At 34.1% G+C, this 57,671-nt stretch carries 59 protein-coding genes, 1 pseudogene, 2 riboswitches and 1 other annotated feature (1 of these 63 only partly in view); of the genes and pseudogenes, 17 read left to right on the forward strand and 43 right to left on the reverse strand.

What is annotated here, in order from left to right:
• Window positions 1-1,328, forward strand: partial view of an HD domain-containing protein gene (locus tag D0S48_RS02665; protein ID WP_151109919.1) — the 3' portion only. Its footprint begins 79 nt before the window's first position; only the last 1,328 of its 1,407 coding nucleotides appear in the window; the start codon falls outside the window, past its left edge; its stop codon occupies window positions 1,326-1,328.
• A 43-nt stretch (window positions 1,329-1,371) separates the two neighbouring features.
• Here the strand turns inward: D0S48_RS02665 and D0S48_RS02670 are convergent, their stop codons facing one another.
• Entirely contained in the window at window positions 1,372-2,172 is an 801-nt protein-coding gene (locus tag D0S48_RS02670) for a class I SAM-dependent methyltransferase (RefSeq protein ID WP_151109921.1), read from the reverse strand.
• 114 nt (window positions 2,173-2,286) lie between these two features.
• On the opposite strand from D0S48_RS02670, the gene D0S48_RS02675 reads away from it, so the two are divergent.
• The gene (locus tag D0S48_RS02675) at window positions 2,287-2,745 is read left to right on the forward strand and encodes a hypothetical protein (protein ID WP_151109923.1); all 459 of its coding nucleotides are present in this window, start codon (window positions 2,287-2,289) and stop codon (window positions 2,743-2,745) included.
• Window positions 2,746-2,811: 66 nt separating this feature from the next.
• On the opposite strand, the gene ileS is transcribed toward D0S48_RS02675, so the two are convergent.
• The 3 genes from ileS to D0S48_RS02685 all read right to left on the reverse strand — a co-directional run bounded on the left by ileS (window position 2,812) and on the right by D0S48_RS02685 (window position 7,881).
• Window positions 2,812-5,865 carry an isoleucine--tRNA ligase gene (gene ileS, locus D0S48_RS02680; RefSeq protein WP_370455751.1) on the reverse strand — a complete coding sequence of 1,018 codons (3,054 nt, stop codon included), beginning with the start codon at window positions 5,863-5,865 and terminating at the stop codon, window positions 2,812-2,814.
• 76 nt (window positions 5,866-5,941) lie between these two features.
• Window positions 5,942-6,182: a binding site (T-box leader), on the reverse strand.
• 267 nt (window positions 6,183-6,449) lie between these two features.
• Window positions 6,450-6,572, reverse strand: a complete 123-nt coding sequence (locus D0S48_RS21075; protein WP_255475380.1) for a hypothetical protein — start codon at window positions 6,570-6,572, stop codon at window positions 6,450-6,452.
• Window position 6,573: 1 nt separating this feature from the next.
• A complete protein-coding gene (locus D0S48_RS02685) occupies window positions 6,574-7,881 on the reverse strand; it encodes a tetratricopeptide repeat protein (protein WP_144536534.1) in 1,308 nt (435 codons plus the stop codon).
• A 421-nt stretch (window positions 7,882-8,302) separates the two neighbouring features.
• On the opposite strand from D0S48_RS02685, the gene D0S48_RS02690 reads away from it, so the two are divergent.
• The 3 genes from D0S48_RS02690 to D0S48_RS02700 are packed head-to-tail and all read left to right on the forward strand — an operon-like array spanning window position 8,303 to window position 9,171.
• The gene (locus D0S48_RS02690) at window positions 8,303-8,818 is read left to right on the forward strand and encodes a sigma factor-like helix-turn-helix DNA-binding protein (protein ID WP_191963857.1); all 516 of its coding nucleotides are present in this window, start codon (window positions 8,303-8,305) and stop codon (window positions 8,816-8,818) included.
• Window positions 8,811-8,999 (forward strand): YvrJ family protein, encoded by a 189-nt coding sequence (locus D0S48_RS02695; protein ID WP_144536538.1) that lies wholly within the window; start codon window positions 8,811-8,813, stop codon window positions 8,997-8,999. The genes D0S48_RS02690 and D0S48_RS02695 overlap by 8 nt, the downstream gene beginning before the upstream one ends.
• Window positions 8,986-9,171 carry a hypothetical protein gene (locus tag D0S48_RS02700; RefSeq protein ID WP_144536540.1) on the forward strand — a complete coding sequence of 62 codons (186 nt, stop codon included), beginning with the start codon at window positions 8,986-8,988 and terminating at the stop codon, window positions 9,169-9,171. Before D0S48_RS02695 ends, D0S48_RS02700 begins: the two co-directional genes overlap by 14 nt.
• 98 nt (window positions 9,172-9,269) lie before the next feature.
• Here the strand turns inward: D0S48_RS02700 and fosB are convergent, their stop codons facing one another.
• From fosB to D0S48_RS02715, 3 genes are read right to left on the reverse strand one after another with little or no spacing between them, the layout of a single operon-like run.
• Window positions 9,270-9,692, reverse strand: a complete 423-nt coding sequence (gene fosB / locus D0S48_RS02705) for a metallothiol transferase FosB (RefSeq protein WP_151109929.1) — start codon at window positions 9,690-9,692, stop codon at window positions 9,270-9,272.
• Window positions 9,693-9,720: 28 nt separating this feature from the next.
• Window positions 9,721-10,290: a histidine phosphatase family protein gene (locus tag D0S48_RS02710; RefSeq protein WP_191963858.1), complete on the reverse strand. Its 570-nt coding sequence runs from the start codon at window positions 10,288-10,290 to the stop codon at window positions 9,721-9,723.
• Window positions 10,280-10,822: a GrpB family protein gene (locus tag D0S48_RS02715; RefSeq protein ID WP_151109931.1), complete on the reverse strand. Its 543-nt coding sequence runs from the start codon at window positions 10,820-10,822 to the stop codon at window positions 10,280-10,282. Before D0S48_RS02715 ends, D0S48_RS02710 begins: the two co-directional genes overlap by 11 nt.
• A 352-nt stretch (window positions 10,823-11,174) precedes the next feature.
• Here D0S48_RS02715 and D0S48_RS02720 point away from each other — a divergent pair, with 352 nt between their 5' ends.
• Window positions 11,175-12,107: an aldo/keto reductase gene (locus D0S48_RS02720; protein ID WP_151109933.1), complete on the forward strand. Its 933-nt coding sequence runs from the start codon at window positions 11,175-11,177 to the stop codon at window positions 12,105-12,107.
• Window positions 12,108-12,125: 18 nt separating this feature from the next.
• On the forward strand, window positions 12,126-13,277 hold the full coding sequence (locus D0S48_RS02725) for an acyl-CoA dehydrogenase family protein (RefSeq protein WP_151109935.1): 1,152 nt from the start codon (window positions 12,126-12,128) through the stop codon (window positions 13,275-13,277).
• Window positions 13,278-13,556: 279 nt separating this feature from the next.
• Here the strand turns inward: D0S48_RS02725 and D0S48_RS02730 are convergent, their stop codons facing one another.
• From D0S48_RS02730 to D0S48_RS02760, 7 genes and pseudogenes are all read right to left on the reverse strand, one after another.
• Window positions 13,557-14,024, reverse strand: a complete 468-nt coding sequence (locus D0S48_RS02730) for a hypothetical protein (protein WP_151109937.1) — start codon at window positions 14,022-14,024, stop codon at window positions 13,557-13,559.
• A gap of 128 nt (window positions 14,025-14,152) precedes the next feature.
• Complete coding sequence (locus D0S48_RS02735) at window positions 14,153-15,154, reverse strand: phosphotransferase (RefSeq protein WP_151109939.1); 1,002 nt, start codon at window positions 15,152-15,154, stop codon at window positions 14,153-14,155.
• A 127-nt stretch (window positions 15,155-15,281) separates the two neighbouring features.
• Window positions 15,282-15,863, reverse strand: coding sequence for a GNAT family N-acetyltransferase (locus D0S48_RS02740; RefSeq protein ID WP_151109941.1), 582 nt, complete (start codon window positions 15,861-15,863; stop codon window positions 15,282-15,284).
• Between the two features lie 342 nt (window positions 15,864-16,205).
• Window positions 16,206-16,541, reverse strand: coding sequence for a hypothetical protein (locus D0S48_RS02745; RefSeq protein ID WP_151109943.1), 336 nt, complete (start codon window positions 16,539-16,541; stop codon window positions 16,206-16,208).
• A 218-nt stretch (window positions 16,542-16,759) separates the two neighbouring features.
• A complete protein-coding gene (locus D0S48_RS02750; protein WP_151109945.1) occupies window positions 16,760-17,374 on the reverse strand; it encodes an FMN-binding negative transcriptional regulator in 615 nt (204 codons plus the stop codon).
• Window positions 17,375-17,674: 300 nt separating this feature from the next.
• Window positions 17,675-18,139, reverse strand: a pseudogene (locus D0S48_RS02755) (alpha/beta hydrolase family protein); the annotation flags it as partial.
• 173 nt (window positions 18,140-18,312) lie between these two features.
• Window positions 18,313-18,801 carry a hypothetical protein gene (locus tag D0S48_RS02760; RefSeq protein WP_151109947.1) on the reverse strand — a complete coding sequence of 163 codons (489 nt, stop codon included), beginning with the start codon at window positions 18,799-18,801 and terminating at the stop codon, window positions 18,313-18,315.
• Window positions 18,802-19,571: 770 nt separating this feature from the next.
• On the opposite strand from D0S48_RS02760, the gene secDF reads away from it, so the two are divergent.
• Window positions 19,572-21,842: a protein translocase subunit SecDF gene (secDF, locus tag D0S48_RS02765; protein WP_151109949.1), complete on the forward strand. Its 2,271-nt coding sequence runs from the start codon at window positions 19,572-19,574 to the stop codon at window positions 21,840-21,842.
• Between the two features lie 91 nt (window positions 21,843-21,933).
• Entirely contained in the window at window positions 21,934-22,362 is a 429-nt protein-coding gene (locus tag D0S48_RS02770; protein ID WP_151109951.1) for a hypothetical protein, read from the forward strand.
• A gap of 206 nt (window positions 22,363-22,568) precedes the next feature.
• Here the strand turns inward: D0S48_RS02770 and D0S48_RS02775 are convergent, their stop codons facing one another.
• Window positions 22,569-22,853 carry a 3-isopropylmalate dehydrogenase gene (locus D0S48_RS02775; protein ID WP_151109953.1) on the reverse strand — a complete coding sequence of 95 codons (285 nt, stop codon included), beginning with the start codon at window positions 22,851-22,853 and terminating at the stop codon, window positions 22,569-22,571.
• A gap of 518 nt (window positions 22,854-23,371) precedes the next feature.
• Complete coding sequence (locus tag D0S48_RS02780; protein WP_151109955.1) at window positions 23,372-23,971, reverse strand: alpha/beta fold hydrolase; 600 nt, start codon at window positions 23,969-23,971, stop codon at window positions 23,372-23,374.
• A 623-nt stretch (window positions 23,972-24,594) separates the two neighbouring features.
• Between D0S48_RS02780 and D0S48_RS02785 the strand changes: the two genes are divergently transcribed.
• Together D0S48_RS02785 and D0S48_RS02790 are read left to right on the forward strand one after the other, a co-directional pair.
• Window positions 24,595-25,395, forward strand: coding sequence for a nucleotidyltransferase domain-containing protein (locus D0S48_RS02785; RefSeq protein WP_151109957.1), 801 nt, complete (start codon window positions 24,595-24,597; stop codon window positions 25,393-25,395).
• A gap of 308 nt (window positions 25,396-25,703) precedes the next feature.
• A complete protein-coding gene (locus D0S48_RS02790) occupies window positions 25,704-26,510 on the forward strand; it encodes an AAA family ATPase (protein ID WP_151109959.1) in 807 nt (268 codons plus the stop codon).
• Window positions 26,511-27,357: 847 nt separating this feature from the next.
• Here D0S48_RS02790 and D0S48_RS02795 read toward each other — a convergent pair.
• From D0S48_RS02795 to D0S48_RS02850, 13 genes are all read right to left on the reverse strand, one after another.
• Window positions 27,358-27,600: a hypothetical protein gene (locus tag D0S48_RS02795; protein WP_151109961.1), complete on the reverse strand. Its 243-nt coding sequence runs from the start codon at window positions 27,598-27,600 to the stop codon at window positions 27,358-27,360.
• A 165-nt stretch (window positions 27,601-27,765) separates the two neighbouring features.
• Window positions 27,766-28,221: a hypothetical protein gene (locus D0S48_RS02800; protein WP_151109963.1), complete on the reverse strand. Its 456-nt coding sequence runs from the start codon at window positions 28,219-28,221 to the stop codon at window positions 27,766-27,768.
• A gap of 175 nt (window positions 28,222-28,396) precedes the next feature.
• Entirely contained in the window at window positions 28,397-29,026 is a 630-nt protein-coding gene (locus tag D0S48_RS02805; protein ID WP_144537198.1) for a LysE family transporter, read from the reverse strand.
• Between the two features lie 349 nt (window positions 29,027-29,375).
• Window positions 29,376-29,879 (reverse strand): GNAT family N-acetyltransferase, encoded by a 504-nt coding sequence (locus D0S48_RS02810; protein ID WP_151109965.1) that lies wholly within the window; start codon window positions 29,877-29,879, stop codon window positions 29,376-29,378.
• Window positions 29,880-30,088: 209 nt separating this feature from the next.
• Complete coding sequence (locus D0S48_RS02815; protein ID WP_151109967.1) at window positions 30,089-30,535, reverse strand: site-2 protease family protein; 447 nt, start codon at window positions 30,533-30,535, stop codon at window positions 30,089-30,091.
• A 338-nt stretch (window positions 30,536-30,873) separates the two neighbouring features.
• Window positions 30,874-31,689, reverse strand: coding sequence for an adenosylmethionine decarboxylase (speD, locus tag D0S48_RS02820; protein WP_144537200.1), 816 nt, complete (start codon window positions 31,687-31,689; stop codon window positions 30,874-30,876).
• A gap of 202 nt (window positions 31,690-31,891) precedes the next feature.
• The gene (gene metA / locus D0S48_RS02825) at window positions 31,892-32,800 is read right to left on the reverse strand and encodes a homoserine O-acetyltransferase MetA (RefSeq protein ID WP_151109969.1); all 909 of its coding nucleotides are present in this window, start codon (window positions 32,798-32,800) and stop codon (window positions 31,892-31,894) included.
• A gap of 198 nt (window positions 32,801-32,998) precedes the next feature.
• Window positions 32,999-33,103, reverse strand: a riboswitch (SAM riboswitch).
• Window positions 33,104-33,192: 89 nt separating this feature from the next.
• Window positions 33,193-35,058, reverse strand: a complete 1,866-nt coding sequence (abc-f, locus tag D0S48_RS02830) for a ribosomal protection-like ABC-F family protein (protein ID WP_151109971.1) — start codon at window positions 35,056-35,058, stop codon at window positions 33,193-33,195.
• 108 nt (window positions 35,059-35,166) lie between these two features.
• Window positions 35,167-35,319 (reverse strand): RAxF-45 family protein, encoded by a 153-nt coding sequence (locus D0S48_RS21265; protein WP_370455721.1) that lies wholly within the window; start codon window positions 35,317-35,319, stop codon window positions 35,167-35,169.
• Window positions 35,320-35,369: 50 nt separating this feature from the next.
• The gene (locus D0S48_RS02835; RefSeq protein ID WP_144536592.1) at window positions 35,370-35,597 is read right to left on the reverse strand and encodes a hypothetical protein; all 228 of its coding nucleotides are present in this window, start codon (window positions 35,595-35,597) and stop codon (window positions 35,370-35,372) included.
• 129 nt (window positions 35,598-35,726) lie between these two features.
• Entirely contained in the window at window positions 35,727-36,122 is a 396-nt protein-coding gene (locus D0S48_RS02840; protein ID WP_191697063.1) for a sporulation protein, read from the reverse strand.
• 5 nt (window positions 36,123-36,127) lie between these two features.
• Window positions 36,128-37,324 (reverse strand): AI-2E family transporter, encoded by a 1,197-nt coding sequence (locus D0S48_RS02845; RefSeq protein WP_144536596.1) that lies wholly within the window; start codon window positions 37,322-37,324, stop codon window positions 36,128-36,130.
• Between the two features lie 70 nt (window positions 37,325-37,394).
• Window positions 37,395-38,345, reverse strand: a complete 951-nt coding sequence (locus D0S48_RS02850; RefSeq protein ID WP_151109975.1) for an LCP family protein — start codon at window positions 38,343-38,345, stop codon at window positions 37,395-37,397.
• A gap of 162 nt (window positions 38,346-38,507) precedes the next feature.
• Here D0S48_RS02850 and msrA point away from each other — a divergent pair, with 162 nt between their 5' ends.
• From msrA to D0S48_RS02865, 3 genes are all read left to right on the forward strand, one after another.
• A complete protein-coding gene (gene msrA / locus D0S48_RS02855) occupies window positions 38,508-39,038 on the forward strand; it encodes a peptide-methionine (S)-S-oxide reductase MsrA (RefSeq protein WP_151109977.1) in 531 nt (176 codons plus the stop codon).
• 94 nt (window positions 39,039-39,132) lie between these two features.
• A riboswitch (guanidine-I (ykkC/yxkD leader) is annotated at window positions 39,133-39,230 on the forward strand.
• A gap of 66 nt (window positions 39,231-39,296) precedes the next feature.
• Complete coding sequence (locus D0S48_RS02860; RefSeq protein ID WP_151109980.1) at window positions 39,297-39,638, forward strand: DMT family transporter; 342 nt, start codon at window positions 39,297-39,299, stop codon at window positions 39,636-39,638.
• The gene (locus D0S48_RS02865; protein WP_144536601.1) at window positions 39,638-39,952 is read left to right on the forward strand and encodes a DMT family transporter; all 315 of its coding nucleotides are present in this window, start codon (window positions 39,638-39,640) and stop codon (window positions 39,950-39,952) included. The genes D0S48_RS02860 and D0S48_RS02865 overlap by 1 nt, the downstream gene beginning before the upstream one ends.
• A 185-nt stretch (window positions 39,953-40,137) precedes the next feature.
• On the opposite strand, the gene D0S48_RS02870 is transcribed toward D0S48_RS02865, so the two are convergent.
• Window positions 40,138-40,518, reverse strand: coding sequence for a YolD-like family protein (locus tag D0S48_RS02870; RefSeq protein ID WP_151109982.1), 381 nt, complete (start codon window positions 40,516-40,518; stop codon window positions 40,138-40,140).
• A gap of 184 nt (window positions 40,519-40,702) precedes the next feature.
• Window positions 40,703-40,924, reverse strand: a complete 222-nt coding sequence (locus D0S48_RS02875) for a transcriptional regulator (RefSeq protein ID WP_225321673.1) — start codon at window positions 40,922-40,924, stop codon at window positions 40,703-40,705.
• Between the two features lie 335 nt (window positions 40,925-41,259).
• On the opposite strand from D0S48_RS02875, the gene D0S48_RS02880 reads away from it, so the two are divergent.
• The gene (locus D0S48_RS02880; RefSeq protein WP_144536605.1) at window positions 41,260-42,861 is read left to right on the forward strand and encodes an ABC-F family ATP-binding cassette domain-containing protein; all 1,602 of its coding nucleotides are present in this window, start codon (window positions 41,260-41,262) and stop codon (window positions 42,859-42,861) included.
• Window positions 42,862-42,945: 84 nt separating this feature from the next.
• Here the strand turns inward: D0S48_RS02880 and D0S48_RS02885 are convergent, their stop codons facing one another.
• The 5 genes from D0S48_RS02885 to D0S48_RS02905 form a co-directional block, all read right to left on the reverse strand.
• Window positions 42,946-43,320 (reverse strand): hypothetical protein, encoded by a 375-nt coding sequence (locus D0S48_RS02885; RefSeq protein ID WP_151109984.1) that lies wholly within the window; start codon window positions 43,318-43,320, stop codon window positions 42,946-42,948.
• Window positions 43,321-43,387: 67 nt separating this feature from the next.
• Window positions 43,388-43,876: a YkvA family protein gene (locus D0S48_RS02890; RefSeq protein ID WP_151109986.1), complete on the reverse strand. Its 489-nt coding sequence runs from the start codon at window positions 43,874-43,876 to the stop codon at window positions 43,388-43,390.
• Window positions 43,877-44,077: 201 nt separating this feature from the next.
• Window positions 44,078-44,917 (reverse strand): STAS domain-containing protein, encoded by an 840-nt coding sequence (locus D0S48_RS02895; RefSeq protein ID WP_151109988.1) that lies wholly within the window; start codon window positions 44,915-44,917, stop codon window positions 44,078-44,080.
• Window positions 44,918-45,071: 154 nt separating this feature from the next.
• A complete protein-coding gene (locus D0S48_RS02900; RefSeq protein ID WP_144536611.1) occupies window positions 45,072-45,272 on the reverse strand; it encodes a cold-shock protein in 201 nt (66 codons plus the stop codon).
• A 194-nt stretch (window positions 45,273-45,466) separates the two neighbouring features.
• On the reverse strand, window positions 45,467-45,745 hold the full coding sequence (locus tag D0S48_RS02905; protein WP_144536613.1) for a DUF1033 family protein: 279 nt from the start codon (window positions 45,743-45,745) through the stop codon (window positions 45,467-45,469).
• A 256-nt stretch (window positions 45,746-46,001) separates the two neighbouring features.
• Between D0S48_RS02905 and D0S48_RS02910 the strand changes: the two genes are divergently transcribed.
• Entirely contained in the window at window positions 46,002-46,673 is a 672-nt protein-coding gene (locus D0S48_RS02910) for a 5-bromo-4-chloroindolyl phosphate hydrolysis family protein (protein WP_144536615.1), read from the forward strand.
• Window positions 46,651-47,847, forward strand: a complete 1,197-nt coding sequence (locus tag D0S48_RS02915) for a toxic anion resistance protein (RefSeq protein ID WP_151109990.1) — start codon at window positions 46,651-46,653, stop codon at window positions 47,845-47,847. Before D0S48_RS02910 ends, D0S48_RS02915 begins: the two co-directional genes overlap by 23 nt.
• Before the next feature lie 164 nt (window positions 47,848-48,011).
• Here D0S48_RS02915 and D0S48_RS02920 read toward each other — a convergent pair whose 3' ends face one another.
• From D0S48_RS02920 to D0S48_RS02950, 7 genes are all read right to left on the reverse strand, one after another.
• Window positions 48,012-49,892, reverse strand: a complete 1,881-nt coding sequence (locus D0S48_RS02920; protein ID WP_151109992.1) for a vWA domain-containing protein — start codon at window positions 49,890-49,892, stop codon at window positions 48,012-48,014.
• 10 nt (window positions 49,893-49,902) lie between these two features.
• Window positions 49,903-50,766: an ATP-binding protein gene (locus D0S48_RS02925; protein ID WP_144536621.1), complete on the reverse strand. Its 864-nt coding sequence runs from the start codon at window positions 50,764-50,766 to the stop codon at window positions 49,903-49,905.
• A gap of 109 nt (window positions 50,767-50,875) precedes the next feature.
• Window positions 50,876-51,073: a DUF6501 family protein gene (locus D0S48_RS02930; RefSeq protein ID WP_144536623.1), complete on the reverse strand. Its 198-nt coding sequence runs from the start codon at window positions 51,071-51,073 to the stop codon at window positions 50,876-50,878.
• A gap of 160 nt (window positions 51,074-51,233) precedes the next feature.
• Window positions 51,234-52,478, reverse strand: a complete 1,245-nt coding sequence (odhB, locus tag D0S48_RS02935; RefSeq protein WP_144536625.1) for a 2-oxoglutarate dehydrogenase complex dihydrolipoyllysine-residue succinyltransferase — start codon at window positions 52,476-52,478, stop codon at window positions 51,234-51,236.
• A 26-nt stretch (window positions 52,479-52,504) separates the two neighbouring features.
• Window positions 52,505-55,306 carry a 2-oxoglutarate dehydrogenase E1 component gene (locus D0S48_RS02940; protein ID WP_151109994.1) on the reverse strand — a complete coding sequence of 934 codons (2,802 nt, stop codon included), beginning with the start codon at window positions 55,304-55,306 and terminating at the stop codon, window positions 52,505-52,507.
• Window positions 55,307-55,576: 270 nt separating this feature from the next.
• A complete protein-coding gene (locus D0S48_RS02945) occupies window positions 55,577-56,947 on the reverse strand; it encodes a HAMP domain-containing sensor histidine kinase (protein ID WP_151109995.1) in 1,371 nt (456 codons plus the stop codon).
• Window positions 56,944-57,621 carry a response regulator transcription factor gene (locus D0S48_RS02950; protein ID WP_151109997.1) on the reverse strand — a complete coding sequence of 226 codons (678 nt, stop codon included), beginning with the start codon at window positions 57,619-57,621 and terminating at the stop codon, window positions 56,944-56,946. Before D0S48_RS02950 ends, D0S48_RS02945 begins: the two co-directional genes overlap by 4 nt.
• Between the last annotated feature and the right edge of the window lie 50 nt (window positions 57,622-57,671).

Here is a 57,671-nt window from a genome sequence, read left to right on the forward strand (position 1 = left end):
TGGAATTTGCTGAAAAAGCACATTTAGGCCAAACAAGGGCCACCGGTGAGCCTTACATTGTACACCCATTGGAGGTTTGTCTTATTTTATCGGAATATAAGGCTGACTTAACCACTCTAGTCTGCTCTTTACTTCATGATGTTGTAGAAGACACAACCATTGACCTGAAGGAAATAGAAAATTTATTTGGAGATGATGTTTCCTTTATCGTGGATGGATTGACAAAGTTCGAAAAAGGAAGCTTTGAAAAGGAAGAGTATAGCGCTATCAATATGGAAAAACTCCTCTCCTACGCTATCCAAGATATACGAATAGCTGCTATTAAGCTAGCGGATCGATTGCATAATATGAGAACCCTGGCCATTAAAAGAACGGAAAAGAAAATTCCCTATTCAAACGAAACACTCCTATTTTTTTCACCTTTAGCAGAAAGAATAGGATTATTTACACTCCAAAGAGAGCTCGAAGAATTAGCCTTTAGCTATTTACATCCGCAGCGTTATAAGCAATTTAAAGAAAAGATAAACAATTACACTAAAGTTTTTGAAGAATCATATAAAGAATTTATTACTAAATTAAAAAAAGAGGATACAACTAACATAATAATAAAATCTAGATGGATTAATATCCCCCTATTTCAAGGATATAATTTGTTAAGTGAGGGATTTTATCTTTCAGATATTTTCACCGTCCACATCACTATCAATTCGCCCTTCAATTGCTATACAGCTCTTGGTCTCGTACATTCCAACTTTGAAACTATGCCAGATCAATTTGTAGACCAGATTGCTATTGAAAAACATCCCTTTATCAAGCAGCTCAAAACTAAGGTAAGGGTAGCTGGAGTCCCTTTGACGATTGTTTTACAAGACCAACAGACCCAATATTTTTACCAAAATGGAATTTTTGCAATCATAAAATCGATAGACTCCACTACATTGAGCTCGTCCCTATTAGGAAGCTCTATTCCTTTTGCTAAATCCATTGCTAATAATTCGATTGCCTTTTGCGAACTTGTCTCCCTAGAACTTTTTCATAAAGAAATGGAAATATACACACCTAAAATGGATATTATTAGGTTGCCGGTAAATTCTAATATTATTGATTTTGCTTATGCTCTAAACCCGAATATGGCAAGTAAAATGGCCTTTGCTAAAGTAAACGGCAAGGTAAGCTCACTTCAAACGATATTAAAAGACAAAGATATTGTGGAAATTCATATAAAAAATAAAATTACTGCAAATGCAAAATGGCTCCATTTTGTGAAAACCTCTAAGGCAGTCAAAGAAATAACTGATATTGTTAATGATGAAACGAACCATGCATAATAAATACTCCATAAGAGTGATCACTTATGGAGTATTTATTATGTTAAATTGCGATTAACACAACGCTGTTTAACGATTGCTCACCATGAGAAGTTGCCTTTTCTAACATAGAATAATTAGTTTGAACCAGCGTGTTTATTTTGGTTGAGGAATTTTTGAATTTTTCCCTAATCGATTTTGCAAAGTCTATCTCCCATTTCCCGTCCTGCAGAAAAGAAGCATCTACTATTTTTGTGTCTAGTAATTTCCAACCTGCTTCTTTCATTATTTCTTTCAGTTGCTCCTTATGAAATAAATTTTGAATATTGCCCTCGTCATCAAACTGATCAGCATAAATCGCTAAAATGTTGGCTGCATAAAAGTGAGCAAGTTGCTCTTTCTTAGTCCATTCTAAATCCCATTCAGCGATGCATATGCGTTTAGCAATATGCTTGAGCTTTCTAAAATATGAAAGCAACAAAGCCGGATCCTGAAAATACCAAAGAGAGTGAGAGAGAACGGCTACATCATATTTTCCCTCTATATTCATCTTCAAAATATCTGCCTCAAAAATAAAGGAAATTCTGTTGCCTATTGGAGAAGCCTTAATAAAATCAGTTGCTTCTCCGAGGGTAATAGGAGCACCGTATTCTCTGCTTGCAATATCGACTGCCTTTACAAATCCTGTTTCCCCTACAGCGTTTGCAAGCGCAACTGTTGTATCACCTTGTCCGCATCCAATTTCTAAAACTCGCATACCCTCTTCAATCTTAAAAGCTTGTACCAAATCTAGACGATGTTTAAGCTGTGTTCGTTGGATAGATTGATCCCCTAATGTTTTCATGTAAGTAAGTAATTCTTCCATTTCTCCTATCCCCTCACAGACTAATAAATGTTACATTTAAACAAATAAATGCTAATACAATTAAATATAATATACTTTAACTACTCTTGATATATTTTTTAAAGGAGGAACACAATGATCAATCAGTTACTGGATGAGACACGCAACATTAACTATTTTGTTTATTTAACGAACAGATCAGATGCCTTCCCTAAAATAGGTGATAGCTTAAGGGAAATACATACAAATCTGAGAGAAGAAATTTCTATGGGGTATACAGATTTATGGGTACTAAAAAGAGTGGGATTAATCAGCCAGCTAAATGCTTTCTACTTTCCCGAAAATGATCAAAAAGCAGAAGATAAAAGCGACAAATACCTCCCCGATAAAAAATATATAACATTCACATTCATACAAATTAATCAAGCGACTCCCCCGATGTACCCCAAAATAGATGGAATAGCTGCTCATCTTACTTACGAGGATGCTGAAGATTTTGCTGTTAAGAAAATTGATAAAATGAAGCAGAAGTATCCCGAAAGAGAGTTTTATGTTTTATGTGCTCGTTTAGTAGAAAGAAATTATTGGCATTAAACACAAAAGATGAGGCTTAAACAAAAGGAAGCAATCAATAAAGAATGCTCCCTTTTGTTTTACCATTTATACAAGCGCTGATAATTCTATTTCAATTTCATGGTCTCCTATCGACAATTTTAAACCTTGGACGGATGCCTGAGTAACAATGAGTTCACGCATTAATACGTTTTGCTCCAACATTTGGTGAAAATCCTTAATAATCCTATGCATCTCGTTGTCTGTGCGGAGTATAATATCCACTCTCTGCTCTACGGGGAGAAGCAGCTGTTTTCTATAAGACTGTATAGCCCTGATCAGCTCACGCATCCATCCCTCTCGAACGAGTGCTTCTGTTAACTTCACATCTAAAGTAACAGTTGTTTCCCTATTTGTAGCTGAAGCAAAGCCGTCCATTACTTTCTTTTCGATCATAACATCTTCCTTTAAAATAAAGGTATCCTCGAACATGATACCTCCTTTTTGAAATAGCTCCGTAACCTGACTAGACACTAGGCCTTTTAAATAATTATTGATAGTGTTGGATTGTTTTCCAAACTTAGCCGCTGATTTTTTAAAATCTAGTTTGACGGTATATGTGAAAAAATCTTCATCACTATCAGCCAAATGTAACTGTTTTACATTTAACTCTTCTTTTATAATACTTTCATATGTGAACCAATTTATTGACTTATTGCTCGTAACAAACAGTTGAGAAAGTGGCTGCTTTACTTTTATAGCAAAACTATTTCGTATACTTCTTCCTAGCTCTACAACCTGGAGAACCTCCTCCATTTCCTGTTCGAGTGTTTGATCTATAAGCGATTTTTCTGCTTGAGGATAATCCGAAAGGTGAACACTTTTTCCTGTAAGTGCTAAATAGATATCCTCAGCTATAAAGGGAACAAACGGGGCAAGTAATTGGCTGGTTTTAGTCAAAACTTCGTAAAGTGTTTCATATGCAGCTACCTTATCCTCGTCTATCCCACTTGACCAAAAACGTTCCCGAGACCTTCTCACATACCAGTTACTCAACTGCTCCACTAACTTTGCAATATCCCTAGCGGCACTTGTAAATTTATAATCATCTAAGTGACTGTTGACTCTGCTGATAGTACTATGCAGGCATGAAAGAATCCAATTATCTAATATTGTTTTCTTTACCTGTCTATCGCAAGTCACAATATATTTATCTAATTTCGTATATAAATCATAAAAAAGATAAACATTATCGAGCGTATCAACCAGTTTGGATTTTGCTTCCTGAACAATTTTTTCTGAAAACCGTTTCTCATTCCATGGGGCACTGTCAATTAGTAAAGCCCATCTAAGTGAATCCGCTCCATATTTTTGGATTAGGTCAACAGGATCCAACGCATTCCCTTTGCTTTTAGACATTTTTTGACCGTTCTCATCTAAAATATGTCCAGTGGAAAGCACACGCTTATATGGTGCTTTACCTGTAAATAGGGTAGAAACGGCCAATAAACTATAAAACCAGCCTCTTGTTTGGTCAATTCCTTCGACTATAACATCCGCTGGAAACTGCTTGGAAAATAACTCTTTGTTCTCAAATGGATAATGATATTGGGCAAAGGGCATAGAACCACTGTCAAACCATACATCTATTACTTCTGGAGTTCTTTGCATCGGTCCACCACAGGAAGGACAAGATAGCTGAACCTTATCCACATATGGCTTGTGTAGCTCAATATCCCCTAGTTCATTTAAAGAATATTTATTTAATTCATCGATAGATTTCGGCACTATCTCTACCTTACAATTATTACATTCCCACACATTAAGTGGTGTCCCCCAATAACGTTTACGACTGATATTCCAATCCATCATTTGTTCCAAAAAGTTACCGAACCTACCATGCTTAAGGTACTCAGGATGCCATGATACAGATTCGTTGTTATCAATAAATATTTCTTTTAGAGCTGTCGTTTGTATAAACCAACTTTCCATTGCGTAGTAAAGGAGTGGGGTGTCACAGCGCCAACAATGGGGATAGCTATGTTCATATTTTTCCTTATGGAATAGTAGTCCTTTATTGGAAAGAAATCGGACTATATCTATATCGCATTCTTTTACAAATCGACCTTCAAATCCTTTTATTGCTGAAGTATATCTCCCTCTCTCATCCACCACACTGATAAAGGACAAGTCATTTTCCTTTACCACTTTATAATCGTCTTCTCCATAAGCTGGCGCGATATGCACAATTCCAGTACCGCTATCGCATGTGACATAGCTGGCGGTAACTACTTTATGACCAAACTCAACACTCATAAAGTCAAAAAGTGGGGTATAGGTAATACCTTCTAATTCCTCCCCTCTAAAGGTGGAGAGAATTTCATAATCGTCTTGCATTACTTTTTCTAACAAAACTTTAGCAAGTATATAAACCTCTTCTCCCTTCTTCACACGAACATATTCCAGCGTAGGGTTAACTGCTAAAGCAACATTTGCTGGTAGCGTCCAGGGTGTGGTCGTCCAACCTAGGAAGTATTCATTCTCTGCATCTGTTAACTTAAATTTCGCTGTAGCCGATAGATCCTTCACCATTTTATAGCCCTGCGATACTTCGTGCGAACTTAAGGAAGTTTGACAACTAGGGCAGTATGGTGATACTCTATGACCTTTTTGTAGCAAGCCCTTGTCGTGAATGGTACCAAGGATATTCCATACACTTTCAATATAGCTGTTGCTCATCGTCATATAGGGATTACCCATATCCACCCAGTATCCTAACTTCTCTGTGAAATCACGCCATTCCTTCTCATAAACAAATACGCTTTCCTTACATTTTTCGATAAATGCTTCCACACCAAAATCTTCTATGTCATTCTTTCCAGAGATGCCAAGCTGTTTTTCTACACCTAATTCTACTGGCAACCCGTGTGTATCCCATCCCGCTTTTCGAATAACTTGATATCCTTTCATTGTTTTGTATCTAGCGATCAGATCCTTAATCGTTCTTCCGAGGGCATGCCCTACATGAGGCATGCCATTTGCTGTGGGCGGCCCCTCATAAAATACAAAGGATGGCCTTCCATCTCGTTGGTTTATAGATTCTTGAAAAACATTTTTCTCTAACCAAACTTTTCGTACTTTTTCTTCCCGTTTTGAAACTATTTCCTTCTTGTTCTTGTTAACCAATTGGCATCACTCCTTATTAAGTTTAATAAAACATACAAAAAACCCGTCCCAGTAAAGGGACGGGTTTAACCGTGATACCACCCTAATTCTATGGAAAATTTCATTCCAATAGCACTTAGCCACGTACAAGCATACGCGTTCCTTTTAACGGTAGACACCCGATCGAGCTTACTATGTTCAGCACGACTTCTCAGAGAGGATTTTCAAAAATGACCTGAACACCGACTTTCAGCAAAGCATCGGCTCTCTTTGGAGCAGGTTCATATTCTACTTTTTCTCATCAACGAATTTGTATGGTTTTATTGTGGATAAATTTAACATGTAAATAAAACTAATGTCAATAGGAAGTATAGATATTTTAGAAAAATTTAAAAATCATATGGAGGATAACAATTCACTTTTCAACACGAGTATACATGATATGCTCCATTAAACGCGTAATTATCAGTCCTTAAAGACCGTACTTAGAACTAAACCTGCAAAAATAATAGACACTCACCTAGTTTAAAAGTGAGTGTCTATAGTTAAATATTTATCAAAAGTCCATGACAAGACTTTTATTAGATGTTCGAATCGCCTGTTGAAGTTGGTCTTGGTGCCTCTTCCTCTGCAGCAAATGTAGAAGTCCCAAAGCTAAACAATACTGTTAATGTTATCAAGCTAAGAATAAATATTTTTTTCATATTATAAATCCTCCCATTTTGAAATAGATTTTTGTCTGAATAATATCTCATTTGCCTTTTGATAAAAAATATTGGCTGCTTTAAAACGACTGTTCCTATAATAATAATCTGCTAATAATATAGAGTACTTTTGAACGTGTCGATCGTCATGGACCTTCTCAAAATAATTAATCCCTTTTTTAATGATAGCTTCGAAATCTTCAGAGCAACTATGAAACGCTTTATATATGTGAAAATGGTGTATGTAAGATAGAGTGGCCATTGTTTGATTGTCCTTTATTTCATCCAATTTACTTAACCCAGCTTCACACCAGCTTAGCACACGCAAATGATCCTTTTGCTTGGAATACTCCTTAATAATTGAAAGAGTAGTTATCATATACCCTTCCACTTGGTGTGGGCCCTCTTTATTTTCCAAGCTATGTTTATAATACTCGATTGCCTTTTCATGGTTTTCTTGAATGGCCTGAAGTGAACCAAGGTTTTGATAAAGCATACCTTTATACTGTGTCAGCCTATAATCCTTAGCCAGCTTTTTCGCAAGATTGTAGTTCTTTTCGGCCTCTACATAGTTTTTCATGTTTTTGTAGGCCATTCCTGTAACTATGTAACTGTCAATTGCTCTTTCAAAGAGTAAATTATCCTTATAATACTTCAATGATTTACTAGAATGATTGATAGCATTGAAATATTCGTTGCATTTAAAGTAGGTCAAGCTTATAGCATTGTGAAAGTCTGCTAGTTCCCACTCCTCAAAAGAATTATTATTCAATAGCTTGAGAGCTTGCTCAAGCCTTTCTAATGCCGCATAATATTCACCAATTAGATAGTTGTATAACCCGAGGTTCAAGTTTAAAAGGAATTTTTGTTTTTCATCAAAATCATCTTCCATTTTAATCAAAACTTGATAATATGGATAAACCTGAAGGACCTCCTCATCTACAACTAACATTAATCTAAACATATACAAATTGTAGCTATAAAAGTTTTTCAACATAGAGAAATTAACTTTACGGGCAGTATATTGTTGTATGCAAACTTTAAGTCTCTCTTTATCTCTTGTCAATATGGAGCTTTTATACAATTCATACAAGTTATTAATAATATTATTTTCTTCTTCCTGTGATATTTCTTCCAGCATCAAATTTAATCGATCTAACAAAGGCTCCATTACCTCTTTACTAGGCATGGTGGAATTATTTTCAATCTTGCTCAAGTAAGAAGTGGAACAAATACCTTTCGCTAATACTGTTTGTTTAATATTTCGATTTAATCTTTCCTGCTTAATAATGAGACCAATACTACTCATCGGAAGTCACCTCCTTACATGTAGTATAGTTTATAATTCTGCTTAAAACGCTGAATTCCTTTTTTATATTTTCGACTTTTTTCAGCAAAATTCTCAATAAAAAGTAAAATTATTTGTAAAATCAATATATTATAATAAAAATGAATGAAAAGAAGAAATATTTATCAAACGATATTAAATAACAGTACTTTTTACTTTTAATTTCCCATTAATATTTTGTTTATTTTTCAACTAAAATTTAGTAATATTTAGGATATAGAAATACATTTTTTACTTTTTTTTCTAAACAAAGAATGGAGTTGTAAAAATTATAAAAAAAATACCTTTATAGAACAACACTATTTCACTCGCCTCGGTAAAATCCTTTTTCCATACCGCTAGCCTAGCAATACATTCTAAGATTTAGGGGGGAATGTTCAAGATGGGGACTGGTAATAAAAAGATAATAGAAGAGTTTCTAAGTTACCCTGACAACAAAAAACTGTTTGAGGATTATCAGTACACCAAGAGCCAAGAGATCAAAAATCAATTAGATAATGAATTCAAAAAGTTTTATCAGAAAATCCGAATTTTGTCTTATGTTATAAAGGTTTTACATTATGAAAGTAAACGGTTCGATCAGAAGGAGCGATTGCACAGATCAAAGAATATATTATCGCTAGACAGCGATGATAAAATTACAGTCATTTATCATGAAAGGTTTTTTACGGATTTTATTGGTTTTTCTGATGACATAGCCGATCATATATCATCTGAAAAATTATTTTTTAGTATTAGGAAGCTTTCTGAACGTCAAAAGAAAATACTCTCCCTAGTCTTTGTGAAGCAAATGACAGACCGAGAAATCGCATCGTATTTCGGTATCTCCCAGCAAGCTGTTTCAAAATCTCGACGCAATATAATCGATAACATTCGAAAGGAGCTTACTTATGATTGAAGCGGGTAATATTGTCCAAATGATTGGCAACTTCGGCTTTCCAATTGTAGTCTCCATCTATTTACTTCATCGATTTGAAAACAAGCTAGAAGCTCTAGAAAATTCCATGCATGACTTGTCTGATGCTGTTGTCCAAGGTACCGATAAAAAGAAAGGTGGGAAATTGAGTGGACGAAGCTGAGATATTAGCTTTAATAACGCAGCTAAAGCCAAAGATGCAAAGGGTTCTTCATCAAACTAGCTTTGAATATCGAGAGGATTTGGAGCAGGAGTTAAAGGAAAAAATTATAAAGATTATACAAAGTAAAATCTCATATAATACACCTAGCTTCTTTGATTTAAGTAATGAATAGGAGATGAAGATTTATTATTAACCATATTATCATTCTATTTAATAGCATTTGACACCCTCTTTAATAGCTGGGTGTCAAGTGTTTTTATATGACTAATTCTATTCATAGAACTTCATATGTAGTTTTTCTTGTTTATAATATTCTAATCTGTCCATTAAGCTTCCAGTATGAAATTCAAATTTATGTCCATCAGGGTCCGTAAAATATATAGATTTTTTATCCTTTTCTACCCTATCACGCCCCTTAAGAATAGTAACATTCAATCTTTTAAGCTTCGAAGAAATATGTTCCAAATCATTTTCGTCAATGGTAAAAGCGATATGTGTATATGATTCTTTTATCTCTTCTCGAGGTATACAAGGTTCCTCATTTAATGCAATCCAAATACCATTTAAGTCGAAATAGGCTGTGCTTCTTCCTACGACTAATAACTTTGCGTCAAACACATCCGCATAAAATTTAATAGATTTCTCCAAATTAGATACCGAAAATAAGAAATGATTTACCCCTCTAATGTTCATAAACTACGCTCCTCAATCTTCTTCCTCTTTAGCAAATGATTTTTTGATTACTGATTCTCTCTACATCTATCAAATCCTTACCTTTAAAGGATAATTTGTAAATATCAGGCATTCCTAACTCTCTCCAAAAGTTATAATCATATTTCGCGTCAAAGTAATTCATTATTAGAACCATGATGTTTCCGTGTGTACCAATAGCTACGTTCTTTCCCTCGAAACGTTCTAAAGTCTGGTAAACTACTTCGACCCCTCTTTTTTGTGCAAGATAATTAGATTCTCCACCTTCAAAAGCATAGGAGTAATTATCCCATACCATTTCTATTGCTTCACTAAAATTCTCAACCGGTTGTTCGCTTAATACTCGTTCTTTATAGTCTTCCATCAATTCAATGGGTAAGTCCAAAAATCGTGCAATTCCTTCTACAGTTTGAATAGCTCTTTTATAAGGACTAGAGATAACATGATCAATTCCTTCCTCTTTCAGCAACTCAGTTATCCATCTTGCATCTTCTTTCCCTCTTTCAGATAAAGGGCGCTCGAGCTCGTTAGGTGTATAAGTGGAATGAGCATGTCTGACAAAGTATAAATTAGTTATCATTACTAGACCTCCTTTTGGCAATCAGTGATTTTACAAAGCTTTCTTTTAAATTCGTATAATTATTAATATTGATATTTCCTCTCTTAGAAAGTTCCTCTTTTAACTCCATGTACTCTTTTTTCTCATGTTCATGATTGTTCAAATAATCCCGAAAGAATATTAAATTTCTCCAATGCTCCCCTTTATATTTCACCAAATGAACAAAGTGAGTTTTAATCTCATATAATTCATCTTTAAATCGAGCAAGTACAATTTCCTTTGGTCTCTCTACTCGGAGTCGCAAAAAACCTACAGAATGCATAGCTTTAAAGAAATCCTTATCTAACGCATTTATATCTTCCACTCCTACTACAATATCAATGATTGGCTTGGATGGCATATCAACAATAGCTGTGCTACCGATATGCTCTACACGACCTGTTTCTAAACCGGTTGAAAATAATATTTGTTTCTTTACCCTTTGGAATTCTTCGGTCCACTCTGCTGTGTATGGAACTAACTTAACCTCATCCTTATACATACCTAAATTCATTTTATTCCTCCGTTTTCGTCGACAGATCGATACATGCATAGATGTGTTCACTTTTAGAGTTAGCTACAGTGCCAAAATCTCATACCTCTAGATAACAAGACAGATTTTTCTCTATTTAAAATTTTTTTCATGACCATCTCTTATGCTCTTTAACTTCTGGTTATCTGAAATGTAATTTTTCCTCTTGTCCTCTAATATCCTTTTATTTTATTTCGACAAGAAAGTTTAAATATCCTCTTAAACGGCAATTTAACTAGCAGTACACTAGCAAGTAAAAGCTCTTTATTAGTACGTTGTGTAATTTATTGTTAAGATTAAATAGTCAAACATCTTGGAAAAGGAGAGGGTTTACTTGACTAAAAAAGTAGAAATCGGTAAAACTGGCTTACACGTCTATCCAGTAGGACTAGGAACAAATGCAGTTGGAGGCCATAATATATTCCCTAATTTAAATGATGAGGTTGGCAAAGAAATTGTGAGAACTGCTATACAAAATAATATTAACTTTATCGATACTGCATATATGTATGGTCCCGAACACTCCGAAAGGCTTATCGGAGAAGTGATAAAAGAAGGCGGTAAAAGAAGCGAACTAGTTTTAGCTACAAAGGGCGCACAGAAATATGTTGAAGGAAAGATGATTGTAGATAATTCACCTGCTTTTCTTAGAGAAAGCGTTGAAAATAGTTTAAAACGGTTACAAACTGACTATATCGATTTGTTTTATATTCATTTTCCAGATGAAGCTACACCTAAATATGAGGCAGTTGGAGAACTTCATAGAATGAAAGAAGAAGGTAAAATTCGTTCCATCGGTGTTTCTAATTTTTCATTAGAGCAGTTGAAAGAAGGAAATAAAGATGGCTATATTGATGTTCTTCAATCTGGCTACAACCTGCTTCAAAGAGATGCAGAACAAAATCTGCTCCCTTATTCAATCGACAATAATATTTCTTTTATACCCTATTTCCCTTTAGCATCTGGCTTACTCACTGGAAAATTTAATGTAAATAGTACCTTTGAGGATGGACGCTCAAAAAATCCTTTATTCCAAGGGGAAGCTTTTAAACAAAACTTAAGAAAGGTAGATGAATTGAAGACAATTGCTAATTCTAAAGACGTTGCTGTTTCTCATTTAGTATTAGCATGGTATTTAGCAAACGATGCAATCGATGTCGTAATACCAGGTGCTAAGAAAGCCGAACAGGTTTTGGAAAATTTAAAAACACAGGAAGTAAACCTCTCAAAAGAAGAGATAGAGAAAATAGATACCATATTTAAGTAAGAGAGGATGCAATAGTCAATGGATCAGTTTATAAAAACAGAGCAACAGTATGAATTATTATCTATAATTAATGATTTAAAACCAGTTTTCAGGCATCGAGAGCCTGACCTAGATAATTTAGGCTCTTTTCCCTTTGCCGACTTTCAAGACTTAAAGAATATAAATTATCATACGTTAACACTACCAGAGAAATATGGTGGTCAAGGGTTCGGTTTATATGAGTATATTCTTGCTCAGGAGGCAATTTCTGAAGGCAGTGGCTCCACAGGATTATCTATCGGCTGGCATAACGGAATTATTTTGGAGTATGCAGAAAATAACCATTGGAACAGAGAAACAGCAGAATGGCTGCTCGGGGAGATTGGTAAAGGAGCAATTATCAATAGTGCCGCAACTGAAAAGAATGCTGGCAGCCCTACACGTGGAGCACTTCCACGAACAACCGTAGTTCGTGATAAAAAGGAACTAATTATTAATGGAGAAAAGACCTTTACGTCCGCTTCACCTGTTTTGAATTATATTTTAGTAACATGTACGAATGAAGTTGGAATTATTGAAATGATTGTTATTCCCAAAGATAGTCCAGGAGTAACAATAGAAGAAACCTGGGATATGCTTGCTATGAGAGGAACTGCTAGTCACACTCTTATTCTAGAAAATGTAAGGGCTCCTGAAAGGAATATACTAAAAACCTTACCAGCTACAAGACCAGAGGCTAAAGGATGGATGCTTCATATTCCTGCCTGCTACATAGGAATTGCTGCAGCTGCGAGGAACTATGCAGTTGAATTTGCAGCTACATATACCCCTTCCTCCTTAGGAAAACCAATTGCAGAGACACCAAATATAAAACAAATTATAGGAGAAATGGAACTAGAGTTATCCATCGCAAGACATATGCTCTATGGAACGGCGGAAAGATATGAGCAGGCGGAAGATAAAACAACTCTCCAAGAATCACTAGATATTACTAAAATAGCTGTAACGAATGGCGCCATAAAAATAGTCGACTTAGCCATGAAAATTGTAGGCTCAAGAGCACTATCGCAGTCTAATCCAATGCATCGCTATTACATGAATGTGAGAGCAGGTTTGTACAATCCACCAATGGAGGACATGATAAAGGCTAAACTAGCGAGTGCGTCGATTAACGCCTTTCAAATAGATTAAATAGTATAAAACGAATGGATTTCAGATTGCAATTCATTCGTTTTTACTATTAACTCACAACCCAATAATGGATTTTTCTTCTCTTTTTCACGAAACATCCGCTAGCTCAATAAGGGATTTATTACTCATAAACTTTTACATAAACACTTCCAGATAGTCTAACTACAATATAAGCATCTTCCACATTCCACTTATAGGAAGCATCCTTTTTGTTGGACAGTGCTGATCAGCAACATTTCAACGATCTCTCACTCATGTACATCGGTAGTTGAAGAATAACTAGTTTCTCAAAAATACGATACTACCGCTTCTTTCTATTTTAAAATCTAAATGATCATTTTTTTGTAGCATAAAAACAGAATCACTATAATTACTAGATTTAAAAGATATACCATAACCGTTATTCTCAGGATACCCATATAAATAGCAAACCACTTTTCCATCATTCAAAAAAACAATTTGATTCATTCCTTCACTTACTGTTTCGCTGATAGTATCCCATTTATATCCTACTGTTTTATATATTTCATCTTTCGGGGTATATGGCTGAAAGGAATATACCAATTCCCACTCAAACGGTGTTATATCTAATAAATTTACTGTTTTATCAGAATGTTCAATTGATAACACTTTTTCTCTTAATAACGCTTCGTTTACATCCCATAAATCCTTCTTTAATAAATTAATTATGATTACAAGACACATTAACCCTATAGCAATAAATACTAATTTTTTTCTAGATTTCATACCTCTAGTCCCCCTCGAACAGAAAATTTTGGAACCGTAATTTACCTATTCTTTATAATTAGATATCCAAGAAAATTGTGCATCATTATTAAACTAAAATACAACGTTGGTGGAAAAAAAGTAATTTACTACTCTATTTCAAACAGAAAAGATTTTTTCACGAGAAAAGCACTACAATAATTTTGTGTAACATAGGGCATTCTCCGCTGTATCCATTCGTGAGATTCTTGGTTATTAACTACAAATCCAAAACCCCCAAAAATAGCTAAAAGAAAACCCGCACTTATTAGAATTTCGTCTTCTTCATTAAGATTTCTTAATGTTTTATATCCTTCTAACACTTTTTTTCTGTGATTAATTTTAAAGGTTGTGAGCGTAATGCCAATATCGAATAGATAATAACCATAACCTGAGAAACCAAAGTCAATAGGGATAACTGTATCATTATACACAATTATGTTTCCACCTTGTAGGTCAGCATGAATAATTCCCCAATTATTATTCGTTTTTGGTATTCTATCAAAAATAACTTTTATATATTTCAGTGTATCCAATATCACATCATATTGTTCAGGTGTAAATAAGTTAATTTCAACACCATACTGTAATCGATCAGTCAAATTCCTATACTTTTCAATATCGTAGACTGGGCGGATAAATGGTTGTGGAATAATCCAGTTATTTGAGAAATTATGTATTTTAGCTAATACAACTCCTACTTCATAAGAAATATTTTTTGAATTTATTTCCACCCCAGTATATACATCACCATCTTTCCAAGTGAGGAGTGTTGCCAAATGAATTAAATTATTATCAGTATCAACAATTGTAGTAACCAAGTTTCCTTTTTTGTTTTTAATTGGTTGTTGTAAAGTTAAAGAGGTTTGTTCGTTTAAACTATTTAGCAATTCCACTTCCGAGTTTAGTCCTTCAAAGGTATGCTGTACACCATATAGCCCAGGAGTAATAGGAGAATGAATCCGCAAAACATAACAATTGTTATTTTCATTATTTTCTATTTTTAATGTGATATTGTCGTTTTGTCTTATAAATATTGATGAAAAATCAGTAATCCCATAATGTCCTAAAGCAACTTCAATGAGTTTGTCGTAATCAATTGTATTTTTCATATAGGTGTTCTCCTTATTCTCCAAAATAAGAGATTACTTCTTCAGCGAACCTGATACGTAGTTCAAAAAAATAGCTTTACTTCTTCTTGAAGTAAAGCACCTGTAAGTTGAAAAAGAAATTTTATCTTCAAGTTCGAGTTTCATTGGAATAATTAAACTCTTCCTTTAAGATAGAGTACATTTTTAAATCTCGATGCATTCCTTTCACAAATATACCTTTTCTAATGATCCCTTCAAAAGACATTCCTGCTTTTTCCATTACTCGTGCTGATCCGATATTTTCTACATCACACCTTGCTTGTATACGAACTAAATCCATTTTTTCAAAACCAAATTTTATTATTTCTTTCGCTACTTCACTAGTTAAACCTTTTCTCCAATAATCTTTTGAAATAACGTATCCGATTTCAGCAGTTTTATTATTTGGTTGCCACCAAACAAAATCGATAGTCCCGATAAATTTTCCATTTTCCTTGCATTCAATTCCCCACGGTGAAACCTGCTTGTTTTCATATTTGTTCAATACAAATTCAACAAAGCCTTTTGTATCAGATATCGTTTCATGGGTATTCCAAGTTACATACTTAGATACTTCTTCATCTGAACCATATAGATACATATCTTGAATATCTTCTAAAGTGACTTTTCTAAGAATAAGACGTTCTGTTTCTAAGATAGGTAAATCACCATATATTTTCTCCACATTCATTTAATCCCCTCCACTATTTTCTTGCTGAGAATACAACTTCTATAAAGAAGTTGTCTATCCCTCCTTCAACTACACTGCTGCTTTAGTTGAATAAGAAAATAGAGTTCCCAGTTATAAGGTCGGTTTAAAGACAAAATCTTTCTTTTTTTATAACATTTTCTGGGGTTGCAAAATAGTATGGGGCGGGCGGAAAGGTAACTAATGGAGAGCAACAGAGTTTCATCTCTTTCCTCTTTTTCATTACGATTAAGCAGGACTCTTTTTAAGTATTGTCATTAAAGAAATTACTTTTCAAGGTAGTTCAATAAGGAATTTCATCTAACTCCGAAACTTTTCCAAAGTTCATTCCATATATGCTTTATATAACTTGTCACTAACTTTAATAGCTATTGCCTCTTCGATATCAGTATTAATTATTTTAAAAATTTTACTGGGGCTTTTATATGGGTTTTCGTCTTCAGAGTACGACACAATTTCTTGTATTCGAGTGATCTTGCCTATTTGTACTTCAACCTCGTTAGTAGCTAAAACTTCATCGGTCATTAAATAGGTTAAATTTTCTATTTTAATTTTGGCGGGTGTAGTGTTAGTAAATTCAGCATTGCTTATTTTGTTCGTATTACATCCTGAAAGCAAAATAGAAACAAAAATAATACCTATTTTTATTGCTTTCCTCAATGTAACCGCCCCTTTCTACACAATTTACATTCAATGAATCCCCAAATGATATGACTTTAACGTACATTTAAAATACCTTCTTATTGAACTAACCCTGCACGATTTGTAAAACACCCTATGTCTATAATTCTATTAAATTGGGAATAATCCTTCGCTCACTTGACTAAACCATCCATTAGTATAAGAGAAATCTACACAAACCATCTTCTTAATTCCTCTTATTTTTTATTATTTTTCATCGCTTTCGCCAATTGATGAGAATTCAAATCTTCTTCCTTCTGTAGTTGTTCAATGATGTTGCGGTAATCCTCTTCATTTCGATTCTGGCTTAATTTATAAGCAGCTTGAACTTCTTGTACTTTAATCTTAAATCCCACAATACCTTTAAGTTCCCTTTCCAATAGCCCCGGTGAAAGTTTGTCCCATAAAATTGGATTTTTCCGATGTTTTTCATATTTTTCTAGTAACATAACCAGGTCATGTTCTAACTCGTCTTGCTCTAAAACAATCGGTTTTCCATATACATGTACGGCTTGGTAATTCCATGTTGGAACATTTTCATGACCATACCATGAAGAAGTAATATACGCATCCGGCCCCTGGTAAATTACAAGTGCGGTCTCACATGCTTCGAATGTTCTCCACTGAGGATTCCCGTATGCCATATGTCCGGTAATATAATATTCATCGCCTTTTTTTCTATACTCCAAAGGTATATGTGTGGCAATAGGTTTCCCTTGTTTTGTTGTAACGAGTGTTCCAAAAGAGTTCGTTTGAATAAACTCTTTGACTTCATCCATGTCTGTGACTTTAAAATATTTAGGTATAAACATATTTAAACTACTCCTTTATTGTTTTTATAAGTAACCTACTACACAATTTGACATCCCAAAATACTATTTTTGAAACTATTTCAAACCAGATCCAACTGTTACTAGATCAATTTCATAGTATTAAAAATGGTAAATTGGGCTTTTTCATAAGTCCATAATAGCGCTCTTTGACTAGAAGACTTTATAAATAATGGCCTTTCCACTACTCTCCCATTGAACAAGGAAAACTGCCACAAAATGAAAGAGAGCTGTAATCACAGGTTAAATAAGAAAAAACAATTCTCTATGAAGATTGTTTTATCATTTTACATCCTCTGATAATATCTTTTTTTCTCCAAGAATATAGTGTGAAAACCACATCAAATTCTGCTTCATAATAGCCACATTAATTCCTGGTTGGTCTGAACTATATGCCATTCCTTTAAATATAATTAATTCTGTATCAACTTCCATATCCCTTAATCCTTGATATAGCTCATATGCATTAGGAATTGGAACTCTTGCATCCTTTTCTCCATGTTGGATTAAAGTGGGGGTACAGGCTGATTTAATATATGTCATTGGTGACGTTTTAGTATATATCTCAGGATCATTCCATGGATTATTTCCTAAATACATCCTAATAAAATAAGGGATATCGGTATTTACATAATGTGTACTCCAATTAGTAATTCCGCCTCCAACCGAAACAGCTTTAAACCTACGACTAAATGTAGAACAGAAAGCTGATATATATCCCCTATTGCTCCATCCCATAACTCCTACTGGATGAAACAAATTTGATGGATTTAACTATTTTAATTGTAATGGAACTTGTTTATAATTTGATGTTCATATATTACTTTAAGAAGGTTTTTAACTAATGTAACCTTTAAGGTGCTTTTTATTGCATGAATTATTCTGATAGCTTAGTGATTAATTATTGAATAATTCATTATTCAATAGTTAATTTCATCTGGACCATATTGAGTCCAACCATTATAACCTCTATATTCAAACTTTAAAAATCCATGAGGTTTTACTTCATAGATATCTAAAACAATGACAGCTTTTTTAGGTTCTACAGTATAAAAATAAGCTAAACTATTCACTGCTTTTCCACCATTATCAATGTAATAATGTAAATACAAGCTTGTATCACTTGATTTTATCTCTTTGCTGCTCCCAGTTATTTGGGTTGATTCTCCAGCTTTTAGACTTTTTATCATTCCTACTTCTTTAAAATCCAACTGATTGACGCTATATGAAAATATAAGATCAGATAGATTTTGATCACTATAATTATTTACCTCAATAGTAACACCATTATCATATTTCCTATACTCCCCTTGATCAATCATCTCCCAAATGTAAAAAAATAAATATACACATATTACATTCATAACAACCGCCAACGCTATAAGGAGAGCTTTATTTCTTTTCTTCAAAATAACACCACTTCCTAGGAAAGATTACAACCAAAAAACATCGTAATTATCACTTAACCTCCTAAAACAAACTGCCTCAGTTAGTTTAAGAAGAATTTCTCACTGTTCTTTCTTTTCTTACGGTAAAAGAAACGCCATAAATAAAAGATAGACCATGCTATTACTAACAATAAAAAAGGAATATACTGATATTTTTGTTGCCATTAAAATATAAAGATACTTCCTATTATAAACGTCGGTAACATCACATAAAACCATATTCTTACTTCCTTATTTTTAAAACTTAATTCAAATCGTTCACTCATATACTCCCTCCACTTAAAACTGTGTACTAACCTTCCTTTAATACGTTTAAAATAAATTTAGGTTGCAATTTTACTCATTTTTCCCATTTTTATTTAAAAAATCCAGTTTGTTTTTAAGCTTAGCTTCTGCTTAGGTCAATAAATAATGCTTTACTCCCTCTCGAAGTAAAGTACTCGGTAAACAACAAAAAGAGTTTATTTTCTTGGATTAACTCACTTTCTAGTTTATTTATTCTGTAAAGTAAAATTGACTCTTTTTTCAATGTGTTTCATAATGAAATTGTTGTATCTTTACTTTAAATCCATAAGTTGGACATCATTTATGCATATCAGGCGCAAACATTAAAAGGTTATCTTTAAAAGTTGTTGTATGTAACTCGGTTATCAAATAAATGTGACGGTCTTAAGCTGCGCTCGTTTGTTATAGATTTGTGCGTTACTTAAAGCGAGGAGGAAGAATTACATATGAAGACAAGATGGCGTATTGTCGCATTTTTCCTTGTTATCGTAGTCTTAGGTGCTTCTATGAGCACGACGACAAAGGGAATCTTAAACGATATTAAATTAGGTTTAGACTTACAAGGTGGATTTGAAGTTTTATATCAAGTTGAGCCACTGAAAGATGGTCCCAAAATAACCGAAAAGGATGTAGCGGCTACTGCAAATGCGCTTTTAAATCGTATTGACGTATTAGGTGTTAATGAGCCGGTTATTGAAGTAGAAGAAGGAAATCGAATTCGCGTTCAATTAGCCGGCGTTGATGATGAAGGCTCTGCACGTAAATTATTATCAACAGAAGCAAATTTAACATTCCGTGACGCTGATGATAACTTAATGCTTGATGGGAATGACTTGAAAGAGGGCGGTGCAAATGATTCTTTCGATCAAAATGGAGCACCTATCGTGTCATTACAATTAAAGGATGCAAATAAATTTGCACAGGTAACACAAGATATTCTTACTAAAGCTCCAAACAACGTCCTTGTCATTTGGTTAGACTTTGAAGAGGGTGTTGATTCTTTCAAAGAAGAAGTATCAAAAGAAAAACCTAAATTTGTATCTGCACCTCAAGTAAGTAAAGTTTTGAATACTTCAGAGGTTCAAATTTCAGGTTCCTTCACAGTTGAAGAAACAAAGAACTTAGCGGGAGTTTTAAATGCAGGTGCTTTACCTGTTAAACTAACTGAAGTTTATTCGACATCCGTAGGGGCACAATTCGGTGAACATGCATTATCATCGACGGTACAGGCAGGAATTATTGGAGCAGTACTAATTTTACTATTCTTGATGTTCTACTATCGTCTACCAGGAATTGTAGCAAATCTTACGTTAGTTGTTTATGTCTATTTAAATTTATTAGTATTTGATTGGATTAACGGAGTTCTTACGTTGCCTGGAATTGCTGGGCTTGTCTTAGGGATTGCAATGGCAGTTGATGCGAATATCTTAACTGCTGAAAGAATTCGAGAAGAAATTCGAATTGGTAAAACCGTTAAACAAGCATTCGAAGAAGGAACAAAATCGTCATGGTCTGCCATTCTTGATGCGAATGTAACTTCACTAATTGCAGCAGTCGTATTGTTCTACTTCGGTACAAGTTCTGTAAAAGGATTTGCAACGATTTTAATTATCAGTATTTTAGTTAGCTTCATTACTGCTGTGTGGGGATCTCGAGTTTTACTTGGCTTACTTATTCGAAGTGGATATTTCGATAATAAAATTGGTTGGTTCGGTGTTAGGAGTTCAAAAGTTCATTCGATCGAAGAAAATATCAGCTCACTTGATCTTTCAACAAATTTTGATAGATTTGACTTCGTGCACTCACGTAAACGATATTTCACCTTCTCGATTATTTTTATTTTAATTGGAGTAATTATATTAAGTATATTTAAATTAAACTTAGGCATTGACTTTGCCAGTGGAACACGAGTTGAGGTATTAACAAACGAGTCACTAACTGAAGAGCGAGTCTTAAATTATATGGAAGACTTAGGTTATCCATCTGACGATATTGTTATTTCTGGTGATACGAAAAATATCGCCGCTGTTCGTTATGTAGATGAGTTTTCTCAAGAAGAAATTTTGAAATTGAAAAAAGAAATGAAGACTGAGTTTGGAATTGAGCCAAATATAAGTGCAGTTTCAAATACAGTCGGTAAAGAACTTATAAGAAACGCGATTTATGCATTAATCTATGCAGCAATTGGAATTATTATCTATGTAGCAATTCGTTTTGAATGGAGAATGGGGATTGCTTCGATCCTTGGTGTTTTACACGATATCATTCTCATGGTAGCAATTTTCAGTTTTACTCGTTTTGAAGTTGACTTAACCTTTATTGCTGCTGTTCTAACGATTGTCGGGTACTCGATAAACGACAAAATCGTAACGTTCGACCGCATACGTGAGAACTTAAATCGAGTGAAGAAAATTAATAATGAAAATGAGTTAGCGGAAATTGTAAATAAATCACTTCGTCAAACGCTTGCTCGTTCAGTAAACATTGTGTTGAATATTGCATTTGTTGTTGTTTCCCTACTTCTATTTGGTGCAGAGGCAATTCGAAACTTCTCATTTGCACTGTTCTTAGGTTTATTGGCAGGAACATATTCATCCATTTATATCTCTGCACAGCTTTGGTTTGTCATTATGAAACGAAGCATGAAGAAAAAAGGTGGAGAAATAGACGTCGAGCAAAAGAAAAAACAATGGGGAATAGACGAACCGGTTGTATAACAGTTTGGACACGAAAAGAACGGGTATTATGCCTGTTCTTTCTTTGCTCATTTTTTTCATATCACCATATTAATTCAAGGGGGGTAATCTCATGAAAAAGGTAATTGGATTAAGTTTTATTCTTTCTGCTGGTATCACATTACCTGGATGTTCAGGTATAATAGAAAATTCTATAGATTCAAGTGAAAGAGCTAATTATGAAATTGCTATTAAACAAGAAACTGGAAACGGAAGTATTGAATTATTAACACCAACTATTACAACAAAAGATAATCAATTAAAATTTATGACGGAGGGTATTGATGAAAATAAAGTGACTTTTATTTTTGTTGCCAATAAAAAAGTATTTGAACAAAAAATTAAAAATGATGAACCCTATGAACTTGACATTCAGGGTATCAAAGATGCTCATAGGACGGACTACAGGCCAAAAGTTCAACTTTGGCAAACTACCGATGATACTGAAAACGGAGATATATTAATCTTTAAACAAGTTAGATATACAGTTAAAAAAGATTAGTTTTATTGTATAAAAAAAGAATATAACAGATTAATTTTCGTAATAAATGATGTTATTACAGTTTGGAAATGCTCAAATAAGGTTGCTCAGCATCGAATTTTGATGCTCTTTTTTGACGCTTTTTGTGTCAAATGCAACATAAAAGTATTGATCCTGTTTACCTGAAGCGCCACGATAGTTGAATATATAATCGTGAATTAGATTTTTCAGTTACTAAATTTCTTAATTAAAGTTACTAAAATTGCAATAAAAAAAACGATACCACTATTTACTATTAGATATTGTCCTAGTTGCAAACCATAAAATATTGCAAAAGCATCACGAATCATAAATACTGCTATTGCACCACCGATTCCCCCAAATAAAACTGCTAATAACAAAATTATAAAAGCGGCAAAATATAAATTTTTCTTTTTTTTATATGATAGAAATCCGATAATATTTGCACTTACCATAAAAAAGCCCATAAGTATTAAGAAAAAATTAGTCATTTAACTCCCTCTTTTCTCTAATATGATAAAAATGTCTAATCTCTAATTCATTTTCATGAATTATAATATGTAATTTCACAATTTCCCAAACCACAAAAGCCCACTTACGGTTTAACATCAAATATACTTCTTTGTTATTATGCTTCTTCTTCCAACCATGTGAATCTCAAGCATCCTTTAGTTGAACTAGAATCATATGCATGATTACTTTTAAACCGATAAATGAAATAGTTATACCTATTTTTTTTACCACATAAATAGCTAAGTCCTGCTGAGATAGATTTTTGCTGTATTTCCTATTGCTATTGGAGTGCCTAAATTCATTAATTCTCTCTCCTTAAATTTTTTCTTAACCACAAAAGTATTATAATTTTTCGCCTTCTAACTCTTGAAGTGCTAATTTTAATTACATACGCCTTTGGTTAAACAAGGATTTGACGCAATATATTTCACCATAAATCCTCGCTAACGTCGATTTACTTGTTGCGCCCGTTTATTCTAGATGAAGTTAATTGGAATTAAAGTAAATTTTGAAAGAAAAGCACCATTTGGATAGATGCTTTTTGTGCTGACTCCTTGTTATAATTAGAAGAATAAGGGTCACCAAATCCATGTTGACCACTAAATTTAAATATCTTAATTTTTCTTTTATCTAAAACTGAAATTAACTCATCGACATTAAATGATTTTTCTTCTAGTGGAAAGAATAGCATTGTTGGTGATTTCGGTGTAATGCTTACAAAGTTTCTAATACGTGAACCGTAGTACCCAACTATTGCATCAACAGACTCTTCCTCACTACATAACCAAGCTAAAGTGGCACCAACACTAAACCCAACAACATATATTCTTTTGTATTTATTTTTAATATCCAATAATACAGCTTTTATTTTACGTAATGCATTTTCAAAACCTACGTTCTCCATAAAATGATGATAAGCTAATTCTTCTTGAGAATAATCAAAAGGTACATCACTTCCTAATAAATTTGGACAAATAACATCAAAATTCTGTTCTGATAAAAATTCACAAAAACTTTTCATATGTTGGTTAATACCATATATTTCGTGTATTAAAATAATTGCAGTATCAGACTTTGTATGCTTTAATTCAATCATTTGTTCCTCCTGAAAAGCTATTCTTATTAGAGAATTTAATAAGATATTATATCATTGCTTCTTCAACTAAACTGCACCGTTTGTTCAATAAAAAAGGCTTTACTCCTTCTTTAAGTAAAGCACACTTTAGTTCAACAAGATATTATTCAAATGTAATCAATTGAAATAACTCCATCTCTAATTGTTATAAAATTCTTATTATACTTGGATGTTAACTAAAGGATTATTTTAGTTGAATAATGATAAAACTATCTGATTGTAATTTTATTAGACGAATTAGAAAAGTTTCATTATGTAATATTAGCAATGAATGATGAACAAAAAGTGTGGAAAAGATTGTTTGGTTGCTAAAAAACTAAAAGATTTGTATTCGGAGTCACAGTAACCTTCTATACCGATTATCTGTGCCAAAATTTTTTATTTGAGCTGTTTTTTACCAAAACAGAATGGAACAACGTTTAGATGGGTTTATTTTTTTTATTTTACAATCTTATATATAGTAGTTAGAAATATGAGGTGCTTTAATGTTAGCAATCTACTAATATAAAAATGGTTTACATCCTATAAATACCCTATAATTGGGACCATACAAAAAAATAAAAAGAGATGGGAAGAAATCCAAAATGAATACTATTAATGACATGATTATGAAGATTTCATCTGTATTTTCTCAGTTAGAAGAAGTGGAAGGTGTTGTGCTCTCTGGCTCTCTTTCAACAAATAGCCAAGATGAACATTCTGATATAGATTTGTATATATATAGTGATCAAGAAATCCCTACCAGCATTCGCATAAAATTGTTAGAACCGTTTTCTGATTATATGGAGATTAATAACCAGTATTGGGAAACAGAAGATGATGGAACGCTAAATGAACCCAATATTGGTATAGAAATTATATATAGAAATTATGCTGGCATTGAGAATGAACTTATGAAAACGGTAGTGAATTTCCAGGCTCAAGTCGGTTACTCCACTTGCTTATGGAGTAATTATTTAAATTCCAAAATACTATATGACCAAAATGGTAAATTAAAGAAACTACAGGATAAAATTAACGTAGCCTTTCCAGAAGAATTAAAAGAAAATATCCTTAACAAAAATTACCCTTTATTGCGAGACAGTGTTACATCCTACTATTGTCAAATCGAGAAAGCTCTAAAAAGAAAAGACTATATAAGTATAAATCATAGGGTTGCTGCATTACTTGCAAGTTACTTTGATATCTTATTTGCGATTAACGAGTTGCCACACCCTGGAGAAAAGAAGTTAATTAAGATCGCACAAAAAACATGCAAATATCTACCAGACAAGATGGAAGAAAACATAATCATGATTCTTAGCTACAATACCATAACACTATTAAATGCCATAAATGAACTGGTTGACAATTTAGACAAACTGTTAAAAAGTAATAACTTATAACCTTATCGAGTTGAGGTCCAGTTGATCAATAATTAATACAAAGTAAAAAACTGGCTGTTAGAATTGAGAATCTATTGTGTTTAAAAGCAGCTAATAGAAATTTAATAAGTATCCATCATCGTGCGCTTTAGTTAGTCTAATACAACCCTGTAATACCTCAAAGACTTAGGTTTTCCTATACTTTAGGAGAATAAGCATTTATGAAAAACATAATCAACCCTCACACTAAATTTCTGGAACCGTGGTAAATAATAATAAAATAATTTTGATTTTAGCTATTCATTTTTCCAAAAGGAAGGTTTACCCATATGATATATCTGAAAAGCTTCAAACTTCCTCCACATACAGTCGAGAATCCAAATGCCTATCCATACAATGTGTTTAGAAAAATAACTGGAGAAGTGTTAATCTTCAATAACATTACAGTATTGTATGGTAACAACGGTTCTGGTAAGTCCACTCTGTTAAATTTAATGGCAAACAAGCTGAAAATTACAGGGGCTGAGGAAATCACAAATAATATCTATAACAAATACCCGTTAGATTACATTTCGGATTGTTCTTACGGCCTAGGTGAAAATAAGAGTGACGGAGAGTCAGATCGAATACCGCATAGTTTGTACATCAAAAGCGAAGATATTTTATATGAGATCAAGAAGATTCAGCAGGAGGCAGTTCTTAAGGAAGGTTACCTGTACCAACACTCTCGATTGGGATATACTAAGGAGCATTTGGAAAAGTTGAAACATTCTTCAGAGATGTACAAACAAATCGAGATTATGAAGTTTTCTAATGAAAAGTATTCTAACGGTGAGACATCCATCCAGATATTTGATGAGTATCTAGTCCCAAATGGATTATACTTGCTCGATGAACCTGAAACATCTCTTTCACCTACAAACCAAATTCAGCTGGCAGAAGAAATCAATAAACTGGCAAGATTTTTTAACTGTCAGTTTATTATAGCGACACACTCTCCATTTATGTTGGGAACACTAGATGCTAAAATTTATAGTCTTGACGCACCCATTTTGAGAACATATATATGGACTGAACTTGAAAACGTAAGATTTTTCTACGACTTTTTCAAAAATCGTAAGAATGAATTTGAATAATCAGCAGAAACATCTATGGACACTTCAGAACGCATATAATAGCCAACAAACAATCTTATAATCTTCTAATTCGTTTGCCAAGGTCATTATACGAATTTCCAACTGAACTGGAACTAGCGCTTAGAGGCTCATCAACGACTTTTGGTAAAAACCATTCTAACTCATATAGAATTTCTTACTGAACAGGTGCTAAATCAAGAGGTGGCTACTAGACTATCCTCCCACCAAGAAGATATCGAGAAGGTTGGACTCCATTCCCGACATCGCCACTCGAATGGCTGAGCAAACCTTAGCCAAAGTTGCTACGGATATCGTGAAACAATTCTCTATCGTCGTTCATTTGTGTTCTTGAGCTGGGTTAGTACCAGGACATAACGAGAGTGCCGTTAAGTGATAATCAACCAAAAAAAAGGTAACAAATACTTGAAATCTGCAATATGCAGTGACCTAAAGAAATAAGACAAATAAAAACACCTTTCCTTGAAAATCGGGTATAACAATACCTAACTTATCTACGTGGAGGTGTTTTTCTATGGGAAAAAGATAAGTTATCTAGCTGAACTAAAAATGAAGGCCATCTAAATGAGATTGGACGGAATGCAAGTTAAGCAAGTCGAATATGGCCTGTTACCATGTCTAATAACATGAAAGAAAGATTACCACATGGCCTCTCTTACTATACGGAGCATATACCTTTCCAATAATCGCTAAAAGTACTCTAATCGATTTAATTCCATTATCCAAAAATTTCGTCCCCTACACTCACTCCCTCCATCATTCTCCCCCCTCGAGTTAGTTGGATAAAATAAAAAGAACGCCTCCTGTGGACGTTCCTCTGCTGATACACTTATTTGTTTTTAATATAGTCCATACCTTGCGCTGTTATCGCTAAAACTAGGTTATCTGACCCTTGCCCGTTATCTATGGCATATTCCTTTTCAATAAGGTATTCAATAGCTTGTTTGCTATTGAGATCAGTATTTACCATTGCTTTAGGTAATACATAGCTTCCTCCATTATTAGCAAAATGATACTCATACAGACTTTGTAACAATACATCCGATAGTTTGTTTATTTCTTCGTTAGTCAAGAATGATCCCTCCTCAATAATCAATATACATCACAAGAGAAAAAAATTCTTTATTTTTGCTTTCTCCATATAATGTTAATCATACAATGAGAAATAGTACCAAACCGTATGTTGACCAATATTGTTTACTAATTAGCTCATAAAACTAAACACATCATAAGTTAGTTATTGTGTTCCATGTTTATCTAAAGCAAAGGAAGCACGCCTTCGCACATACTCCTGTTCATCATTTAGAAAATCACTTAAATACATTCTTATCAATAAGTTATCTCCCTTGATTTCTCCGAGACCATAAGCAACTTGCCATTTTGCATCGGCATCACTATAAATTAAAGCATACTTAGTTAATGATAAAAGTTGATTAGGTATGTCTATAAGGTTTTCTATGATATTCTCGACTTCATTATCTCTTGCTAGTATATAAAGAAAATCTTCAATAAGTTCTTCGTTCCATCGCTCAACTGATAACTCTTTAAGTAAATTTCCTGTGTCGTGGTATTGCCAGTTCCAGTTTGGGTATTCTGTTTCCCATTCTTCAGAGGATTTATCAGTTTTGCGAGCCCATCTTTTAAAATCAGAAACTCCATTTTTAAAGAGTAATACAAGTTCCTCTTCTCCCATTCCATACATACCTCATCTTCTTCATATTTTCATTGCAAAAAGTTTATCAGCTTGTTCAACTAACCTGTAACATTTCACAGTGGTTCAACGAATTCTACTTGTTATTTATAATGTAAAAATAGACCATCGATAATGATGGTCTTGTGTAACTTCAGCACCCGTTCGTGAAAAAGTATTATATATATAACTTCAAACTTTGAATGAACTCATAAACAAAATATCCCGCAAAACCTATTAATAATATCCCCGATATTATTGTTAACCATTTAATCATATTTCTATTTAGTGCTTTCCTTGTAATCGATATAATAGTGAGTAATCCAATGTCGTGTAGCAATATTCCACTTAAAATTCCTAATGCAACAATGAAAAAATGACTTTCATCGCTGGCATAGTTTTTAGCAAGTACTACTCCAAATACATTTACCCAAAAAACTAGATTCCCTGGAGATATGGCCACAAGAAGTCCGTTCTTAAATGAACTAAAAAAAGACTTTGTTACTTTTTCTCCAGATAAAGTAATATCTTTATCAGCATTTTTAATTGAATCGTAACCTATGTACAATAAAAACAGAGCTCCAATAAGCCACATCGGAATTTGGATAATAGGCAGCGCTAAGATAGAAGCAAGTCCTGTTGATAGTAAAATGATTAGCACAAAATCAATTGTCATACCACCTAACCCTACTGCCCATCCATGTATAAATCCATTTTTCAATCCTTGCTTCGTCATTTCGACTGTAATTGCGCCTACAGGCATTGCAATGGCAAGTCCCACCATTACATAAGCAAAATACAAACTCACAATGAACACTTCTCTCAAAAGTAAAAATAAATACCCTCATATGTCCGTTTATATGAATTATTATACAGAATAAAGCATATTATATTCAACCTCTTATACTAAACTTTTTCGTTAGTAGAATTTTAATATTTCACACTGATAAACAAATCATCGAAATGAAACACATCTTCAATTAAAAATCACAATCTCAGTTATACTTCTACTTTTCAAAATTTCATATTTACTTATGCACCTATAATAGAACTAGAATGTTGGGAACAACTATTAATGCTATAGACCTTGGTAATAATACAAAAAAACGAGGCACCATTGCCAAATGATGCCTCGTTTCATTCTACGTTAATTTATTTTAAACAAATCTCCAAAAATATAATTCATCTGTTTCTTTATAAATTTTCGCCCCACATTTTTCTAAAACTCTATGCGATGGAATATTGTCTTTATCCGTATCAGCAATAACATACATAACATCGGCCTGATTTAGCAACCAGTTTTTCATGTTATTAATAGTTTCCGTCATATAGCCGTTCCCTTGATATTCTGGAAGAGTATAGTACCCTATTACTACTTCACCATTTTCATTAGGAAGACCTTTTAACATTACTCCACCAACACTACAGTTTTGATCTTTCGAAACGATTAACCAATTGGTATACCAAATATAATTTTCTTCATCACTTAACAGTTTTGAAAGTCTAATTTCCATAGCTTGTTTAAGATCCGAACTAAGAAATCTATTTGATTCATTGATAGATAAACTCTGTTCCATTTTCTTTGGATTATCAATTAGTAATCTTAGATTTTCTGCAGTCAGTGGAATTAATATTAATCTTTCTGTGTCTAATTCAATCATTATTACACTCCTATCATAATTTTGTACGTCATTTTATAGACAAAAACAAATTTAAAAATAGGTATATGTTATTGGCAGCTACTCCCATTAAAATTTATCCAAAATAAAGGTAGCATTACACTTTGCCGTCCAATATTGTATGGTCATTAAAGTTTATCATTCCAGAAATATCCTGTCTATTCCAATATGTTTTTACTATTAACTTCTAACTAATTCTTATATAGTTCTATTAATTGTTTACCGTCCGTAGCACCTATTATTGTATTAAGTGGAATTAGATTGATTAAAACAGTTAGATAAGATACAAAAATAAAACTATCCAAATAGTTTCTAAAAACTAGGAATTCATAACCAGTTAATAAGTGAAGTACTATAGCAGAAATAAAGTTAAAGAAAACTCCCCCTAAGTAATAAAATGTTTTTTGGCTTTTACTTAATTTCTCATGGTTTTCTGAAAAAACTCTTCCTCCAAAGAAGTAAACTTTTTTTATGAGAAAATTATTTATCTGTAAAAGTGTATTACCATTCCCTATAGAGAACTCACTTACTTTCGCACCAAATATTTTCAAAAAAAATGCGTGTCCAGCTTCGTGAATGAGTGCAATAATTGGGCTAATAAACAAAGTAATAATTATGAAGTTTATTAAAAAGTCCATCTTTTCATCCCCTTTCTAACATTTACGGAGAAAGGGATGAAATGTTTCAAATATTTCTGAACATTAATTTAACCTAATTATTTCATGAAGTATGAGTCTTCTAAGTAGTTCACTGAACATTAAATGATAAATCAACCTTTTTTATCACTATTGTCTAACAATCGATTTATTCGGCTATAAAACTTTTATCCGGTCATAATTTTTTTATCCGGTCATAAATCTGGTCTATCCGGTCATAAAATTTTCTATCCGGTCATAAACTTGGTCTATCCGGTCATAAAGTCCATTCTTCACACAAATGAAAAGCTCTGAGTGATTTACTCAGAGCTTTTTTCAATTTAATCTGATCGAGTCATGTTTTTTGCGTAAAAGATTTCGTCCATTTCTGTTTTTAGCTTTTTCGTTATCAATATTTTTTCTTCTTCTGAAAGTTCATCTTCGTTGTAGCCAAATAGGTAATTATTCAAGTCAAACTGCTTTAGCTTACATTTAGTATGAAAAATATTTTCCTGATAAACGTTAACATCGATCATATGGTAAAATTCCTGCAAAGCATCTGGGATATAATTTTGAATGGAATTAATATCGTGATCTATGAATAATTTATGGCCTTTCACATCTCTCGTGAACCCTCTCACTCGATAATCCATGACCATCACGTCAGTTTCAAAGGAATGAATCAAATAATTTAGTGCTTTTAATGGAGAAATTTCTCCGCAAGTAGAAATATCTATATCTGCTCTAAAAGTACTGATTCCTTCATCCGGGTGATATTCCGGATAAGTATGAACAGTAATATGGCTTTTATCTAGGTGACCAAGTACAGTTTCTGGTATTGGCCCCGGAGATTGCTTAAATGATTCTATCGGTGTTTGATCGACAGGTCCTTCCGATACTAAAATGGTTACACTTGCACCCTGCGGCTCGTAATCCTGCTGTGCAATATTTAATATATTCGCTTCTATAATTTCGGATACTTTGGTTAGTATATTAGTTAAGCGTTCAGCGTTATATTGCTCATCAATATATTCTATATATTTTTCCCTTTCTTCCTTGGTTCTCGTATAACAGATATCATACATATTAAAGCTTAATGTTTTCGTTAGATTATTAAACCCATGTAACTCGATTCTTTGTTTTGGTGTCAAACTCATAGACTTAACCTCGCTTCCAATAAAGTGTAAATCAATACCATTAAAAATATGTTTCTTTGTATAATACAATGTCTCTTCTCTTTTGTTTTCCCTAATATCTGAATAAATAAAACAAAAAATAAGAAAAACTCCTGTTTATTTAAACAGGAGTTCAATATACAAGACAAATATTACTTTCTTTCTGACTGTTCAATAGAACATTTTATTCCCAATCATAAGGAGTAGCTTGGTATACATAGTAATTTAACCAGTTTGAAAATAACAGATGCGTATGGGCTTTCCATGTATTCAATGGTTGACTAGAAGGATCATTATTTGGGAAATAGTATTTAGGCATCTCAACCTCTATTCCTTTGTTGAGATCTCTATTATATTCCTCTGCCAAAGTATGTGCATCATACTCTAAGTGACCAGTCACCATCACAAATTTGTTGTCATTCGATTTCACAAGAAATACTCCAGCTTCCTCAGAATTGGCAAGGATGGTTAAGTGTTCATTCCTTTCAATTTCTTCCCTTGAAACAGATGTATAACGGGATACTGGGGCATTAAATTTGTCATTAAATCCTCTTACTAGATCCTCCACTTGATTAGTTAAAATGTGTCTAAACACTCCTGAACACTTTTGAGTAAGAGGAAATTTATCAATTCCATAATGATAATAAAGAGCTGCTTGGGCACCCCAGCAAATGTGTAACGTTGAGGTCACATTCAATTTAGACCATTCCATGATTTCCTTCATCTCTCTCCAGTAATCTACCTCTTCGAATGGAAGTTGCTCAATTGGAGCACCAGTAATAATCATGCCATCATACTTTTTTTCCTTAATTTCATCAAATGTCGAATAAAATGTATTTAGATGAGTTTTACTAGCATTTTTAGATTCGTATGTTGCTGTATTCATAAATGTTATATTTACTTGTAATGGTGTATTACCTAAAAGTCTTAATAACTGTAGCTCTGTTTTTTCTTTTTCAGGCATTAGATTGAAAATAACGATGTTGAGTGGACGAATATCTTGTTTATATGCTCTCTCTTGATCCATAACAAAGATTTTCTCTTCTTTTAATAACTTTGTTGCTGGTAATTGTTTTGGAATATTAATAGGCAATTTATTTCCTCCTTATAGAAAAGCACTAGAACTAACGTTTGTATAGTGAAAACATAGGTAAAATTACAAAGCAATTCAGATTTTACTTGAACCTTGTGGGTAAACTCTGAGCTTGACAACCAAAAACCAGATACCTCTTTCAAACAAAAACGCCCCTCTTTCCATGTAAGAAAAGAGGGGCATAAAGTTGCTCTTTAGCTCTTATCTTCCAAGATAATGTCTTGTAGGAGTTAGCACCTTTCTGTATAACAGAGGTTGCTGAAGCTTCAACGGGCCTAATCCCTTCGCTTCTCTTGATAAGAATATTTAATTGTTATAATTATTTGTCAATAAATAATATTAGCATGGTCTCTTATTTATATCAACCCATTTTCAAGAATAGCCTATTAATCTCATAGTTCTAACCACTTCTCCATTAATTGTTCCAACTGCTCTTCTGCGTGTAATTTCTTCAAGCTTAATGACTCATAGATTGACCAGTCTGCCTCTACGTTAATCTGATTTTCTAGGTCACTTATTATCTTCTCTAGCTCATTTATTTGGTGTTCTAGTGGAACCTTATTTTCTTGTTTAGTGGTTGGTGATTTTTTTATGGGCAGCTGCTCCTTTATTTCTTTCTCCGAATTTTGTTTAGAGCTAAATTCAACCCATTTTTCTCTTGCCCATTCAAACGGGCCTTCATAAGTTGTAAGCTTGCCATTCTCTAGCCAAACAGTTCTTGAAAATAGTTTATTTAAGAAATATCTATCATGGGAAACAGCAATAATTGTTCCACTAAAATCATCCAATGCTTCTTCTAACACCTCACAAGAATCAATGTCCAGATGGTTAGTTGGTTCATCTAATATTAAACAATTGATGTCTTGATGCATTAACTGTGCTAGACGAAGACGCATTCTTTCTCCACCGCTTAAATCAGCAACTCTTTTGAAAACATCGGGTCCGTAGAACATAAACTTCGCTAATATGTGGCGCGCTTCTCCTTCACTAACGTTCACTTCACCTCTGAAAATATCTATCAATCGAGCTTTTGGATCTCCTATCTCAAAATGTTGAGATAGGTAGCCAAGTCTTACATTACTCCCAAATCGAGCTTCCCCTATATCAATTGTTTCTTCCCCTCTGAGAATATTTAATATGGTTGTTTTACCCGTTCCATTTCTTCCTACTATAGCAAGTCGATCTTTCCAATAAACATGCATATCTGTGTCATTTAAAATCTTTTTATCTCCAAAGCATTTGGAGACGCTCTCCATTATTACTACTTCTTTTCCACTTCTAGGTGCTGCGTCAAATGTCAGGTTCATTTTTTTAGGATCTATCAAAGGCTTTCGAACCTTTTCCATACGTTCTAGAGCTCGTTCCATATTTCTCGCTTGTCGATGAAGTCCTGCATTTGGAGGAACAGCCTGATTAGCCCAAATTTTCAATCTCTTAATGGCTTCTCTCATTTTTTTTATCTTTTTTTGTTGTTCCTCATATTGCTGGAATTCACGAGTCAGCTTTTCTTCCTTCTCTATTAAAAACGAAGAATAATTACCATGATAAAGTGTTAACATCCCGTCCTCAAGATCGGCAACATTAGTGACAACCGTATCTAGGAAATATCGGTCGTGTGAAATTAAAACTACAGTCCCTGAATAGTTAACCAAATATTCCTCCAGCCACTCTATAGCATACAAATCCAAATGATTGGTCGGCTCATCCAAAAGTAATAACTGTGGTCTGGTTAGAAGAAGCTGTCCAAGCATTATTTTTGTTTGCTCACCCCCACTTAAACTTGAAAAAGTCTGATTGACAAAGCCACTTAGCTGTAACCCTTGAATTACTTTATCAATTTCCGAGTCAATACCGTATCCACCCTGTAAAGTGAATTTTTCCTGAATATCCCCATACTGTTTTAAGAGCTTTTCTAATATCTCAGAATCAGCTACTGCAAGCTCATGTTCTAGTTCGCTCATCTTTTGCTGAAGTAGCCTTATATCCTCAAAAGCATCATATAGCAGATCTTTCCCTGTAATATGGTTTTCAAAAGTGGGGATTTGAGCAAGATAACCTATTTTTGTCCCCTTTTTGAAGGTTATCGTACCTTGATCTGGTTTTTCTATACCTGCAATCATTTTAAAAAGAGTTGTTTTACCGCTTCCATTTCTACCAACTATCCCTAATTTGTCTCCAGACCTTACATCCAAGGTTAAATCCTCAAATATTGTGTTTCCACCAAGCATTTTACTAATTTCCTGTATTTTACATATCATTATAATTCGCTTCCTCTCCAAAATATAGCTGGAAGCATTTTTCTGCATACAAAAAGACTGCTCCATAAGCGGGCAGTCTCCTAAATGTGGTTCAGAAAGAATGGCTTATCAGCTGTGAATTTCATGTAATTGTTTAAAAAAGGACAGACTGGTCCCGTTCTTAGTAAATCCATGAGTAATCGCACAGGATATGGATAAAAATCCCAAAATAAATCCATGTGCATTCACAGCGTTTTTCATTCCTTCTTCACCTCCGGTCATTAATGTAAGACTATTTTAACATATTCCACTATTTTGTACAATGTGAATTTTTATTCGTCACCTTTTAAGCCCTCTAAGCCAGGATCGTTAAGCTCGTTCGTGTTTGGCATTCCTTCATCATTTTCTTTATTAACTTCTTCATTCCCTGATTCCGGGGTAATACTATCCCTTGTATTATCGATCGTTTCTGGCGGTGGGACATCATTTGAAGTACGATCTTCTCCACAAGCAGTTAAAGGCAACAAAACTAATATTAACAAAACAATTAACTTTTTCATCGGTTGCTCCTTTATGATGCAGATATCACTTGTAAGCAATAATCTGCAGTCTCTTTTCACATAGAGTGGTCTTCAAATAGAATTTTATCCACAAAAAAACCAGCAATAAATGCTGGGATTCTTTGCTTTTTATTCCTCAATATCAAAATGTATTTCATCTTCATCATTGTATTCGGAACCATTTTCAAACAAGACGGTCGTTCTTAAGATAAGTGTAGTCATTTCTTCTTCACCATCTGGAAGCCATCTTTCATCTGGCATTATTTCAAAAGGAATCATTTGCATATCCTTAGATGCGACAGTACCAACCAGTTCAATAGAATGCTTGGAAACAACCTTTGGTACTTTACCATTAATCACTTTAAAGACTTCTAATTTAATATTTTCAATTTGCTCATAGTCATGTACGCCATCAATATAGATAGTTCCTGAAAGATTTATACCGTGTTCGATATAAGGATGATCCACAATTGTATCAATCTTTATTGATTTTACTTCTATACTGGAGTTAAATTTTTTGGCCATTACTCTCATTCCACCTTGTTATTTGTGTACTCATAATGTTTTTCTACAACCGGTTCAAATTTATTGTACCTCTTTTTAAACAATGTGTAAAAATGGGAAACTATAACTTTTAAAATGGCATACCCCGGAATACCTAATATAACTCCAGGAACTCCGAATAATGCACCAGAAGTAATCAATACAAAAATAATAGTAATTGGATGCACATGTAGTGATTTACCCATAATTTGTGGGGATATAAATTTCCCTTCAATCAGTTGAACAACCGTCCATACAACAGCGAGCTTAATCAACATAAATGGCGATGTGACTAAAGCAATAATAGCTGCTGGAGTAATAGCTATAACTGGCCCTAGATAAGGGACAACACTTGTTACCATAGCCAATACGCCTAACAATAATGCATAATCCATTCCAATAATGGTGAAACCAATAAAAATCATTATTCCTATGCACATGGAAACTAGTATCTGACCTTGGATGTAAGAGCTAATTTGCTTGTCTATGCTAGTAAATACCGATTTTAAATCCTCTCTCATACGAGGTGGAAATATTTTAAGAATATATGCAGGAAGCTTTTCTCCATCCTTTAAAAGGTAAAATAAGATAAAAGGCACAGTGACAATTGCTAATATGAAGCTAGTAAGTATACCGATAAAAGATGAAATACCAGTTGCTATACCAGTGAAGGTATTTTGGAAGAATGCTCCTAGTTCCTTTGGTAAATCATATAACAGATTAGCAACATCATTCTCTATTTGTAAATAATAAGAGCTAATAAAAGTATTTGTTCTCAAAAATGAATCTAATTGACTCAATACTTCTATAAAATAACCTGGGAGCTCTTCTGCCAATCTAAAAAATTGAGCTTTTAAAAAGGGAAACACAAGAAATACCAATAAGGTAACAATTCCTACTAAAGCTAAAAAGATCAGGAGTATTCCGAGCACTCTTTTAACTTTAATTTTTTCTAGCATTCGCAATATCGGTCTAAGTAAATAATAAACAATGACCGCTAAAATGATTGGTAGTATAACATTCCCCAAAAAAACTGTGAGCGGGACAAAAATAAAGGAAATTTCATCATAAATCATAATGATTAACCCAATCATCAACAGCAATATAAGGGTGAATATAGTATTACGCCCACCTAAAAACTTTATGTATCTCGTTGAGAAAAAAGAAGGCTTTTCTGGTTCCACTTTTACCAAACATCCTTTCCTATACCCTTATTTTACGAGTGTAAAGATTCAATATCAAATGTAGAAGCTACTAATTTGATAAAAAATCTTCTATTGCTTTCCTATTTTGCTCTTTATCAATGACAATTACAGAACCAGCATGCTTATAGCTCTTAAAAGAATAACTCCCTTCTACAGGAATCGTCATTTTGTCTATTTCTAATTTTCCACTAACGATTGCATCCATCACTCGAATAGCTTTATCTTTTCTTGAATAATCTGTTTGGATATATCCCTCTGCTGCACCTAAGAATTGAGGAACATTAGAAATATTATCTATAGATAGCACTTCATCCTTTAAAGCTTCCATCACTTTTTGTTGTCGGGCAACCCTCCCAAAATCGCCTTCATTATCTGCACGGAATCTTGCATAACCTAGTAATTCCTTCCCATCTAATTGTTGCTCCCCTTTAGTTAAGGACACACCAATTTTTTCGGACATATCTTTTTCCACATCCATTTTTATCCCTTCGGGCGCAAGAATATCAACTAGTGACTCAAAGCTCCTAAAATCGATAAGGGCATAATGATGTATCGGGATATCAAACATATTCTTCAATGTTGCCTGAAGAGTCGGGACACCGCCCAAATAGTATGCAGTATTTAACTTATATGATTGATAGTTTGGAATATCTGCATAGATGTCTCGCATGAACGAGATAATTTTCACATCATTACTTTTCTTATCCCAGGAAATAACCATCATCGTGTCAGTTCTGGATTTTTCTTTCCCTCCTGCTCCTGAATCGGCACCAAGGACTAAAATATTTTCTCGCTCGCCTTTAGACCAAGAGTCACCCTCGAAGTCGATTTCTTGATGAACTTTTGTTTCCTTCGCTAAATTATATCCTGCTCTATATTGTAAAAATGAATAAGTACCTATAACTAATACAAATACGACAAGTATAGTTAATATCACTCTACCTTTTCGTAGCTTCTTCTTCGGTTTGTATCTTCTTTCTTTTACTTGTTCTTCATCCATTATAAATCTCCCCTTAAGTTCCTCAGCTATGTGAAAAGGCACTTAAATGCCATTAGTAGCCTACTCTTATAATAACGTATTTTCATAAACTTGGTTTCAGAATTTTGTACAACTTCAAAAGTAATGGTAAAATCATTTTACTATATTAGGAGGTATATAAAAATGATAGAAAAAGCTACGTTTGCCGGAGGCTGTTTTTGGTGCATGGTAAAACCATTTGATACATGGGACGGAATACATAAAGTAACCTCAGGTTATATGGGTGGGCATATTGAAAACCCTACGTATGAACAGGTAAAAAAAGGTGATTCTGGGCACTTAGAGGTAGTAGAAATACAATATGATTCATCTATCTTTTCCTATGAAAAGCTATTAGAAATTTATTGGCAGCAAATTGATCCCACAGACGCTGGAGGGCAATTCCAGGACCGTGGAGAAAGCTATAGTACTGCTATATTTGTTTATAATGAGAACCAACGAGAGCTAGCAGAAAAATCGAAACAGCAGCTAGCAGAAAGCGGTAAATTTTCTAAGCCAATCGTTACCACAATAAGAGATGCCAAGGCCTTTTATATTGCTGAGGATTATCACCAAGACTTTTATAAAAAAAGTCCTGATCACTATAAAGAAGATCGTGCACAATCCGGAAGAGATGAATTCCTCGGCAAGCATTGGAATAAAACTCAAAGCTAACTACAGACTGAGCTTATGCTTAAGGGATTAAATTTTTTCAACATAATATTGATTTTGGTATTAAAATGTGTATAATACAAAGTAATTATATACTTTAAATGTTTTCTAGGGTTCCGTAACAGTTACGTTAGTCTGGACCGAGAGAAAACTCACAGCTTTGCTGTGTCACGGAAGGATAAAAGCCTGGGAGAAACTGTTAAACAGTTATCTTCTAGGCTTTTTTATTTTTGGTAATAATAAATTTGGAGGTGCTTTTATATGAATAAAGACTGGATTAAGGTATTTGTTGCTGCTATCTTTGAGATTTTTTGGGTTATTGGTTTAAAACATTCGGATGACTTTTGGACATGGGCTGGAACCGTCATTGCTATTTTTATCAGTTTTTATTTAATGATCATGTCTGGACGTAGACTTCCAGTAGGAACTGTATATGCAGTTTTTGTTGGTTTAGGTACGGCAGGAACTGTCTTCTCTGAAATACTATTTTTTGGCGAACCGTTCCAAGTAGAAAAAGTACTTTTGATATTATTTTTGTTAGCAGGAGTAATTGGCTTGAAACTAGTTACACCCGACAAAGTTCAAGAAGGGAATGAATCCTAATGGCCTGGATTTCTTTAATCTTAGCAGGATTGTGTGAAATGTTTGGTGTTGCAATGATAAGTAAGTTGCATAAAGATCGAAATTGGCAAACGCTTGTGATATTAATTTTAGGATTTGGAGCAAGCTTTATACTTCTTGCTTATTCAATGAAAACACTTCCTATGGGTACAGCTTATGCTATTTGGACAGGAATTGGTGCTTCTGGTGGAGCAATTTTGGGTATGGTTTTATACGGAGAATCCTCAGATTGGAAAAGAATTGTTTTTATAAGCATGGTTTTAGGGGCTGCAGTAGGTTTAAAACTTGTAGCCTAAAGTTATTGTTGATGGGTTGTAGGAGGAGAATTTATTTATTAAACAAAGTTAGAAGATAAAAATTACTCGGTAGAAAATTCTTTTTGATCTTTGATTTTATCAATATTCTACTGTTAGTTTTCTTATCTATTTATTTCTCAACACCCTCTCCTTCTATTTACTTATTCTTCTTAAATTCATTTAGTTTAATCCATAATCGTAACATCTACTATTTCATCTATTTTTATTGATAATAAATAAAATGGGTCCTGTAGCTGAATCATCCTGTGCTTTAAGTCAACTTCCTCGATAATTCCCCTATTATAAACAAATTGGCCATTTTTCCATCTTTTAATTTTTGTATCACTTTTGGAAGTATAAGCTATATCCAGATTCTCTGATAGTGTCACGTAATCATATTCTGTCAACTCTGGTTTCGGCTCTCTTTTTACTTCCTCGTAATAATCACGTAGCAATGCCACATGCTCTGGAAGCATCATTGAAGTTCCCCACTTAATATTTCTTCGTGGATCAATATTATATTTTGATTTCTTTGCTTCTTCGAAAAAGGCATCATGAAAACCCATAAGTCAAACTCTCCTTTAATGTAATAAGTAAGGTTCAATAAAAATGATTAGCCTTTCTTTTTTAAATGTTAAATTGACTATTAATTAGCTAGCTAGAGAATATCTAAAGCCATCCGCTTTTTGATTTTCTTTGAATGAATAAGTATATTGTTCTTCAGACAGCTTCCTACAACAAGTAGTTTTGTTAAATAACCGTCCTTTCTTTATGAATGACAGGGACAAATGCTAATACGTTGTTAATTTTAAAAATCCTTTTAGTACCCCTTAAAAAGCAGTAGGCTTGGAATGTTTCCTTTGAAGCACTCAATACTTTTACTCTCCTCTTGCTGATTTCACCGTTGTTTTTCATATAAATCATTTCAAATACTTGATTTGTTTTCATTGAATTCAAAATTGAAATACGCACATTTGTTCCCTCCTTTTTATTTATTATAAGAACATTTGTTTGTTTTTACAACTTGAAATTTCAGGAAAAAATAAAATAGTCATTTTTATTTATTACGTTCAGCTTTATCGCCATTTTGGGTTCAAATTACAAGTTTAAGTCAATTTTTTTTATTCTATTTGTAATTTGAACAATAATCAGTAAGTTTGTTTCAGAAAATTTTACAATTAAGTATGGCCAAAATTGGGGCACTCCATTAATTAATTCAGCTCTAAACCCCAACATATCAACGTTTGATAGCTTTTGTTTAAACTACATGCTATAATAAGAGCATTGTGAATTTTAGGAGGTATAGTATGATTGCAGTAAGTAATGTAAGTCTTCGATTTGGCGATCGTAAATTATTCGAAGATGTAAATATAAAGTTTACACCAGGTAACTGCTATGGGTTAATCGGTGCAAACGGAGCTGGTAAGTCTACATTTATCAAAATCTTGTCAGGTGAAATTGAGCCACAAGAAGGTAATGTGATTATGAATCCAGATGAGCGCTTAGCGATTTTGAAGCAAAATCACTTTGAGTATGAAGAATATAATGTGTTAGAAACAGTTATTATGGGTCATAAGCGTTTATATGAAGTAATGAATGAAAAAAATGCAATTTATATGAAAGAAGACTTTTCTGATGAAGATGGTATGCGTGCAGCCGAGCTAGAAGGCGAATTCGCCGATCTAAACGGTTGGGAAGCTGAATCAGAAGCAGCAATCCTTCTACAAGGTTTAGGAATTCCAGATAGTATGCACCAAAAGAAAATGTCTGAATTAACAGGTTCAGAAAAAGTGAAGGTCCTTTTAGCACAAGCATTGTTTGGTAAACCAGACGTACTTTTACTAGATGAGCCTACCAACCATTTAGATATAAAAGCAATTCAATGGCTAGAAGATTTCTTGATCAACTTTGAAAATACTGTTATCGTAGTTTCGCATGACCGTCACTTTTTAAACAAGGTTTGTACACATATTGCAGACTTAGACTTTAGTAAAATTCAAGTTTATGTTGGAAACTATGACTTCTGGTATGAATCGAGTCAGCTTGCAACTAAAATGGCACAAGATCAAAACAGTAAAAAAGAAGAAAAAATTAAAGAATTACAAGCCTTCATTGCTCGCTTTAGTGCTAACGCATCTAAATCTAAGCAAGCAACTTCACGTAAAAAAATGTTAGATAAAATCGAGTTAGATGATATTAGACCATCTTCTCGTAAGTATCCATATGTTAACTTTGCTATGAAACGTGAAATTGGAAATGACGTTTTACAAGTTCAAGATCTTGGTTACTCATTAGAGAACGAAAAACTATTCTCTGGCATGAATTTCACTATGAATAAGGACGACAAAATTATTTTGCTAGGTGATGAGCTCGCTAAGTCTGCTCTACTTCGTCTTCTAGCTGAAGAGGAAGAGCCACAAGAAGGATCTATCAGATGGGGCGTTACTACATCTCGTGCTTATTTCCCTCTTGATAACGCAAAATACTTTAACGGTTCAGAAACGTCTCTAGTTGATTGGCTTCGTCAATATTCACCAGATGATGAAAGTGAGACATTCTTACGTGGATTCCTAGGACGTATGCTATTCTCTGGTGAAGAAGTAAAGAAAAAGCCTTCCGTACTATCTGGAGGAGAAAAAGTTCGTTGTATGCTATCCAAAATGATGCTTTCTGAAAGTAATGTTTTGTTATTAGATGAGCCTACCAACCACTTAGACTTAGAATCAATCCAAGCCCTAAACAATGGCTTAATCGCGTTTAAAGGTGCTATGATCTTCACCTCTCATGACCATCAGTTCATTCAAACGATTGCAAATCGTGTAATCGAAATCCGCAAGGACGGCTCTATCTTAGATAAGCAGCTGACATACGATGAATTTTTGGAATGGAAAGAAGCTCAAAAATTATAATATAGAAAAGCGCAGTGCTAGACAAAATCTACATTTTCTTATCTTAAAAAAGGGTATTCGTGATAATTCACGGATACCCTTTTCTCATCTATATTGCAGAGGATCTCGTTCTCTTTTAATTAGTCCATTATGTGCCAGACCCCACTCGATTACACGATCTATAATACGATCATAAAATTCGTCATCAAAAACAGGTACAACTGAATTTCGCAACTCGTCTACATCATTTTTGATTTCTTTTAACTCATCATGCTTAAAAACAACATCATCATTTAGAGAATCCCATATATAATCACAGAATCGAACAAATCCAACATCCCAATTCGCATTGCCATTATTCTGTGCCTCATATCTTAACTTCTCAATAGCTCTAATTAATTCTCCTTCTACGGTTTCCGATTGTCCATTCTGCGGAACATATTTTTTCCAAATAGCTTTTGCTTCTTCAAAATATTTCACTATTACCACCTCAAACAAAAATAGTTACTATTATCAATTTTAAAAAAAGCATGAGACGACTGTTGTCTCATGCTTTTTTTGAAGTTTTGATAAATCGGCCAAGCAATGAACGAGCCGGTAATTTTCCTAAAACAGTATCGCTAGTTTCCGATACCCTTTTCAATGTGTTTAAAAGTTTGTCTTCTCCAGCCCAATGCTCTTCTACAATTTCAGGTGAAAATTTATTTAATAGCATATTGACGATAAATGCTGCAACTATAATATCATCGATGAAACCACCAGGTCCCACTAGGCCCTCTGGTAAGATATCGATTGGAGTAATAAAGTAAAGAATACCACTCCCAATAAGTGTTTTACTTTTCGAGTCAATGCGATCATCCAACATTGATTTAATAAGTAAATGAAAAAAATCAGGAGCAAACAAAAGATACGGAGTAAACTTTCCCATCTTATTTGATTTTGAATCTACGTAATCTGTTATTTTAGCACGTAATTTCGTATAAAAATCTTGTTGTTCATCATAGGAAGGCAATTCCTTTTTTAACTCTAAGTCCATACAAAACTCCCCCTTCTTTTTATCACTATACCAAATATTTTGGTAAATGAAACATATATAGTACTACTTAAATGAAATAATTGATTTCCACTACAGCCTGGGTACTTTGTTACAGGTGCCAGGCACCTGTAACAAAGTATAGGGTGAATGATAAGCCATTAAATATCCCTGTTCCATGCATGTTCTGTTTATGAGATAAACTTATTTTAATGTTATTTCACCTATATTTAAATACTCATTTAAAGCTTGTTGTAATGTGCCATAGGTTTTTGTATCTTTGTCAAACATCATTCCTAATCGGATCATTTGACGAACAACCTCTGGTCTTAAGCCGGTAATTATTGTTTGACACCCCATCATGGCAGTTCCATATAAAGTTTTCATAAGATGCTCTATTACGTCATTTTCCATTTCAGCAATTCCAGATAAATCTATGATTAAAGTTTGTATTCGTAGTCTTCCTATCTCTGTCAATACTTTCTCTTCTAAAATTGCTGTTCGATATGTATCAACTGAACCAATTAAAGGTAAAATGCAGATAGAAGGTGTAATTGGTATAATTGGTACTGAAAGATTTTCGACAACCTTTCTTTGAGAGAGTATCAATGCATCTTTATAAGTAGAATAATTTATGAAAAATGCGTTTAAGAAATTATCTATTCGATTATTTAGCAGTTTTTCTATTTCAAAGAAATCTTCCATATTCCAATAATCTTCAAGATCATTCATTTCTTTTATAAAGGCCCAGACTGTTCTACGGATAGCCTGCACCCATTCAAGTTTGAAGGCTAAAGTTAAGGAATGAGTTGCCCAGGCGATTCCTTCTTGTTTAGCAAATAAGTCTAACTCCTCATCATTACCTTCGATAATATTCTTAATAAGACTATGTGCATTATTAATTAAATCAATATCTCCAACTCTTAAAATGTCATTAATCTTGTCACGGACATTTACAGCTTCAGAAAGAAGATTTTCTTGAACACGATCCTTGTTCTCTTTAAAGTACTCTTTAATTCTTTCATCTAAAAATAGCTTTTCCAAGTTGTTTCCCCCTAGATATTTTAATGATAATTTGAACACTCGTCTTGTTTACCCATATAGTTTTAAAGTTAAACACTATGCGGATAGTGTTTTCATAAACATTTTTTATTTTGAGACAAAAAAAATAGCCCATCTAAATGATGGGCTTTCTAACTTATAGTTTTGTAACATTTGCAGCTTGAGGTCCACGATTTCCTTCTACTACTTCAAATTCTACACTTTGTCCCTCTTCAAGTGATTTGAAGCCTTCACCTTGAATAGCAGAGAAGTGTACGAATACGTCATTTTCTCCTTCAACTTCGATGAATCCAAATCCTTTTTCTGCGTTAAACCATTTTACAGTACCTTGTTTCATGTTATTACCTCCAAAAATAAAATTAACAATATGTAAATCTAAAAATTCACATATTCCATGAAGTACCGACATCACATCATCGATCACTACATGGGATATGTGAATTGCTAATACGGTTTATCATTTTAATTGTTATCTAAATTATAGCATTTGGATAAATATAGTCAACAAATTTTTACATTATTCTAAATCGTTTATTCGATAGTTTTCCAGATGATACCATGAAATATTTGTAAATCATCCTCACAGGACTCACAATAGCATTGCTCCTTAACAGACCAAAAAGCCCAGAATTTATCCTCTCTAGATTCTTCTTTTGGAAATTTTCTACGAAATTCTGTTAGCCTGTTATCAAGATACAATCGTGCATCTTCTTCCTTTTCAAACGAAACTCTTTCTAAAATATGATCTTCCCATCCTTCAAAAGCCCACCATGGTTCATAATCTGCTTTCATATAAATTACCTCATACATAATATATCGCCTCTAATACTTTATAATAATTCATATTTTACTGCTCTAAATTATTTTGTCTACTGTTACGACTTACTTGAACTGTTTAAATTGAAAATCTTCTCTCTTTGGGTTAAGTTATAATTAACAACTACAAACAAAATGGAGAAATTGGGTAAGCTTATAAAGGCTCTTCCCATATTGTTTATTTTTGCAAAATGAAACCTTCTTTTCTCTCATTCGTATAATGTAGTGTATATATAAGGAGGTCTTGACTATGACTGAAGCAGTTCAAACCGTCATTCGTCATTTTATAAATATTCCAATCATGATTGCATCATGGTTTACATTCTTTTTTCCTCTCGATTTTGGATTTTTAGGGAGTTCCGGACTAGCTGTTATCGTTTATGCAGCCTCTAACTTTACGATTAAAAAAATACAACAAAAATCCATTATGAAGAAATATGATTTAACAGCATCTGAATATTTCCACATTCGAAATCAAATCAAGGAAGCTAATGCAAAGGTCCGTACTCTTAATAGTCATTATTTGAAAGTGCGATCTATAAGTTCCTTTAAACAGCTTTTTGAACTAAATAGATTAGCCAAACGAATTATTGCATTGGTTAAAGCAAACCCTAAAAAATTTTATCAAGCAGAAAACTTCTTCTACGCTCATCTAGATTCAGCTGTAGAACTTACTTCTAAGTATACTTTCTTAGTTTCTCAACCTTCTAAAAACAGAGAAATGAAGCTAGCTTTAGAAGATACACGAGAGACTTTAGAATCCATCAACACTGTAATGGAAGATGACTTAAAAAATGTTCTAGCAAGCGACATGGAGCATTTGAGAATGGAATTAGACTTTGCTAAATTATCAGTATCTAAAAAAGCTAAACCTTTATATTTAAAAGGAGAGACAAAAGATGAGCGAAAATACCTCGAATAAAACAGATGATTTTTTAATGGACGAACTACTAAATAACCCATTTGCTCTAAATGAAGCTAAGCCTCAAGCAGTTTCCGAACAAACAAAAGATGCATTACCAACGAAATTAATAGATCGTTTATCGGAAGAAGAAAAACAGAAAGCTCAACAATTAGCTGATCAAATACCAGCTGGAAACTATGAGGCGATACTAACATATGGTGCCAATGCTCAAACAGAGCTTACTCGCTTTTCCCACCAAATGTTAGATCATGTTCAGAAAAAAGATATTGGGCCAGTTGGTGATATTTTAGGCGATTTAATGAAAAAGTTATCTGAGCTGAATCCCGAGGAGCTTTCCACAGAAAAGAAATCAGGTATCCGAAAACTCTTTAATCGAGTTAACCGTTCTGTACAAGAAATGATGACTAAATACCAAAAGCTAAGCACTCAGATTGACAGAATAGGCATTCAATTAGAGCATTCCAAACGTGGACTTGTGGAAGATGTTCAAATGCTAGATAAACTTTACGATCAAAACAAAACATATTTCCAGGCTTTAAATGTGTATATTGCTGCAGCTGAGCTTAAAAGAGATGAAATTGTAAATGTAACAATACCAGAATTAAGAAGAAAAGCGGAAATGTCTAACGATCAAATGGCATATCAAGAAGTTAATGACATGGCACAGTTTGTAGACCGCTTAGAAAAAAGAGTATATGATTTGCAACTTTCACGTCAAATTACCATCCAAAGCGCTCCGCAAATCCGAATGATTCAGCAAACCAACCAAACGTTAGCTGAAAAAATTCAATCGTCAATTATGACATCTATTCCATTGTGGAAGAACCAAATTGCTATCGCTCTTACATTAAATCGTCAGCAAAAAGCAGTGGCGGCCCAAAGACAGGTAACGAAAACAACAAATGATCTGCTCTTGAAAAACTCAGAAATGTTAAAAGTAAATAGTATTGAAACTGCTAAAGAAAATGAACGTGGCATAGTAGAAATCGATACATTGAAGAAAACACAGGAAAATCTTCTTCAAACAATCGAGGAAACAATGCGTATCCAAGCCGATGGAAGAGTAAAACGTAAAGCAGCAGAAATAGAAATTAGCCGTATGGAAGAAGAACTGAAACAACGTCTACTTCTCATCGCTGACCAATCTAAAAACAGATCCGTACAACCATAATATAAAAAGGCATAGCTTTTATTGGCGATGCCTTTTTATATTATATGCTTATAGAAAAACCTAGTAGTTCCTATTCAATTACACAATTTACAATAAAGCCTCTCTCCAATTTCTCCTCAAAGCCACACCAAAAAAACACAACGCTATAGTTTTGTTTTCACTAATCAGCTTTTAACGATATGATGAAGCATTTTCCGTAGCAACCGTAAAGTTTCATCTGAGAACTTTTCCAAAGATGCAGCAGTAGCAGTTTTCTTACCAAATATCAGATGAAAAAGCTCTATCTGTTCTTCAGTGGCTTCCTCATCATTTAGGAAAAGATGAAGAATGGATATCTTTTTTCGTTCAACCTCCAATACAGCCTCTGCAGTGTCCATAATGCCGTTTTGTGCATAACCAAACGCAGAAGGCTCTCCGTCAGAGAAAACAAGTAAGAATTTATGATTTTCTGGTCGTGCCTCTAGTCGTTTACCAATCCAGCGGATAGCAAATCCATCACGATTATCCTCATGTGCTTCCATAGACAAAATACTTAAACCACTATCTTTTTGACCATCCTCTAAACGATGAACCCATTCAAAGGTGTTTGGTTGCTTAGTTTCAGATGCTTCGAAGGCATCTTCATAATGAAGAACGATTTCATGTACAATCTTCAACTCTCTTAGAACATCATGAAATAATAAAACGGCTTTTTGGGTTTCCTCCATTTTATCCTGCATAGAAGCTGAACCATCCACAAGTAAACCAAATACAGCATTTAACTGAGTACTTGGAGCATTTTTTTTATAAAACGGTTTTGGTCTTTCTTCAGTCCAAATGGATGTCATTTGTGTGGAAAGCCTGCCTTTAGAGAGGTTTGTTCGTCGGTCTATCTTCTTTTGCTCCATTCGTTTTTTCATTTCTTGTACAAATGCTTTTACAAAGGGAGCCTGGTCCTGTCGAATAGCTTGTAGTTGTGTTTTTTGAATGAGGTTAGGAACAATTTCTATCCTTTTTTCTTCATAAACCACATTAGTATGCTCGTTTCCAAAATTCTTGCCCGCTTTTTTGCTATAACCACTTTTTTCTTCTTCATACTTGACGTCCTGAACTTCACTGTTATTTCCAGTGGAGTTTCCCCGTCCCGTTTCGGTAATCTCATCATTTTCCTGTCCTTGTTCTGCATTTACGTTTTGCTCGGCCTTTCCATCCCGGCCATGCTCCAATTCATATTGAAGATGGACTCCATCCTCCTGCTCATTTTCCCTATGCCACGATCTAAATACTTCTTCAATCGTATCTTTTTTTGCTTCCTCCCCCATCTCAGAATCCTTCAACCCTTGATGGTAATGAAAATCTATATTTGCTATATTAGAAGGCGATAGGATGGCATAAAACTGGAGAAGGGTATCGTCAAAAATAAACTCTGATAAAATATTTATAATTTGGAACGCAAGATCAATCGAATCCTGAGTAGATTTATTGTCATATACCTTTTGAATAATTCGGTTTGTTTCGATAAAGGAATCTGGACCAGTAGCATAAATGGTTCCCTCATACAAACAGATATACATATAACTGAGGTAAGCATCTGCTAGAAATCCTTTTTGCAAATTTACTATTAACTGCTGCTTATGAAAGGCTAAATATGTTTCTATTCTAATATCACAAGTTTTCCTCATACCAATCCGTTTTTTTTGAATACTTTCCATCAATCGAAACTCTTCCAGACAAAAGATGATCTGATCCATGAACTTTGGTAGGATACTATTCCTTTCATCAAGGTAATGTGACCATGCTAGAACACTAAAATGCTTCCAAAATCCTTCTGTTAATAAATAAATATCAGATAGTCTACCTTTATGCATAACCTCTTCACTACGATGTCTCCAAAATACACTTATAGAAACAGTCTGTTCCTCAGGTTGAAACTCAATTAGCTTTCTTTCATTAATTGTAATATCCATATTTTTCGTCATAGCCTTAGCAATTGTTTCGTAATGCATCAGTTGCCTTGCATCAATCGTTTCGTTATTGAATTGGATAAAGCGATTTACAGAAGACAATTACATCACCTCACTTAATCCAAGAGGAAGCAAGCTCTAAAACAAGTCTCTTCTCTTGTTCATCCTCTAACTTTTCAGCAATCGCATAGTTTATAGCTCTCAATGGTTCCATGTAGTGTGCTAGCTCCATTGCATATTGGAGGCTTCGAATAGAGGCAGCGTCTTCAGCTAATAGACCTTGCTTCACTTGTTCCATTAAATCTGATGCAAGATTAAGCATTAGAGTGTGAAGCTCTTCTTGTGCATCAGGAAATAAATTATGAAATAGATTCGCAAGTAAATCTCCAGAAATATATGGAATAGTAAATGAGACAAAACGATTTTTCAATGCTTCATTCATAGGAGTTGTTCCGATATACCCTTCATTAATGGCAGCTATAACAGAAAAATCTGGGTGAGCCTTGATGACCTCACCAGTAAAGGGATTTGTAAGCATACGGCGATAATCTAACACGCTATGTAAAATCGGTAAGGTTTCGGACTTTGCCATATTTATTTCATCAATATATAGGATATGCCCTTTTTTCATCGCCTCCACTACAGGACCATCTACAAACTCAATAACATTAGTTCCTTCTTTAATGACAATAGTTTTAAAACCTAGTAAGGATTCTGCGTCCAAATCTACCGAACAGTTAATGCTCTGTACAGGCTGAGAAAAGAAGTGAGACACTGTTTCAGCAAGCTTTGTCTTCCCTGCTCCTGTTGGACCTTTTAATAAAACAGGCTTTTTTAAGGAAACCGCAATCAATACATCCTCATACAAAAAGTCGATTGGTGAAACATATCCTCCAGAGCCAATCAAATCTATATCTTTCTCACTGTGCAACCTTTTAGTCCTTATTTGTCTTTCTCTCTCTATTAAATCAATCATGTTGTTCCTCCTTAATAAGAAAAGTTCAAGCGCCTATGACTGCCTACATGCTCAAAACGCGAAAACTATCTTGTTTTCAAAAAAAAACTGATGAAGAATCATCAGTTTTTTATTGAAAATATTCCTTATAATAGCCGCCGACCTTACCTGTATTGTCTATGACAAATAAAAATTCTTCTGTTTCATTTTTAACTTCATATGTGTTTCCAACTGTCAGTACATTGCTAACTAAGAATTTTTTAGCGTCTGTATGGATACATGTTACTGTCTTAATAGTTGGCTTCACTGCCCAATTTGTATGTATCATTTAACCACTTCCTTTAAATATAGTATACGATTGAATGAAGTAAAATTCAATCACGATACTAATTTAACTAGTTACGCAAAGCTGGACATATACTATGAAAACAGTATATGTTTTCTTCACTAAAAAAAGAGCAGACAAATTAAATGTCTGCTCTAAATGATTAAGAATTTAGCATTAAATCTTCAGGGTTTTCAAGAAGTTCTTTAACTGTTTTTAGGAATCCAACAGAATCTTTTCCATCGATTACACGGTGATCATAAGAAAGTGCTACATACATCATTGGACGAATTTCAATTTCATTTCCAACAGCAATTGGACGCTTTTGAATTGTATGCATTCCAAGAATACCAACTTGTGTACCATTTAAAATTGGTGTAGACAGTAGGGAACCGAATACTCCACCGTTTGTGATAGTAAATGATCCACCAGCCATGTCTGAAAGAGCTAATTTGTTGTCACGCGCTTTTTTAGCAAGGCCCGCAATGTCTCCTTCAATTTCTGCAAAGTTTTTGCGGTCAGCATCACGTACAATCGGTACTACTAATCCACCTTCTGTAGAAACAGCTATACCAATATCGTAGAAATTGTTTTTAACAATGTAATCCCCGTCAATTTGAGAATTCACATATGGGTATTTTTTTAATGCAGCAACAACTGCTTTAGTGAAGAAAGACATAAATCCAAGACGAACATCATTGTCCTCAAAGAATTTGTCTTTTTTACGAGAACGTAATGCCATAACATTAGTCATGTCAATTTCGTTAAAAGTTGTTAGCATTGCTGTACTTTGTCTTACTTCTAATAGACGAGAAGCAATAGTTTGACGACGGCGTGACATCTTCTCACGAGTAGTACGGCCATCATCCTCTTTAGCTGGTGTTGTTGTTTTAGCAGGCTCTGCTTTTGATGGTGCAGGTTTAGAACCATGCGCAGATACATCTTGAACTCGAACGCGACCCATAGGATCTACAGGTGAAATTTCACTTAAGTTAATGCCTTTTTCACGAGCTAGTTTGCGAGCAGCAGGACTTGCAATGGTACGATCTTGTTCATTAGAAGCCTCTTCATTTGCTTTTGCTACTTCTTGTGCTTTGTTACCATTAACTTCAGGAGCTTTCGCTTCTTCTTTTGGTTGTTCCTTTGCTTCTGTCTTAGCTGCTGGTGCACCTGAACCAGCACCTACAATAGCAATAACTTCTCCAACTTGAACAGTATCACCTTCTGCAAATAATAGCTCACTTACTACTCCAGCTTCTTCAGAAATAACCTCTACGTTAACTTTATCTGTTTCTAATTCAACGATAAATTCGCCTTTTTCAACTGTATCACCTGGTTGTTTTAACCATTGTGCAATGGTACCCTCTGTAATCGATTCTGCTAGTTCCGGAACAATAATTTCTGCCACTTGATTTTCCTCCTCTAATGCTTTTCTTACAAACTTTTTAATGCTTCTTCAATAATTCTTGCTTGTTCCACTTTATAAGTGTCGATATCACCTTCTGCAGGGCTAGAACGATGAACACGCCCTACATATTTAATATCTTTTCCTTTAGCAATATCCAGTAAATATGGAAGTGCAAAATTCCATGAACCCATGTTCTCTGTTTCTTCTTGAGCCCATACAAGCTGTTTCAGGTTCGGATATCGATCTACAATTGCTTGAATTTTTTCTTCTGGGAATGGATATAGTTGTTCTACACGAACAATATGCATAAACTCATGGCCATCTCCATCTTTGACTTTGTCTGCTAAGTCAATTGCTAATTTACCACTAGCAAATACAATTTTTTCGACCTTGTCAGTTTGTTGACCTAAACCTGGTTGTTCAATAATTGTTTCAAACTTACCTTCAGTCAATTCTGCCACATCCGCACCTACTAATGGGTGACGAAGTAATGATTTCGGTGAAACGATTACTAATGGTCGAATTGCATCTTCTTTTAACATTTTAGCTTGTCTGCGAAGAATATGGAAATAATTTGCCGCGCTAGAAAGGTTGGCAACTGTCCAGTTGTTTTCAGCAGCAAGCTGTAGATAACGCTCTAAACGTGCACTTGAATGCTCTGACCCTTGACCCTCAGCACCATGTGGTAACAGCATTACAAGCCCTGATTTTAGTCCCCATTTAGATCGAGCAGAGCTGATAAAGTTATCAAACATCACTTGTGCCATATTCGCAAAGTCACCATATTGTGCTTCCCAAATAGTTAATGAGTTATTATCTTCTAGGTTATAACCAAACTCAAAGCCTAGTACAGCAGCTTCTGTTAAAGGACTATTATGCACAGTGAAGGACGCTTTTGCATCGCTTATACTATGGATAGGAGTCAACTCCGCACCAGTTTTTTCGTCATGCAATACTAAGTGTCTATGAGAGAAAGTTCCACGCTGAGCATCTTGTCCTGTTAAGCGAATAGAGTTTCCATCTTGAATAATGGTTGCTAAAGCAAGTGTCTCTGCATGACCCCAATCAATTTTCCCTTTTCCTTTAAATGGTTCTTCACGGCGTTTCAAAATTTTCTCCAATTTTTTAAACGCTGTAAAATCAGATGGCCATGTTAAAAGTTCTTCATTGATTTTCTTCAGTCTGCTTTCCTCAACTCCAGTTGGAAGCTCAGGCATACCTTCTAGAACTACTTCTGGAATAATAATTTCATGTGCCGTAGTTTGTGGAAGCTCTTTCACGCGATCGTATGCTTCCTGCATTCCACTGAAAATAGTTTCGTCAAGCTTGGTAACCTCATTATCTTGGATTACCTTTTCATCCACTAATTTTTGTCCATAAATTTTACGCACAGTAGGGTGCTTGTGAATAATATGGTACATCTGAGGATTAGTCACTAATGGCTCATCCATTTCATTATGACCGTATCTACGGTATCCAAGTAAATCAATAACAATATCTTTACCAAATTTATTGCGGTATTCATGCGCTAGCTTCGCAACACCGATAACTGCCTCTGGATCGTCCGCATTTACATGAATGACTGGAACCTCATATCCTTTAGCTGGATCAGAAGAATAGAAAGTTGAACGTGAATCATAATGTTCAGTTGTAAATCCAATCATATTATTAGCAATGATATGAATAGACCCACCTGTTTGGAAGCCTCTTACTCTACTATAGTTTAATACTTCCGTTACAATCCCTTGCCCTGGGAAAGCAGCATCTCCGTGAACTAAAATAGCATACGCAGCATTCTTATCCTGAACCGGCATTCCTGACTGATCAGTAGCTTCCTGAGCTGCACGAGTTTGCCCAGTAACTACTGGACTTACTACCTCTAAGTGAGAAGGATTGTATGCCAATTTTAAAGTTAACCCAGACGGAGAATGATAAGCAGCCCCCTTATGGTACTTAACATCGCCATACCACCCCTCTGACAACTCTAAAGAACCGTCTTTTGGTAGGAAGGATTCTGAAGGGACATGTGCAAATTCAGCGAACATCATTTCGTACGGTTTCTTCAGAACATGTGTCAACACATTTAAACGTCCACGGTGGGCCATCCCGATGTTAACTTGTTTTGTTTTTGTAACGTTAGATTGTCTTACCAATTCATCGATTAGCACTACTAAAGTATCTAATCCTTCAATTGAAAATCGTTTCGCACCTACAAACGTACGATGGATAAATTTCTCAAATCCTTCTATTTGTGTTAAACGTTTCAATAATTCTTTCTTTTGCTCAGTAGATAAACCCTCTAATACAACACCTTTTTCAATCTTGCTCTGTAACCATTTACGCTCTTCTACATCAACAATGTGAGAAATCTCAAAAGCAATTTTATTCGTATAAACTGACTTTAAATACTCTATAGCCTCTAAACCATTGTTAACCGTACTCGGTGCATCTTGTAGTAAAAAGCCTACAGGAACATCTTTTAAATCGGCAGGAGTAAGACCATACGTCTTAAAATTGATCCGAGAATCATTTTTTTCTCTGTCATTTAAAGGATAGATATCTGCAGTCAAATGCCCGTGTGCACGAATTGCATCAGCCAATTCGATTGCACGAACTACTTTTTCAAAATTGTTTGACTCTACTGCTGGGGAGTTTGTTCCTGTTGCAGTAGAATTTCCTGTCAAAACAGGTGCACCATACTCTTCAAATAAACTAACTAATTCTTGATCTACTTCTTCAGGTGATTGAAGGTATAGATCATATTGCTCCATCACATAACCAAGATTGGGCCCCGAAAAAATGGACCAAGGTGTTTGCTTGTTCGACATTTAAAAAAACCTCCAACATATTGTGCCAATTCTGGCATTAATGAATAGTACATTAAAAATAAATGCAAAAGCCTGAATACGAAAGATATACTTATTTATTCATTAAATCTTCACATTTACAGTTTACCACTCTTTTAGTTAGACTGAAAGAGTTCAACTATAAGAACAATTTTTCCATATCCATCTTACTACTCTCTCAAAAAAATACAATCCTTTTTGGCAAATTAAATTACTATTTCCATAATTTTTTTATACTTTAAAAATGAATGATTATTCACTTGTAAATTTAGGGAAAAATAGCAAGAAATTTGAACCGTTACTGTTACTTTGAACCTGGATATTACCTTTATATGCACCAACCAATCTTTGTACGATGCTAAGGCCTAATCCAGATCCACCTTTCGTTTTTGTTCTTGCCTCGTCGGCTGTATAAAAACGATCAAAAATTCTAGGAAGTGACTCTTCTGTTATACCAACTCCGTTATCTGAAACAATAATTACAGTCTGGTCAGACTCTTCCTTAGCTTCAATAATAATGGAAGGCTTTTTTTCATTGTATTTTATCGCATTTTCAATTAAGTTCCTTAGAATCTGCTCTAAGGTTGTATTAGGCATATTTACTACTATACTTTCACTACCTTGATAAACTATTGATGCTTCTGGAGATAAAACCTGAAATTTTTGTTCAAGTTCTTTAACCACTAGAAAAACACTTGTCCTAGCTTCTTGAATAGTTCTTTCGTTTTTTGCAAGTTTTAGCATTTCTTCTATTAGTGTTTTCATTTTTTGTACTTCTAAAAGAGAAATGTCCAGTGATTCATCTAGGACCTCTCGCTCTTCCTTCCCCCATCTATTAAGTAGAGCAAGATGCCCTTCCACTACTTGTATAGGAGTCCTTAGCTCATGAGATACATTATGGATGAATTCATCTTGTCTAGAGATAGTTTCATTCACCTCATTCATTAGCTCTTTATAGATCTTCATCAGTTCTCCAATTTCATCATTAGAGATTTTCTCAAAATTTACTTCTTTAGAAAACCTAGTATCCTTGGCAAGCTGCATTTCATCGCGTAGCTCTTTGATAGGTTTAAGTAAAAATGCGGACAAAGAATAGCCAATAAACGCGGACAGAATAAGAGCGATGAGCGCAAAAATTATCATGGCCAATTTGATGTATTGCATGAGCTCTTTAAAATTAGCTAGGCTATGAGAAATTTCTATATAACCCTTAAATAAACCAAAATCTAATTGTGCGGACTTTAGGTAAATAGGCTGGCCCTTTACTTCGTCTTTCTTGAATTCTTCGATTGTAGAAGCTGAAAATTCTTTAAAGGGGCTGGCATCATTAATACGAAGTAATTCAATCCCATCTTCATTTAAAATTCTTACCGATTGCTCTTGGTTAACAAGCTGATTAATAAGAGTACGATTTCTTTGAATGTCCTGTACACTTATAACTGGCCCTTGCGACTCGAAGAAGCTAACCACTTCATTAAGTGTGTTTTGAGCAACTTTTTTTTCGGACATTAGCATCCAGCTAAAGATGGAGAAGTATAATATAATACACATCATTAAAAAGCTTAGAAAGATGGATAATGCTGCGGAATATGTCCATTTCTTTTGCAATGTCCACTTAATCATGAGCGCATCACATATCCTACTCCTCGAACTGTTTCTATTAGAGAAGCAATTTCTTCGGGCAACTTTTTTCGTAGATGTCTAATATAAACATCCACTACATTTGTCTCCACTTCCGTTTCAAAGCCCCATACCTTTTCTAAAATATGATCTCGAGTTAATACGATGTCGCAGTTTTGCATAAAGCATACTAAAAGATCATATTCGGTTTTAGTAAGGTTTATCTCCTTCTTATGGAAAGATACCTTATAAGCCTGTTGATCAATCTCCAAACCTTTTATACCTAAAATATTATGCACGCTTGTTGATAATGGTATTGCTCTTCTTAAAACGGCACGTATTCTTGCAAGTAACTCTTCTATTGCAAAGGGCTTTACGACGTAATCATCTGCTCCTGCTTCTAAACCAGATACACGGTCAATCACAGCATCTCTGGCAGTGATTAAAATAATGGGAACATCCTTTATTTTTCGGACTCTACGACATATTTCTAGACCGTTTAAATTTGGTAGCATGACATCTACTAACAACAGGTCATATGTGTTATTTAAAGCCAGTTCAAATCCCTCTCTACCATCATAGGAAACGGTGACATCAAAATTTTCATGTTTAAGTTCAAGTTCCACAAACTTCGAGATATTTTTCTCGTCCTCTATCAATAAAATATGTTGTTTCATTTTTACACTTCCCTTTAAAAAAATACCGCTCATAATGAACGGCATTTGTG

Origin of the sequence: Psychrobacillus sp. AK 1817 (assembly GCF_008807035.1) — a bacterium.
In the GTDB taxonomy this organism is placed as follows: domain Bacteria; phylum Bacillota; class Bacilli; order Bacillales_A; family Planococcaceae; genus Psychrobacillus; species Psychrobacillus faecigallinarum.

What these genes read in the sequence shown, in the direction of transcription:
- D0S48_RS02670 (WP_151109921.1), bottom strand. Translation starts at nt 2,172, where the DNA reads ATGGAAGAATTACTTACTTACATGAAAACATTAGGGGATCAATCTATC.
- D0S48_RS02675 (WP_151109923.1), top strand. Translation starts at nt 2,287, where the DNA reads ATGATCAATCAGTTACTGGATGAGACACGCAACATTAACTATTTTGTT.
- D0S48_RS21075 (WP_255475380.1), bottom strand. Translation starts at nt 6,572, where the DNA reads ATGAAAAAAATATTTATTCTTAGCTTGATAACATTAACAGTATTGTTT.
- D0S48_RS02685 (WP_144536534.1), bottom strand. Translation starts at nt 7,881, where the DNA reads ATGAGTAGTATTGGTCTCATTATTAAGCAGGAAAGATTAAATCGAAAT.
- D0S48_RS02690 (WP_191963857.1), top strand. Translation starts at nt 8,303, where the DNA reads ATGGGGACTGGTAATAAAAAGATAATAGAAGAGTTTCTAAGTTACCCT.
- D0S48_RS02695 (WP_144536538.1), top strand. Translation starts at nt 8,811, where the DNA reads ATGATTGAAGCGGGTAATATTGTCCAAATGATTGGCAACTTCGGCTTT.
- fosB (WP_151109929.1), bottom strand. Translation starts at nt 9,692, where the DNA reads ATGAACATTAGAGGGGTAAATCATTTCTTATTTTCGGTATCTAATTTG.
- D0S48_RS02710 (WP_191963858.1), bottom strand. Translation starts at nt 10,290, where the DNA reads ATGATAACTAATTTATACTTTGTCAGACATGCTCATTCCACTTATACA.
- D0S48_RS02715 (WP_151109931.1), bottom strand. Translation starts at nt 10,822, where the DNA reads ATGAATTTAGGTATGTATAAGGATGAGGTTAAGTTAGTTCCATACACA.
- D0S48_RS02725 (WP_151109935.1), top strand. Translation starts at nt 12,126, where the DNA reads ATGGATCAGTTTATAAAAACAGAGCAACAGTATGAATTATTATCTATA.
- D0S48_RS02730 (WP_151109937.1), bottom strand. Translation starts at nt 14,024, where the DNA reads ATGAAATCTAGAAAAAAATTAGTATTTATTGCTATAGGGTTAATGTGT.
- D0S48_RS02735 (WP_151109939.1), bottom strand. Translation starts at nt 15,154, where the DNA reads ATGAAAAATACAATTGATTACGACAAACTCATTGAAGTTGCTTTAGGA.
- D0S48_RS02740 (WP_151109941.1), bottom strand. Translation starts at nt 15,863, where the DNA reads ATGAATGTGGAGAAAATATATGGTGATTTACCTATCTTAGAAACAGAA.
- D0S48_RS02750 (WP_151109945.1), bottom strand. Translation starts at nt 17,374, where the DNA reads ATGTTTATACCTAAATATTTTAAAGTCACAGACATGGATGAAGTCAAA.
- secDF (WP_151109949.1), top strand. Translation starts at nt 19,572, where the DNA reads ATGAAGACAAGATGGCGTATTGTCGCATTTTTCCTTGTTATCGTAGTC.
- D0S48_RS02770 (WP_151109951.1), top strand. Translation starts at nt 21,934, where the DNA reads ATGAAAAAGGTAATTGGATTAAGTTTTATTCTTTCTGCTGGTATCACA.
- D0S48_RS02775 (WP_151109953.1), bottom strand. Translation starts at nt 22,853, where the DNA reads ATGACTAATTTTTTCTTAATACTTATGGGCTTTTTTATGGTAAGTGCA.
- D0S48_RS02780 (WP_151109955.1), bottom strand. Translation starts at nt 23,971, where the DNA reads ATGATTGAATTAAAGCATACAAAGTCTGATACTGCAATTATTTTAATA.
- D0S48_RS02785 (WP_151109957.1), top strand. Translation starts at nt 24,595, where the DNA reads ATGAATACTATTAATGACATGATTATGAAGATTTCATCTGTATTTTCT.
- D0S48_RS02790 (WP_151109959.1), top strand. Translation starts at nt 25,704, where the DNA reads ATGATATATCTGAAAAGCTTCAAACTTCCTCCACATACAGTCGAGAAT.
- D0S48_RS02800 (WP_151109963.1), bottom strand. Translation starts at nt 28,221, where the DNA reads ATGGGAGAAGAGGAACTTGTATTACTCTTTAAAAATGGAGTTTCTGAT.
- D0S48_RS02810 (WP_151109965.1), bottom strand. Translation starts at nt 29,879, where the DNA reads ATGATTGAATTAGACACAGAAAGATTAATATTAATTCCACTGACTGCA.
- D0S48_RS02815 (WP_151109967.1), bottom strand. Translation starts at nt 30,535, where the DNA reads ATGGACTTTTTAATAAACTTCATAATTATTACTTTGTTTATTAGCCCA.
- speD (WP_144537200.1), bottom strand. Translation starts at nt 31,689, where the DNA reads ATGAGTTTGACACCAAAACAAAGAATCGAGTTACATGGGTTTAATAAT.
- abc-f (WP_151109971.1), bottom strand. Translation starts at nt 35,058, where the DNA reads ATGATATGTAAAATACAGGAAATTAGTAAAATGCTTGGTGGAAACACA.
- D0S48_RS21265 (WP_370455721.1), bottom strand. Translation starts at nt 35,319, where the DNA reads ATGACCGGAGGTGAAGAAGGAATGAAAAACGCTGTGAATGCACATGGA.
- D0S48_RS02835 (WP_144536592.1), bottom strand. Translation starts at nt 35,597, where the DNA reads ATGAAAAAGTTAATTGTTTTGTTAATATTAGTTTTGTTGCCTTTAACT.
- D0S48_RS02840 (WP_191697063.1), bottom strand. Translation starts at nt 36,122, where the DNA reads ATGGCCAAAAAATTTAACTCCAGTATAGAAGTAAAATCAATAAAGATT.
- D0S48_RS02850 (WP_151109975.1), bottom strand. Translation starts at nt 38,345, where the DNA reads ATGGATGAAGAACAAGTAAAAGAAAGAAGATACAAACCGAAGAAGAAG.
- msrA (WP_151109977.1), top strand. Translation starts at nt 38,508, where the DNA reads ATGATAGAAAAAGCTACGTTTGCCGGAGGCTGTTTTTGGTGCATGGTA.
- D0S48_RS02860 (WP_151109980.1), top strand. Translation starts at nt 39,297, where the DNA reads ATGAATAAAGACTGGATTAAGGTATTTGTTGCTGCTATCTTTGAGATT.
- D0S48_RS02865 (WP_144536601.1), top strand. Translation starts at nt 39,638, where the DNA reads ATGGCCTGGATTTCTTTAATCTTAGCAGGATTGTGTGAAATGTTTGGT.
- D0S48_RS02870 (WP_151109982.1), bottom strand. Translation starts at nt 40,518, where the DNA reads ATGGGTTTTCATGATGCCTTTTTCGAAGAAGCAAAGAAATCAAAATAT.
- D0S48_RS02880 (WP_144536605.1), top strand. Translation starts at nt 41,260, where the DNA reads ATGATTGCAGTAAGTAATGTAAGTCTTCGATTTGGCGATCGTAAATTA.
- D0S48_RS02890 (WP_151109986.1), bottom strand. Translation starts at nt 43,876, where the DNA reads ATGGACTTAGAGTTAAAAAAGGAATTGCCTTCCTATGATGAACAACAA.
- D0S48_RS02900 (WP_144536611.1), bottom strand. Translation starts at nt 45,272, where the DNA reads ATGAAACAAGGTACTGTAAAATGGTTTAACGCAGAAAAAGGATTTGGA.
- D0S48_RS02905 (WP_144536613.1), bottom strand. Translation starts at nt 45,745, where the DNA reads ATGTATGAGGTAATTTATATGAAAGCAGATTATGAACCATGGTGGGCT.
- D0S48_RS02910 (WP_144536615.1), top strand. Translation starts at nt 46,002, where the DNA reads ATGACTGAAGCAGTTCAAACCGTCATTCGTCATTTTATAAATATTCCA.
- D0S48_RS02915 (WP_151109990.1), top strand. Translation starts at nt 46,651, where the DNA reads ATGAGCGAAAATACCTCGAATAAAACAGATGATTTTTTAATGGACGAA.
- D0S48_RS02925 (WP_144536621.1), bottom strand. Translation starts at nt 50,766, where the DNA reads ATGATTGATTTAATAGAGAGAGAAAGACAAATAAGGACTAAAAGGTTG.
- D0S48_RS02930 (WP_144536623.1), bottom strand. Translation starts at nt 51,073, where the DNA reads ATGATACATACAAATTGGGCAGTGAAGCCAACTATTAAGACAGTAACA.
- D0S48_RS02940 (WP_151109994.1), bottom strand. Translation starts at nt 55,306, where the DNA reads ATGTCGAACAAGCAAACACCTTGGTCCATTTTTTCGGGGCCCAATCTT.
- D0S48_RS02945 (WP_151109995.1), bottom strand. Translation starts at nt 56,947, where the DNA reads ATGATTAAGTGGACATTGCAAAAGAAATGGACATATTCCGCAGCATTA.
- D0S48_RS02950 (WP_151109997.1), bottom strand. Translation starts at nt 57,621, where the DNA reads ATGAAACAACATATTTTATTGATAGAGGACGAGAAAAATATCTCGAAG.